Origin of the sequence: Anaerobiospirillum sp. NML120448 (assembly GCF_023050945.1) — a bacterium.
Classification (GTDB): domain Bacteria; phylum Pseudomonadota; class Gammaproteobacteria; order Enterobacterales; family Succinivibrionaceae; genus Anaerobiospirillum.
On record NZ_JALKIM010000014.1, the window covers coordinates 1 to 57671 of the forward strand.

The 57671-nt window shown below is 39.4% G+C and carries 37 protein-coding genes, 1 tRNA gene and 1 pseudogene; 31 read left to right on the plus strand and 8 right to left on the minus strand.

From position 1 onward, the window contains the following. Nucleotides 1-391: pseudogene (locus tag MXE38_RS04000) on the minus strand (hypothetical protein); the annotation flags it as partial. Between the two features lie 326 nt (nucleotides 392-717). Here MXE38_RS04000 and rpsO point away from each other — a divergent pair. The 10 genes from rpsO to MXE38_RS04050 all read left to right on the plus strand — a co-directional run bounded on the left by rpsO (nucleotide 718) and on the right by MXE38_RS04050 (nucleotide 19553). After that, the gene (gene rpsO / locus MXE38_RS04005) at nucleotides 718-987 is read left to right on the plus strand and encodes a 30S ribosomal protein S15 (protein ID WP_246911984.1); all 270 of its coding nucleotides are present in this window, start codon (nucleotides 718-720) and stop codon (nucleotides 985-987) included. A 596-nt stretch (nucleotides 988-1583) separates the two neighbouring features. Then, nucleotides 1584-3740 carry a polyribonucleotide nucleotidyltransferase gene (gene pnp, locus MXE38_RS04010; RefSeq protein WP_246911987.1) on the plus strand — a complete coding sequence of 719 codons (2157 nt, stop codon included), beginning with the start codon at nucleotides 1584-1586 and terminating at the stop codon, nucleotides 3738-3740. Nucleotides 3741-4668: 928 nt separating this feature from the next. Beyond that, nucleotides 4669-6054 (plus strand): sodium-dependent transporter, encoded by a 1386-nt coding sequence (locus MXE38_RS04015; protein ID WP_246911990.1) that lies wholly within the window; start codon nucleotides 4669-4671, stop codon nucleotides 6052-6054. A 137-nt stretch (nucleotides 6055-6191) separates the two neighbouring features. Next, nucleotides 6192-7562 carry a sodium-dependent transporter gene (locus MXE38_RS04020; protein ID WP_246911996.1) on the plus strand — a complete coding sequence of 457 codons (1371 nt, stop codon included), beginning with the start codon at nucleotides 6192-6194 and terminating at the stop codon, nucleotides 7560-7562. Nucleotides 7563-7846: 284 nt separating this feature from the next. Beyond that, a complete protein-coding gene (locus MXE38_RS04025) occupies nucleotides 7847-9223 on the plus strand; it encodes a sodium-dependent transporter (protein WP_246911998.1) in 1377 nt (458 codons plus the stop codon). Between the two features lie 264 nt (nucleotides 9224-9487). Beyond that, nucleotides 9488-11854 carry a transglycosylase SLT domain-containing protein gene (locus tag MXE38_RS04030; RefSeq protein WP_246912028.1) on the plus strand — a complete coding sequence of 789 codons (2367 nt, stop codon included), beginning with the start codon at nucleotides 9488-9490 and terminating at the stop codon, nucleotides 11852-11854. Between the two features lie 375 nt (nucleotides 11855-12229). Next, a tRNA-Leu gene (locus MXE38_RS04035) sits at nucleotides 12230-12312 on the plus strand. Nucleotides 12313-12671: 359 nt separating this feature from the next. Next, nucleotides 12672-13859 carry a hypothetical protein gene (locus MXE38_RS04040; protein ID WP_246912030.1) on the plus strand — a complete coding sequence of 396 codons (1188 nt, stop codon included), beginning with the start codon at nucleotides 12672-12674 and terminating at the stop codon, nucleotides 13857-13859. Nucleotides 13860-14563: 704 nt separating this feature from the next. After that, a complete protein-coding gene (locus tag MXE38_RS04045) occupies nucleotides 14564-17332 on the plus strand; it encodes a hypothetical protein (protein WP_246912033.1) in 2769 nt (922 codons plus the stop codon). Nucleotides 17333-17933: 601 nt separating this feature from the next. Further along, on the plus strand, nucleotides 17934-19553 hold the full coding sequence (locus MXE38_RS04050) for a hypothetical protein (protein ID WP_246912035.1): 1620 nt from the start codon (nucleotides 17934-17936) through the stop codon (nucleotides 19551-19553). A gap of 93 nt (nucleotides 19554-19646) precedes the next feature. Here MXE38_RS04050 and MXE38_RS04055 read toward each other — a convergent pair whose 3' ends face one another. The 4 genes from MXE38_RS04055 to MXE38_RS04070 form a co-directional block, all read right to left on the minus strand. Further along, nucleotides 19647-20597, minus strand: coding sequence for a ribose-phosphate pyrophosphokinase (locus MXE38_RS04055; RefSeq protein ID WP_246912037.1), 951 nt, complete (start codon nucleotides 20595-20597; stop codon nucleotides 19647-19649). 439 nt (nucleotides 20598-21036) lie between these two features. Further along, entirely contained in the window at nucleotides 21037-21885 is an 849-nt protein-coding gene (gene ispE / locus MXE38_RS04060; protein WP_246912039.1) for a 4-(cytidine 5'-diphospho)-2-C-methyl-D-erythritol kinase, read from the minus strand. Nucleotides 21886-21921: 36 nt separating this feature from the next. Further along, a complete protein-coding gene (lolB, locus tag MXE38_RS04065) occupies nucleotides 21922-22563 on the minus strand; it encodes a lipoprotein insertase outer membrane protein LolB (protein WP_246912041.1) in 642 nt (213 codons plus the stop codon). A 270-nt stretch (nucleotides 22564-22833) separates the two neighbouring features. After that, nucleotides 22834-24618 (minus strand): YcaO-like family protein, encoded by a 1785-nt coding sequence (locus tag MXE38_RS04070; RefSeq protein WP_246912047.1) that lies wholly within the window; start codon nucleotides 24616-24618, stop codon nucleotides 22834-22836. 169 nt (nucleotides 24619-24787) lie between these two features. Between MXE38_RS04070 and MXE38_RS04075 the strand changes: the two genes are divergently transcribed. The 4 genes from MXE38_RS04075 to MXE38_RS04090 all read left to right on the plus strand — a co-directional run bounded on the left by MXE38_RS04075 (nucleotide 24788) and on the right by MXE38_RS04090 (nucleotide 29358). Next, nucleotides 24788-26062, plus strand: a complete 1275-nt coding sequence (locus tag MXE38_RS04075; RefSeq protein WP_246912050.1) for a hypothetical protein — start codon at nucleotides 24788-24790, stop codon at nucleotides 26060-26062. A 64-nt stretch (nucleotides 26063-26126) separates the two neighbouring features. Beyond that, complete coding sequence (gene asd / locus MXE38_RS04080) at nucleotides 26127-27239, plus strand: aspartate-semialdehyde dehydrogenase (RefSeq protein WP_246912056.1); 1113 nt, start codon at nucleotides 26127-26129, stop codon at nucleotides 27237-27239. 100 nt (nucleotides 27240-27339) lie between these two features. After that, nucleotides 27340-28614 (plus strand): hypothetical protein, encoded by a 1275-nt coding sequence (locus MXE38_RS04085; protein WP_246912058.1) that lies wholly within the window; start codon nucleotides 27340-27342, stop codon nucleotides 28612-28614. Nucleotides 28615-28809: 195 nt separating this feature from the next. Continuing rightward, a complete protein-coding gene (locus MXE38_RS04090; protein WP_246912062.1) occupies nucleotides 28810-29358 on the plus strand; it encodes a VC2046/SO_2500 family protein in 549 nt (182 codons plus the stop codon). Between the two features lie 94 nt (nucleotides 29359-29452). Here MXE38_RS04090 and MXE38_RS04095 read toward each other — a convergent pair whose 3' ends face one another. The 3 genes from MXE38_RS04095 to MXE38_RS04105 form a co-directional block, all read right to left on the minus strand. After that, a complete protein-coding gene (locus MXE38_RS04095) occupies nucleotides 29453-30097 on the minus strand; it encodes a Smr/MutS family protein (RefSeq protein WP_246912064.1) in 645 nt (214 codons plus the stop codon). 45 nt (nucleotides 30098-30142) lie between these two features. Continuing rightward, nucleotides 30143-31519, minus strand: a complete 1377-nt coding sequence (locus MXE38_RS04100) for a cobalamin biosynthesis protein (protein WP_246912066.1) — start codon at nucleotides 31517-31519, stop codon at nucleotides 30143-30145. A 216-nt stretch (nucleotides 31520-31735) separates the two neighbouring features. Beyond that, nucleotides 31736-32443, minus strand: coding sequence for a 5'-methylthioadenosine/adenosylhomocysteine nucleosidase (locus tag MXE38_RS04105; RefSeq protein ID WP_246912074.1), 708 nt, complete (start codon nucleotides 32441-32443; stop codon nucleotides 31736-31738). Between the two features lie 1380 nt (nucleotides 32444-33823). Here MXE38_RS04105 and glgC point away from each other — a divergent pair. The 17 genes from glgC to MXE38_RS04190 all read left to right on the plus strand — a co-directional run bounded on the left by glgC (nucleotide 33824) and on the right by MXE38_RS04190 (nucleotide 56292). Next, nucleotides 33824-35143 (plus strand): glucose-1-phosphate adenylyltransferase, encoded by a 1320-nt coding sequence (gene glgC, locus MXE38_RS04110; RefSeq protein WP_246912077.1) that lies wholly within the window; start codon nucleotides 33824-33826, stop codon nucleotides 35141-35143. A gap of 497 nt (nucleotides 35144-35640) precedes the next feature. Further along, complete coding sequence (locus MXE38_RS04115; RefSeq protein ID WP_246912079.1) at nucleotides 35641-36840, plus strand: 1-acyl-sn-glycerol-3-phosphate acyltransferase; 1200 nt, start codon at nucleotides 35641-35643, stop codon at nucleotides 36838-36840. Between the two features lie 374 nt (nucleotides 36841-37214). Beyond that, entirely contained in the window at nucleotides 37215-38027 is an 813-nt protein-coding gene (locus MXE38_RS04120; RefSeq protein WP_246912083.1) for a hypothetical protein, read from the plus strand. Between the two features lie 229 nt (nucleotides 38028-38256). Then, a complete protein-coding gene (locus MXE38_RS04125; protein WP_246912091.1) occupies nucleotides 38257-39108 on the plus strand; it encodes a peptidylprolyl isomerase in 852 nt (283 codons plus the stop codon). A 166-nt stretch (nucleotides 39109-39274) separates the two neighbouring features. Continuing rightward, nucleotides 39275-40735 (plus strand): tRNA uracil 4-sulfurtransferase ThiI, encoded by a 1461-nt coding sequence (gene thiI, locus MXE38_RS04130; RefSeq protein ID WP_246912095.1) that lies wholly within the window; start codon nucleotides 39275-39277, stop codon nucleotides 40733-40735. A 252-nt stretch (nucleotides 40736-40987) separates the two neighbouring features. Beyond that, nucleotides 40988-41836: an aldo/keto reductase gene (locus MXE38_RS04135; RefSeq protein WP_246912097.1), complete on the plus strand. Its 849-nt coding sequence runs from the start codon at nucleotides 40988-40990 to the stop codon at nucleotides 41834-41836. A gap of 121 nt (nucleotides 41837-41957) precedes the next feature. Next, nucleotides 41958-43250 (plus strand): FtsX-like permease family protein, encoded by a 1293-nt coding sequence (locus tag MXE38_RS04140; RefSeq protein ID WP_246912106.1) that lies wholly within the window; start codon nucleotides 41958-41960, stop codon nucleotides 43248-43250. Between the two features lie 33 nt (nucleotides 43251-43283). After that, on the plus strand, nucleotides 43284-44516 hold the full coding sequence (locus MXE38_RS12510) for an ABC transporter ATP-binding protein (protein WP_246912108.1): 1233 nt from the start codon (nucleotides 43284-43286) through the stop codon (nucleotides 44514-44516). Nucleotides 44517-44551: 35 nt separating this feature from the next. Continuing rightward, nucleotides 44552-45916, plus strand: coding sequence for an FtsX-like permease family protein (locus MXE38_RS04150; RefSeq protein ID WP_246912110.1), 1365 nt, complete (start codon nucleotides 44552-44554; stop codon nucleotides 45914-45916). A 246-nt stretch (nucleotides 45917-46162) separates the two neighbouring features. After that, on the plus strand, nucleotides 46163-46720 hold the full coding sequence (locus MXE38_RS04155) for a DJ-1 family glyoxalase III (protein WP_246912113.1): 558 nt from the start codon (nucleotides 46163-46165) through the stop codon (nucleotides 46718-46720). 408 nt (nucleotides 46721-47128) lie between these two features. Next, on the plus strand, nucleotides 47129-48112 hold the full coding sequence (gene pheS, locus MXE38_RS04160) for a phenylalanine--tRNA ligase subunit alpha (protein WP_246912129.1): 984 nt from the start codon (nucleotides 47129-47131) through the stop codon (nucleotides 48110-48112). 158 nt (nucleotides 48113-48270) lie between these two features. Beyond that, on the plus strand, nucleotides 48271-50649 hold the full coding sequence (pheT, locus tag MXE38_RS04165; protein WP_246912131.1) for a phenylalanine--tRNA ligase subunit beta: 2379 nt from the start codon (nucleotides 48271-48273) through the stop codon (nucleotides 50647-50649). A 240-nt stretch (nucleotides 50650-50889) separates the two neighbouring features. Next, nucleotides 50890-51150 carry an exodeoxyribonuclease VII small subunit gene (gene xseB, locus MXE38_RS04170; RefSeq protein WP_246912134.1) on the plus strand — a complete coding sequence of 87 codons (261 nt, stop codon included), beginning with the start codon at nucleotides 50890-50892 and terminating at the stop codon, nucleotides 51148-51150. Nucleotides 51151-51178: 28 nt separating this feature from the next. Further along, complete coding sequence (locus MXE38_RS04175) at nucleotides 51179-52132, plus strand: polyprenyl synthetase family protein (protein WP_246912146.1); 954 nt, start codon at nucleotides 51179-51181, stop codon at nucleotides 52130-52132. Between the two features lie 171 nt (nucleotides 52133-52303). Further along, nucleotides 52304-54343 carry a 1-deoxy-D-xylulose-5-phosphate synthase gene (dxs, locus tag MXE38_RS04180; RefSeq protein WP_246912152.1) on the plus strand — a complete coding sequence of 680 codons (2040 nt, stop codon included), beginning with the start codon at nucleotides 52304-52306 and terminating at the stop codon, nucleotides 54341-54343. Between the two features lie 32 nt (nucleotides 54344-54375). Then, nucleotides 54376-54870 (plus strand): YajQ family cyclic di-GMP-binding protein, encoded by a 495-nt coding sequence (locus MXE38_RS04185; RefSeq protein ID WP_246912161.1) that lies wholly within the window; start codon nucleotides 54376-54378, stop codon nucleotides 54868-54870. 123 nt (nucleotides 54871-54993) lie between these two features. Beyond that, nucleotides 54994-56292, plus strand: coding sequence for an AmpG family muropeptide MFS transporter (locus MXE38_RS04190; protein WP_246912165.1), 1299 nt, complete (start codon nucleotides 54994-54996; stop codon nucleotides 56290-56292). The last annotated feature ends 1379 nt before the right edge of the window (nucleotides 56293-57671 follow it).

A 57671-nucleotide genomic window follows, 5' to 3' on the forward strand; every position in this document is an offset into this window, starting at 1 on the left:
GTTTTATGAGAGTCTTAAGATATGTAAGTGCAATAAAGCGTTGCTCTGTATGCCCATACATAAACTTAACAATTCCCATATAGATAGTCTGAATAGACCCACTGTTATTAAAAAAGCTACGTTGAAGTTCTCTTTTGTAATGAGTAATGATGAAGTGGCTAAGCCCATATTCGACCAGTAGTGATGCATCATCAACTGTTAATTTTTTAGTAATAAGCCCCTGATCAGGAGTGATAGTTCCAATATAGCTTTGAATAAGTACAGGGTAAGATTTGTCTGGTACTCTTTTAGATGAAATCTTAAATAGCTGATAACACCCACGAACGAGTCTTACATCAAACCCCTTGGTTTTATAAGGTTTTGCAAAATCAGGTAATAATTCTTTTCTCATAGTAAGTATTATATTACAAAGATAATATTTAAAAAAATAGCAAAATGAAACAGAACTACAAGTAATACTTATAGTGACTGTTATGATGACATAAGCTGTTGTATTATAACTAATACTTTTGTGTTATAGCATAATATAATACAAGGCAGAAATTTTTTGCCCTTATATGGGCTAAAATCGACTATTCTCACGCGTAACTACTAAAAGGCTTATTCATCTGTTGATTTATTGGGCTTATATGGTAAAATTGCCCATCACTTATTGTTACCCTTCCTGAGTTTGTGATCGGAAAGGGCGGATTAATTTTCACAAAGGAGCAATGCAAAATGGCATTAACCGTAGAGCAAAAAGCCAAGATCGTTTCTGAGTTTGCACGTGGTGATAAGGACACTGGTTCTGCAGAGGTTCAAATCGCTTTATTAACCTACCGTATCGCTGATTTACAGCCACACTTCCAGGCTAATAAGAAGGATCACCACTCACGTCGTGGCTTGCTCCGCATGGTAGCTCAGCGTCGTCGTCTCTTAGACTACTTAAAGAAGACCGACCACTCTCGCTATGTTGCTATCGTTGAGAAGTTAAAGCTCCGTCGCTAAGACAAGTTTTAACGCTTATGCGTTAGTAATCCTACTTTTAGTAGGACAAAAGGGCGGCCTATGGTCGCCTTTTTTGTTGCTTTTTTAGATGAAAATTTCCCAAACCATCTTAAACATACTTATCTTCAACAAAAAAAACATGTTAGAGAAAACACACTTTTGCAAAAGTTGTGTGCCTTTAGATGCGGTTTTTCTTATAATGTACGTTTTATTAGCTAGACTGTCGTGGTTTGGTAGAAATAATTTAAACCACCTAACATGTATATCTGCTCGCAATCATTGGTTAATTGTAGTTAGATTGTGAGGTAAGATATAAGTGATTGTTTAGGTTCATATGCTTGATACTTGAATAAGTTCAACTTGAGCTTAGAATTAGCTTAAGTTTGCCTTGCATAACAGGTTTTAGTTACAGAATTATTAAGTCGTACATCAAGTGGTGTCTAGTTCCTTAAGATAGGAATAAAGGTAAATAAGACTCTCAGCTTAAGCCATTTATATATGCGACTTTTGTAAAAAATTATTATTTTTAAAGTAGTTTTACCCAGTTTTGCTCGATTTGTAATAAGCCGTAATTTTCTGGGACTGGAGAATTTTTGATGAATTTACAGCCTATCACCCGCACTTTTAAGTATGGTCGCCATACCATTACTTTAGAAACAGGTGCAATTGGTCGTCAGGCAGACTCTGCTGTTCTTGCCTCCATGGACGATACCACTGTTTTGGCTACTGTGGTATGTAAGCGCAAAGATGCAGTAGAAGGTCGTGATTTCTTCCCATTAACTGTTAACTATCAAGAGCGTTCTTACGCTGCTGGTAAGATTCCAGTAAGCTTCTTTAGAAGAGAAGGTCGTGCAAGTGAAGGTGAAACCTTAATTTCTCGCTTGATTGACCGCCCATTACGTCCTCTATTCCCTGATGGCTTCGTGAACGAAGTTCAGGTGGTAGTAACTGTAATGTCAGCCAACCCAGAAGTTCCAACCGATATTATTTCTATCATTGCTGCTTCTGCTGCTTTAGCCACCTCTGGTTTACCATGGAATGGCCCATTAGGCGCTGCTCGTGTTGGTTATATCAATGGTCAATACGTTCTCAACCCAATCACCTCTGAGATGGCCGTGTCAGATCTTGACTTAGTAGTTGCAGGCTCTAAGCAGGCTGTAGTGATGGTTGAGTCTGAGGCTAAGATCCTTCCTGAGGATGTTATGCTCGGTGCTGTAATGTATGGCCATGAGCAGCAACAGACTGTAATTAATGAAATTGAGGCTTTTAAAGAGCAAGTAAATCGTCCAGTTTGGGATTGGCAAAAGCCACAAGAGGATCAAGAGTTAGTTCAAACTGTACAGGACTTAGCTCGTGATGCTGTAGGCGAGGCTTTCTACATTGTTGATAAGCTTGAGCGTCAAGAGCGCTTAGAGGCTATTAGCGAGGAAGTAACCGCCAAGGTAGTTGCAATGAAGGAAGAGTGGGCTGAAATGTCCCAAAAGATTGCTACTATCTTATTTGAGTTAGAGCGTAATATCGTTCGTGAGCGTATTTTATCTGGTGAAAAGCGTATTGATGGTCGTACTTTACGTATGATTCGTCCTATTACTGTAGCTACTGGTATTTTACCTCGTGTACACGGTTCTTCCTTATTCACTCGTGGTGAGACTCAGGCTATTGTAGCTTGTACTTTAGGTTCAGAGCGTGATGCTCAAACCTTTGAGGATATGTCTGGCGTAAGAACTGATCGCTTCATTCTTCACTACAACTTCCCTCCATACTGCGTAGGTGAGACTGGTTTAATTGGTTCTCCAAAGCGTCGTGAAATTGGTCACGGTCGTTTAGCTAAGCGTGCTTTACGTGCTGTATTACCTGATGCTGAGAAGTTCCCATACACTGTACGTTTAGTATCTGAGATCACCGAGTCTAACGGTTCTTCTTCCATGGCTTCCGTATGTGGTGGCTCTTTAGCTTTATTTGCCGCAGGCGTTCCATGCTCTGCTGCTGTAGCTGGTATTGCTATGGGCTTAGTTAAGGAAGGTGATCGTGTAGCCGTACTTACCGACATTATGGGTGATGAGGATCACTTAGGTGATATGGACTTTAAGGTAGCAGGTACTACCGAAGGTGTAACTGCACTTCAGATGGATATTAAGACCGATGGCATTACTCGTGAGATTATGCAACAGGCCTTAACTGATGCCCACGCTGCTCGTATCCACTTACTTAAGATCATGAGCTCTGCTATGCCTGAGCCTGAGACTACCTTATCTCCATTTGCCCCACGTATGGTAATGATTAACATCGCTCCTGATAAGGTCAAGGATGTTATTGGTAAGGGTGGTGCTAATATTCGCTCTATCCAGGCTGATACTAATACCGCTATTGATTTAAGCGATGATGGCTCTGTACGTATTGCTGCCTCCTCTGAGGCCGATGCAAAGGCTGCTATTGCTCGTATTCAAGAGCTTACCGCTGATGTAGAGGTAGGTCATGATTATATTGGTAAGGTAGTTCGTATCACCGAGTTTGGTGCTTTCGTTAACATCTTACCTGGTCGTGACGGCTTAGTTCACGTATCTCAAATTGCTGATGAGCGTGTTACCAATGTAGCTGACTACTTACGTGTAGGCGACAATGTAAAGGTTCGTGTTTTAGGTGTTGATGAGAGCAATGGTCGCATTCGTCTTTCTATTAGAGCTTGCTTACAAGATGCAGCTCAGGAAGAAGGCGAGGCTGTTGAAGAAATGCCAGAGCAAGACAACGAATAATTTGCGCTAGCAATACAAGCCCAGAGGCCACAAGGCATCTGGGCCTAAAAAAAGCCCAGGGCCCTAAGCCTTTGGGCTTTTTTTATGGGCGCTCCCTCAAGGCCCAGGCTCAGGCCCAGGGCTTACCCTGGGTCTTGGACTGGCTGAGGCCATGGGCCATGAGCCTATGAGCCCTGGCCATGGGCCTTGCTTGTCCTAGCGCAATGCGCTAGGGCTATGATGGAACTAGGCATTGGCTTATAAATGCTAAAGTTAAGTAGGATTTTAGTTTTTGCTTGGGGGTTATTAATAATAATTATGAACATAAATGGTGCATAATTGACTGTTGCCTGTCATTAGTATTTAATAGTGATTTTTTTAAAATTTTATGGTTATGAGCTCTTTGGAGCCAAAATACTAGTTTTTTTGACTATTTTTTAGGAATTTTGAGTGATTATTATTTTGGGGCAAGACTAATAAAATAGTGCACCAAAATTAAATTTGCTGAAATAAGAACAAAAATAGTGCAAACTAGGAAGACTTAGTATAGGTTAGAGCTATGTTTAAGGTTAATAAGAACCTTTTTAGTGCTTTAAACCGCCATTGCTAAGTTTGATATCACTAGTTAGGTGATGCACTATCCCTTTAGGTGGTAACGTCCTTTAAGGGGTAACAATAGGTAGTATGTTTTAGTCAGTGCTAACTTTTGGTTAGTAAGCATATTAGGCTTTAGAAATAAAACCATATAAGCTTAAAAAAACAAACAGAAAGTAGGTAGGATTGCTGACTCTACAACCTAGTTTCCATGAGGCTTAATTATCATTAATGATGGCTAAGCATTAAGCTCTTAATCTTTAGAGCAAATTACCAAGGCAGCTTCGCTAAATGATAGCTATCACTTTAGTGATGTAGAGTTTGCTTTCTTGTTTATTTTTAGGGAACCTTAGCTATGGCAACCCGTGAACATTTCTCTTCACGATTAGGCTTTTTACTTATTGCCGCAGGATGTGCAATTGGTTTAGGCAATGTATGGCGCTTTCCTTATATTGTTGGTCAATATGGTGGCGCAATTTTCGTTCTTATCTATGTGTTTTTCTTAGTAGCCTTTGGTCTGCCATTATTGATGATGGAATTGGCCGTAGGTCGTGCTTCTCGTCGTTCTTTAGCTTTGTCTTTTGAAGAGTTAGCTCCTAAAGGTACTAAGTGGCATTTAAACAAGTATTGGATGATTTCTGGCAACTATGTGCTCATGTCCTTTTATAGCGTGATCACAGGCTGGATGCTTTACTATTGTGTAAAGGGCTTTACTGGCGAGTTTGGTGTCAATGCTGATGCTGCTAAGGCAGGTGAGGCTTTTGGTCATATGCTCTCATCTCCATCTGATATGTTGATGAACATGTTAGCCGTGGTTGCAGTTGCTTTTGGTGTTTGTGCCCTAGGTTTAAGAAAGGGTGTAGAGCGTGTAACCAAGCCATTAATGATTGTATTATTTGGTTTATTAATTTTCTTAGCTTTACGTTCTTTCACTTTAGAGGGCTTTAGTGCTGGTATTGAGTACTACTTAAAGCCTGATATCTCTAAGATTACTAATGGTGGCATTTCTCGTGTTATTGAGGTGCTATCTGCTGCTATGGCTCAGGCATTCTTTACCTTATCTATTGGTATTGGTGCTATCCAGATCTTTGGTACCTACATGAACTCCAAGCAGACCTTAGCCTCTGAGGGCTTAAGCATCTTAGCTTTGGATACCACTGTAGCTTTATTATCTGGTTTAGTAATCTTCCCAGCTTGCTTTACTTATGCTGTAGAGCCTGGTCAGGGTCCTGGTTTAATCTTTGTTACTTTAGTATCTGTGTTCTCTCATATGGAAAATGGCGCTATTTGGGGCGGCTTCTTCTTTATGTTTATGTTATTTGCTGCTTTATCTACTTTAATTGCAGTATTTGAGAACATTATTGCTATTTCCATGGAATTATTTACCACCTCACGTCGTCGTGCAGTGCTCGGCAACTTTGTGGTTATTTTAATTATTGCTCTTCCATGTGTATTTGGCTTTAACCACTTATCCTTTATTCACCCTCTAGGTGGTGAGTCCTCTATCTTAGATTTAGAAGACTTCATTATTTCTTATAACATCCTTCCTTTTGGTGCCTTAGTTTACGCTGCATTTGTAACTTGGCGCACTGGTTGGGGTTATGAGAATTTCTTGAAGGAGTGTAATACTGGTAGTGGTATCAAGATGCCAGCATGGGGCGTTAACTACTATCGTTACATTGTTCCAGTAGTAATTTTCTTACTAATTATGAATTGCTATTACAGCGTATTTTTCTCTTAAAAATAGTAGTTATTAACTGATCTTGTCTTAATAGAGGCCCTTGTCCAGTTAATACTGCCAGGGGCTTTCAAGCTTTTAAAGATCAGTACTCTAACAAGCCTGATTAATTTGGCTTGCTAATTTAGGATTTAATATTTATGGCCAGAGAACAGTTCTCATCACGTTTAGGTTTCTTGTTGATCGCAGCTGGATGTGCAATTGGCTTGGGTAATGTATGGCGTTTCCCTTATATTACCGGTCAATACGGCGGTGCGATCTTCGTCCTAATCTATCTGTGCTTCCTATTTTTAATAGGTATTCCTTTACTTACCATGGAGCTTTCCGTAGGTCGAGCTTCACGCCGTAGCTTAGGTAAGTCATTTGAGGAGTTAACCCCAGGTAGTAAGTGGCGCCTAAACAAGTTCTGGATGATTCCTGGCAACTATATCTTGATGTCTTTCTACTCTTTAGTAACAGGCTGGATGCTTTATTACATGCTAAAGGTAGGATCAGGCAATGTTGAAGTAAACATTACTCAAGCTCAAGCTGGAGCCATTTTTAATAACTTATTAGCATCTCCTAATGTGATGTTAATGTGTACTGTATTTGTAGTGGTTCTTGCTTTTAGCGTCTGTGCTTTTGGTTTAAAAAGAGGTGTAGAGCGTATTACTAAGCCAATGATGCTCATGCTTTTTGGTTTATTAATTTTCTTAGCCGCTCGCTCTTTTACCTTACCAGGTTTTTCAGAGGGTGTTTCCTACTACCTCATGCCTAACTTTGAAAATATGCAAAAGAGCGGTATTTTAAATGCCCTTTCTGCTGCTATGGGTCAGGCATTCTTTACTTTAGGTTTAGGTGTAGGTTCTATCCAAATTTTCGGTTCCTATATGAGCCGTGATTACTCTTTAGGCTATGAGGCCTTTACCATTACCTTGCTCGATACTACGGTAGCTTTATTAGCAGGTTTAGTAATTTTCCCTGCATGTTTTAGCTATGCTGTAGAGCCAGGTCAGGGCCCAGGCTTAATTTTCGTAACCTTAGTAACTGTATTTTCTAATATGGAATACGGTGCTATTTGGGGCGGAATTTTCTTCTTATTTATGCTCTTTGCTGCCATGTCTACTTTAATTGCAGTATTTGAGAATATCATCGCTATTACTATTGAGGTCTTTAATGTCTCTCGTGTTAAGTCAGTAGTAATTAATTGCGTGGCTATCTTGTTATTAGGCTTGCCTTGTATGTATGGCTATAACTACTTATCAGATATCCATCCTTTAGGCGGTGAGTCCACTATTTTAGACACCTATGACTTTATCTTAAGCAATAACATTTTACCTTTTGGTACCACTTGTTATGTGCTTTACATTACCTTAAAGCGTGGTTGGGGCTTTGATAATTACTTAAAAGAGACCAACCATGGTAAGGGCTTAAAAATTCCAAAGGCAGCCTTTAACTATTATCGTTTTATCTTGCCAGTAGTTATCTGTGCCTTATTTATCCAAGGTTATGTAGGTGTTTTTGGTAAGTAACAGATTTTAAGAGCTCCTTTATTTAAGGCAATTGAGATTAAAGTTCCTTAAAGATTGAGACTCTTCAAATCTGGCCTAAGGTTTTTGCTAGGTAGCTTAAACCTTAGGTCAGCTTAATAAGCAGACATAGTAATTGGCCTGTTAAAGCTAGTTATATGTTGTTAGTCAATGTGGGCAGATGGTGAGTAATAACACTTTTGCTCGTAGGAGGCTTGATAGTAGGGCTTAACCTTAAAAGGCAGAGCTCAAAGCCTGATTAAGCTCTATTACTCAAAGGAGTTTATATGTCTCAACGCGAACAATTTTCCTCGCGCTTAGGCTTCCTGCTTATTGCTGCAGGATGTGCAATTGGTCTTGGTAACGTTTGGCGCTTCCCTTATATTACAGGTCAGTATGGTGGTGCTATCTTTGTTATCATGTACCTCTTTTTCCTGCTTTTACTAGGCGTACCTTTATTAACTTTAGAGCTCTCTGTAGGTCGTGCTTCACGTCGTTCAGTTGCTCGTGCTTTTGAAATTTTAGAAAAGCCAGGTTCTAAGTGGCACTGGAATAAGTTTTGGATGATTCCAGGTAGCTATGTTTTAATGTCTTTCTATGGCGTTATTACTGGTTGGCTGCTCTATTATTGCTTACGTACCGCTACTGGCTTCTTCCCAGCAGGAACCACTCAAGAGCAAGCTATTATGCGCTTTGATGAGCTGCTAGCTAATCCATACATTATGTTTGTATGCATGATGACAGTGGCTGTGGTGGCATTCTCTATTGTTGCTTTAGGTGTGGTTAAAGGTGTTGAGCGTATCACCAAGCCTATGATGCTAGTGCTCTTTGCGCTGCTTATTTTCATGGCTATACGCTCTGTATCGCTACCAGGTTTTACTGAGGGTATTTCCTATTACTTAAACCCATCATGGGACAGCGTGCAACAACATGGCTTCTTACAGGCTGTGTGGGCTGCTATGGGTCAGGTGTTCTTTACTCTTTCTGTAGGTCAGGGCTCCATTGAGATCTTTGGTACCTACATGGATAAGCGCCACTCCTTGACCTCTGAGGCTATCTTAATCTGTATTTTAGATACTACCGTAGCTCTCTTAGCTGGCTTCGTTATTTTCCCTGCTTGCTTTAGCTATGATGTAGAGCCAGGCCAAGGCCCAAGCTTATTGTTTGTTACCTTAACCACTGTATTCTCTAACATGGAATTTGGCCTCTTCTGGGGTAGCTTATTCTTCATGTTCATGCTCTTTGCTGCCTTGTCTACCTTGATTGCAGTATTTGAGAGTATTATCTCGATGACGATGGACTTGTTTGCCGTATCGAGATTAAAAGCAGTGCTGTATAACTTTATTATTATTACCTTAATGTCCATTCCATGTGTCTTAGGCTTTAATGTGCTCTCAGACATTCATCCTTTAGGTGGCAACTCCACTATTATGGATTTACAGGACTTTATCGTATCTAATAACGTATTACCAATTGGTTCTTTAGTGTTCTTACTCTTTATTACTGCTAAGACTGGTATGGGCTTCAAGCGCTACCGTGAGGAGTGTAATACTGGTAGTGGTCCAAAGATTCCAGCTTGGACTATTTGGTACTTTAAGTATGTGCTCCCTGTAGTTATTACTGTGATTTTATTAGTAGGTTACTACAATATTTTCTTAGCCTAACAAAACACTAATTTCTTCTTATTAAGATTAAGCCCCTTTTCGGATCATTGAACCGTTAAGGGGCTTTTTGTTAAAAACTATAAATTAGTACTATTATTTTGGTATTAAATACCTGAACTGTGACAAATATGCAAAAAAATTGTTGGTTTTAACTGATCACATATTAATAATTGATCGTTAAAATATGGCTTTGTGTGTTAGTTTAAGCAACAACATACATTCTTGTACCAAAGAGATTTTAAGGCGCACATCTAGGAGTTGTTGATGATTAGTAAATTGATAGGCCATAAGCTTACGACCTCGCTCATAGCGTTAGGTTGCGTCTTTTCTTTATCCTTAGCTGCGCCTTGGCAAGATGCCTACGCAGCCAGCTCAAACAATAATACTTCTGTAAAGTCCCAAAAGGCTAGCACCAAGGCTGCCTCCAAGGCCAGCGCAAAAACTAGCGCTAAGTCTGGCGCTAAAGCTAGCGCCAAGAAAAGCACTGCCTCCAAGTCAACTAAAGCCAAGAAATCAACAGCTAAAACTAGCAAGAGTTCCAAAAGTGCTAAGAGCTCAAAGGCCGTTAAGGCAGCAGCAGCGGCTGCTGCTGTAGGCGCAGCGGGCGCTGCTTTGGCTAATCAATATGTAGATAGTAAGGTTGATCCTTATATGATCACTTCTTATGCTAAAGAAATGGATCGTATCAATGCTGATTTGTCCTTAGACTCTTTTAATAAAATGCCTAAATCACGTATTAGCAAAATGCGTGAGGCTTATGTACAGGCTGAGAATGCCTTTAAGCGTGGTGATGAGGCCTTAGGCTTTAAGATTCAAAAGGAGCAATTAGAGGGCTATCCTCTTAATATATGGCTCACTTACTTCTATTTGGGCTATAACATTCGTCCTGAAAAGTTTGAAGCTGCTTTAGCCTTTATTCAAAGTAATAAGCAGTCTGAGCTCAGCTCCTTGCTAAAGGATCGTTATGCTGCCTACTTATCTAATGAAAGAGATTATGAGCGCTTAGCTCGTTTGATTGGCCCTAAGCCTTTTGATGAAAGTAAGCTTACTACTTTAAGCTTTAACCAAAAAGCTCAAATGTGTCGCTTTTATGAGGCTAATTGGCCTTTAAATAAGGTTAATGAAGATGCAATTACCTTTGCTACTCGTGTTTACCTTGACTTAACTAAGCGTCCTTTATCGTGTAATGCTTTAATATCTCTATTTGATGCTAAGGGGTATTTGACTGATAAGCTCATGCTTAAGCGTTATGAGAATGCCTATGTCTTGCGCTATTATCAAGATACGACTAATAGCCTAGCCAAGCAATTAGAGCATACTTCTTTTGGAGATAGAGTTAAGGTTCAAATGGAGCTTTATGAAGAGCCTGGAACCCTTTTTGAAAAAATTACAACTAATGATGAGCAAGCTCATAGAGCAGCTGTACTAGCTTTTAAGCGCTTTGCTAATTTATCTCCTTTAGAGGCTCGCAATAACTTTGATAAGTTTATTAAAACATATGAGCCATCAGAGGCTGAGCTAGTCGATATTTATCAAATTTTTGCTTCTTCATTCTTAGGTAGATCTTTTACTTTAAAGGATGTTTTGTGGGTAGATAAGAATTTACCTGCTGTAGCCTGGAGTACCCAGCTTAAAGAACAACGTCTACGTAGAGCTATTTATTTTGCTCAATGGGATAATGTTTATATCTTGATAGACCACTTACCTCAAGACTTACAAAAGAATATTAACTGGCGTTATTGGAAGGGCCGTGCTGCGTATGAGCTGGGTAAGACCAATGAGGCTTTAGGTATTCTGGAGGACGTAGCTAAAGACCGCAGTTTCTTTGGTTTTTATGCAGCACAAGCATTGGGAGTTGAGTACGCCTTTAATTATGTAAAGATTGATCCTAACTTTTCTTTCCCAATGGATATTGCCAATAACCAAGCTGCCATACGCTTTTTAGAGCTCTATGCTTTAGATGATGATGACGCTATTTATGAATGGCGTGAAATTGCCAAACGCTCTCCTGAGCATGAGGCCATGGTAATGGCTCAATGGGCTTTGCAAACAGGTAATGTCCGTTATGCTATAGATTTTGTGGTCAGCTCGCAAAAGTGGGATGCTTTAGACTATCGTTTCCCAATTGCTTATAAAGAGATGTTTGAGCAGTACGCTCAAGAAAGTCAGGTACCATTATCTTTCTTATATGGTATTTCTCGCCAAGAGAGTATGCTCAATCACAAGATTAAATCATGGGCTGGTGCAGTAGGCTTAATGCAAGTAATGCCTGGAACAGCTCGTGATATAGCCAAGAAAGAAAAATGGAAGTTTGAAGGTAATGCTTCCTTACTTGATCCACAGACTAACATTCAATATGGCAGTACTTATTTAAAGTGGATGCTAGAGAAGTTTGATAATAATCGTGTCTTAGCCGCTGCTGCTTATAATGCTGGTCCTGGACGCATTCCTCAATGGAAATCCAATGATGGTATTTATCGTGATGCCGCTATGTACATTGAGTGTATTCCTTTTGAAGAAACACGTAAGTATGTACAAAATGTCTTGCTCTACGATGCCATCTACAACTTTTTAATTACAGGTAAAAAGGGTGAGCTCATGCGCAAGAGTGAGCTTAGCTATATTTACTAAAGATCATAAAGGCTGACCAGAGGGCATCTGGTCAGCCTTTATACCAATGGCAAACCACACTAGGCTGGCTCTTTCTTGGCAAACCCATGTAAAGAGCATGCGCCTGTCCATGTCCTTGCCACTAGGCTAGCCATAGCAAGAAGGGATAGCCCTTTGTGGTAACTAATCTAGTTAATGGCAGCAATTTGGTGAGCTTTGGCTAATTTGGGGAGGTTTGGCTAATTTGGGGGCATTATTTGTGTGCCTAGGATGGCTTGTTTTTCAGCTTTGGATAAAAAAGCTAAAAAAAACTTAAAAAGATCTTTACAAGGGTAAAAAAATCCTTATAATGTGCACCTGTTGAAACAAAGCAAGGTTTTAACAACAATCTAATTTGCCCAGGTGGTGAAATTGGTAGACACGCTACTTTGAGGGGGTAGTTCGCGAGAGTGCGGGTTCGAGTCCCGCCCTGGGCACCAATTCCAAGCTTACTGCAAGACGTAAAGAGAGTCGAGCAAGTAGGCTTTTTTTGTTTTTGGGCTCTGTAAAATTCAATTAATCTTTCATCTCAGCTAAAGTTGCAATAACAATACTTCCTTCCTAAAAGTATCTCCTAATAGATCTCAGTTTTGGTAATATTTTTTGTCTAATTAAGTAATGTTTGTTAACATGTATGCGCTCTAATTTTTTAGCTTATATAAGCTAAAGTATCCATTTAGAGTGATAGGGAGTGTTAGCATCTGTAATCAATTTAAAAGACAAGCTCTTACCGTTTAAAGTTTGACTTTTAATGAGCATGAAATATTTGCTGTGTATATATTAGCCTTGGTACATGTTAATGAAATGGTTTTTAACTAAGAAAGTTTCTGCTTATAGCGCAATGCTATTATTACTAGCATGCACTATCGTTAGCTCTGATATCCAAGCCAAGCAAATTAATACTAATGATGATCAACAAGCAAGCATTGATCTTAATCAAGCTTTTGCTGCAACTGATGAGGCTTTTAAAGCTAGTATTTCAACATTAGAACACAATCAACAAAATCTACTAAAACCGACTCAACTTAGTTTTGAAGCACAAAAACAAATTGAGCTGGTAACTGCTTATATCGTTCGTAATCTATTTACTTTTAGTTGTGAAGTTGAGAATAAGGGTTGCGATCAACTAGTTGAAGCTCAAGAAAAAGTTCAATCAATAGAGCGTTTAGCTCAAAACTTTCAAAGCCAAGGTTTTAGTCTGAATGATAAAGACTACGAGTTGCTAGCTGCTCTTAATGGCTATAGTAATAGCTTGCAAGCTCGCATTGATGATATTTACATTGGACCTTTAAAGGTTAAGGTCTGCGAAGATTTTGAGATCTATAATTTAATTCCTTTTAGCTTTGGTCAGCAATATATAGGAAAAATCAGCGCTAAAGATTATGAAATGGCTTGGCAACAATATATTAAAAAGATCAATGCCAATAATAAGCCTAATAGTCCGCAAAACTGTTATTTATCAGCCGCAGGCACTAATCTTAGTGTTTTTGGTAGTAATTGTTTGCCTTTTGATGGTTTTGATAGGATTGAAGCCCATTCAGATGATAAAGGAACTTTAGTAGCAGTAAGCATCATTGCCAAATTAAAAGGCAATATGAGTGTCGATACTTTTTTAAAGTTTTTGGACTCACGTTATTTAGCTATTAGTCCACAAAAGCATGATTTAAAAGAGCTTGCAGATCTTAATGATGATTTAACCTCATTAATGAGCCAATTATCAAATGGCAATTATGTGAGTGATATATATTGGTACAACTATGATAATGATAAGTACATAAGGGCAAGCTTTAGTGCTTATAATGACCAGGAGATCGTCACTTTATTATTTGCCAAACATAACTTTTTTGTTAATCAAGAAAAGCTCAATACCTTGCGTCGCTTAGCTATTTTGCGTCAAGAGTTAGAGCGTTACTCAAATATAGATAATGGCAAGAACAATAATAACTTAGATGAAGCAAATAAGCTGCCTCAGCAGGGCTCACCCTAATTACCAATATCCACAAGAATAGTTAAAAGCTCAAGATTACTCTATGAACAAAAAGGCAAGCTACATTTAAGAAAGCTTGCCTTTTTGTTTTGTGTGGCCAAAATTTTGGCAAGCTCTTAAGAGCATTGTTGTCAAATTACTAGGGAGTTTTACTTGCCCGTGAGGACAGCCGCTACGCAGTGCAAGAGCTGCGACAGCTGCAAGAGCAGCGACAGCTGCGCTAGCTGCAATAGCTGCTATTGGATCTATTGGGGCGGGCGGTGGCGCTAGTAACTTGTAGCTAGAACTTTTGTTGTTGGGTAATTGCGAAATGATTTTTGAAAAAATATGGCATAGCTCTCGTTTTTAACATAAGTTTGATAAAAAGTTGTGAGATTATTCAATTAAGTTTTCTTTGTTGCGGGGCATTATGGCAAAATTGTACAGATAATGAGATTTTGCTAGCTCTTTTGAAAAAGAGTTGGTAATAATATTTATTTTTTGTGAGAGCGCTCAACTCAATATATTTGTTTAGCTCGCATAATATTCAAACATTTGAGCTGGTACAAAGACTTTTTTAGTAATGGAACTATTGTTGCATAAGAAAAAAGTCTTTATGATTTTCGATGTGAATTTAGCCTTTAGATCATTAAGTTTAGTCCAACATAAGAAGTTAAGAAAAAAGCTTCGACTATGGAGAGTAGGATTTAAAAATTAGGTGCCCTATGTCTGACTTCCGTAACGGTTCTGGCCAAGATCCATCATTTAATGATTTTTCTTCCTTTGCTAGCGCAGATAGTCTGAGCTCCGATTTTGCACGTAATAATGCAACTTCTGATGATTGGTACGATCAGGGCTTTGACTTGGGTAACGAGGACGCAGAGGATACTGAAAATTTAGAAGCCTACGGCATTAACCCTAATCTTCTACATTCTGTAGAGGAGCAGGTTACTCACGCACCTCAAAACCAAGAGCTCTCTGATGCCCAGGTACATTTGCGTGAAGGTACAGTCAAAATTGACATGGATCCTTTGGCTCAAAAGCGCAATATTTCATCGGGCTCTCCAAGTTATACTAACAAGGCTCAATCTGTAACTTATGGTGGCGGTAGCTCTATTTACGATAAGGACAATGCTCGTTTAGCAAATCGCACAGCCACTATGGATTACTCTAATCCAAATCAAAACACATTTGCTCATGTTCGTTCGGTTTACTCTGATAGCTATTTAAAGCAAAAAGAACAAGAAGCTAACCAAACTTATATGGGACGTAGTAGCACTAGTTACGATACTAAGATGGAGGACTCTAATGATGAGTACAGCACCGCCTCTTATAGAAGTCGTAATAAAGAAAGCCACATTAGTGATAGTGACAATCGTTATATTAAAAACCGCATTGCTCAGAGAGATAAGATGTTAGACGCAGATATTGATGATAGTGGAATGACTGAGCAACAGCGCATTCAAGCAATGCGTAAGCGTCAGATTCAAGAACAACGTGAGCGTTTTGAGCGCCAGCGTAAAGCTAAGGCACTTGAAAACCAGCATTTAAAGACTTTAAAAAATGCTCAGGTTAACAAGATTGATCCTGCTACTGTGGTCGGTAGCTCTGCAAACACCCAAGAGAAAAGTTTCAATGCTTATCAGCAAGGTCGTATCTTATACCCATCTTATAAGGTTGAGACCTCTGATGAGGATTTAGCCCGTAAGGCTCAGGAGCAAAAGAGTTTCAATCCTCAACACGCTCAAATTTGGAATGAAGCTCACCAAGCACTGATGGCTTTAGGCTCTGCTAGTCGTGCTAAGCATAATGCTCAAAATGACGGTCAGCCTCAGGGACGACAAGCCTTTAAGCGTGGCTTTGCAGGCTTTGCTGGCGCTATGGCTAGCATTCCAGCAGGTTTAGCTATTCGTGGTGGCAAAACTCATAAAGAGCAACATAATGGTTATAGTCCTCTCTCCAGCGAACACAAATTTGGAACTGCTGAGAGTGCTAAGATTATTCCCAATGCTCAGGCACGTCCTGAACGAGTATTAGCCGAAAGCTTAGGAGGCCCTGTGGATGAGACTACACGTAGCCACGCCTCACGTGTTCATGCCAAGAAGGTGCAAAATAATCCTGGCCCTAAAGATAATAGTGAGAAATCTTTAGAGGAATTAGCTAAAGAATATCCAGGTCTTTCTCCTGAGCATTTGATTAAACTAAAACGCTCCTCTAATCGTTGTCACTTGGTTTCTCGCACTCCGATATTTGATGCTAATTCTAATATCTCTATGTACGAGCTTAAGTTTACCGCTGGTAAGCTTTTCCAGGTTAATGCGCTAAAGAGCGAACACGTATATCACGTATTATTTGGCTACTTTATCCGTCGTGGTGTATCTTGCTTTATCGGTCGTCGTCCTAATGTTATGGTAATGATGCCTATTACCTATGACTTTTTAGATTATATCGATCGTTATTCTGTTAGCCGTGTGGTACTACGTATTTGCCCAGAGCAGCCAGTAACTCCTTCTGCACTTCATATTTTGACTAAATTACGTCGTAGCGGAATGAGCTTTGCCATTGATCTCATGCTCTTATTAAAGAAAGACTGGAATAGAGCTATCTTAAGTATTGAGTATGTGATGATTGACCTTAGTGCTAAGGTTAAAGAGCAGCTTCACGTATTCCAACGTTTGAAGATCAAGGCTCCTTGGCTTAAGACTATTGGTTATAATGACACCAATGGTGAGGGTTATGGCTATTTAGCTAAGCACATGATCGACTTTTTCGATGGCCCATTCTGGATGCCTCAATTGCGCTTTAATCAAGACCCTGAGTTCTTTGTGCCAATGCAACAAGAAATCATGGTATTGATTCATGAGCTCTTTAAAGATAATCCAGATTATGAGGTTTTCTTACACTTCTTGAAGTCTCATGAGTCTTTAAGTCGTGACATGGCTGTCTTCTTATACCGTTTTAGACATGCCTCCCCTCGTCAGGTGCAAAATACCAACGACTTGTTCCATTACTTAAAGCAAAGCAGCACTTCACGCTCTTTCTCAGTATTGGCTGGTCGTGCTATGTTGTTGCAGTATGTAAAGTCATTAAACATTTCTTCACAATACATTCTGCAAGAGTTCTTTAAGCAGGCCTTAATTCGTGGTTATTTCTGCGAGTATTTAAATAAGGTCATGAACAACTCTGATTTAGAGAAGTTTGGTTTTCAAACTGGTATGTTCTCCTTATTACACTTATTCTTGCTTAAAGAAGAAGTTGATGTGATTGCTGATGATTCCTATGCCGACATCTATGATCGCATTTACTCAAGTGAAGTGCTTACTGATGCTATTGAGTGTATTCAAGCTATTGAAAACACTAATTTAACTGGTATTTTTGATTTCATTCAAAAGTATAAGGTTCCACCAGCATCTGTGCTTATCAGTCACGAAAAAGCAGTTATGCGCACCAATGAGCTCTTATTAGTGCTAAATATTGCTACAACGCGAAAATAAGCTATTAGCTTTCACTAAAGGGCCCAGATTAAGGATTTGCTTCTATCTGGGCCTTTTACGCTCAACTTTTATTAATTGCTTGCTTTGGCACTGCAATTGCACTTTAGTAGAGGCAAAGAATTAATGGCGCTTAATCGACATATTAAAGTTGGATTATAGGCGTAGATATGATGTATTAGGATCAGTTTTTTAACTTTAAAGCTTACTTTAAGGTGTTTTAAGCCATATAGTGTGGTGTAGTATTTAAAAAAGACTTAATCATTAACTATCTATTATATAATTAACATGCTTTTTTAAGTTGTCAGCGCTATGTTGATAGATATCAAAACACTGAAAGTTCTATTTCAGGTGAGAGTGATTATAGCTGATTAAAAAACATTGATATTTTGATTACATGAGCACTTGGTTCATCCTTTAGGATGATGATAGTAGCTTACTAATAAGGTAGCATTGTTAAACAAGTCCATAGCTATCTTTTAGGAGAGTCCTTTAGCATCTAGTCTGAATAGTATGATGTTTTAGGTTAATTTTTAGTGGGTACTTAATACTAAAAAAGTATTATGGCACCTAGGTAATGCACAATAAGAGCTAATTAGAGTAGATGTCAGGGAATTCATCAGTGCCAATGCAGCAACGTATGCCTCAAGGCCAAAGGGTAGCTAATCCAGCAGCTATGCAAGCTGCTGCTGCCGCCCGTGCCCAGGCTATGCGTCAAGGTGCCGCACCTGCAAGACCAGGTGGAGCTCCTATGGCACGTCCAGCTAATGGTCAAGCTCCAAGACCAAATGGACAAAATCTTACTCCCGCTCAAAGACAGGCTATGGCTCAAAGACAAGCTATGGCTGCTCAAGCTCAGGCCAGAGCCCAGGGCCAAGCTCCAGCCCAAGCAGCTCCAGTTGCGCCTAATGCTCAAGCTGCTGCCAATAATGAAGCTAATCATTGCCATATTATTGCTCGCACCCCAGTTTATGATGCTCACCGTGTGGTACAAATGTACCGCTTGCGCTTTTCATCAGGAAATAAATTTGTAACTGAGCGTGTCTTACCTCAACATGTAGCCTCTATTATTGATGACTACTTTATTAAGCGCTCTATAGTTAACTTTGTAGGCACCAAGGCTAAAGCCTTAATTATGATGCCTGTGAATCCTGCCTTGATTCCTTTAGTTAAAAAAGGTGTAGCTTCACGTTTAGTTTTACAAATTCCTTCTTATCAAGAGCCTAGCGTTCAGGTGGTTGATTTTATGTCTAAGATCAAGCGCTTTGGTATTCGCTTTGCTGTTGATTTGATGGATGTGATGCAGCGTGGCTGGCTAAAAGGTATTTTGCACATTGAATACATCATGATTAACATGGGTAATCAAGGTGCATGGCAGTTGGCTGTTTTCCAAAAGCTTAAAGTTAAAGCACCATGGCTTAAAATCATTGCTTATGGTACTTCTGAGGCTACTTTACTTAAGATGTCTTTAAGTTACCGTGCTGACTTGGTAATTTCTCCAATGAGTACCAGCACTATGACCTTTAAGCAATCACCAGCGCTATTAGAGCCTTTCCAGGCTGATATTATGTCTTTGGCTCACGAATTGTTCTTACCTAAGATCAATTTCCCTGTTTTCAAAAAATATCTGTCTGAAAATCGTGCCATCTTAAAAATCATTATTTACCATGTACACCGCTTTAAGAAAGTAGACTTAAGGGTATTAGGTAATTTAAGTGATATTTATAAGTATCTCTTAGAGAGTGAGCCTATTCCATCATTTACTGTAATTTTGATTCATGGCCTGTTAACTCACTATACCAAGTGTGTACAAAGTGCCTCCTTACATGTAATTGATGAGCTCTATCGTCGTATTTTAATTCATGGCTATTTTACTGAGTATGTAGTGCGTCGTATGCCTAATGCTAGTGCTGAGGATCGTCACTATAGCTTCCAAACTGGTGCTTTTTCTTTGCTGCCAGAAATCTTACTTAAGAGTATGGAAGAGCTTACTGCTGACCGCTATTTGTTTGCTATTACTCGCCATATCAATAATAAAGACTCCTTAGTAGGCCGTACTATTCAATGTCTTGATGATATGGAGTCAAACAATTTACCAGGCGTATTCGATTATGCTAAGACCTTTAAGGTACCATCAGCTCGACTGTGGGCTGCTTATGAAGATGCCATTATTCAAGCCAATGAATTTATGATTTCCTTGCAAGTCACTCAAGGTCAAAGATAACAAAAAGGCAAGCTTAATAAGCTTGCCTTTTTGTTTGGTCTACTTTTTTAAAAAAGGCTCGCTTGATATTTTAGTGAGCCTTAATAATAGCTATTAGATAGACTGGAACATAGCAGAAATAGACTCTTCGTTGCTAATACGACGAATAGCCTCAGCTAACATAGGAGATAAGGTTAAGTAACGGATCTTAGAGATCTCACGAGTCTCCTTGGTAGCTGGGATAGAGTCAGAAACTACTAACTCATCTAAAGTAGAGTTAGCAATGTTCTCTAAAGCCTTACCAGATAATACTGGGTGGGTAGCATAAGCCATTACGTGTAATGCACCACGCTCCTTAAGAGCGTCAGCACACTTACATAAGGTACCACCAGTATCAATAATGTCGTCAACGATAATACAATCACGACCACTTACTTCACCGATTAAGTGCATAACCTCAGATACGTTTGGCTGAGGACGACGCTTATCGATAATAGCAATGTCAGCGTTGTTTAATAACTTAGCAATAGCACGAGCACGTACCACACCGCCCATATCTGGAGAAACCACAACTGGATTAGTGAGGTTTTGCTGAAGCATGTCATCAACGAAGATCTGGGAGGAGAAGCAGTTGTCTACAGGAACGTCAAAGAAGCCCTGAATCTGCTCTGCGTGGAGATCAACAGTTAATACACGGTCAACACCAACAGATGATAAGAAGTCGGCTACTACCTTAGCAGTAATAGGTACACGAGCAGAGCGTAAACGACGATCCTGACGTGCATAACCAAAGTATGGAACTACAGCAGTAATACGGCCTGCAGAAGCACGGCGCATTGCATCGATCATGACAATTAATTCCATTAAATTGTCATTAGTCGGTGCACAGGTCGACTGAATAATGAAGATATCGCAGCCGCGAACATTTTCATTAATTTGAACATGGATTTCACCGTCTGAGAAACGGTCTACGGTTGCGTTACCTAAGCGAGTATAGAGTCGAGCGGCAATCTTTTTTGCTAGTTCTGGGGTGGCATTACCAGCAAATAACTTCATATCAGCCATACAAGAGTCCTGAAAAAATGTTAAAACATTTGCACTTTCATACATTACATGCTTTATCAAAGCACGCTGTATATTACCATTAATCAGGTAAAAATCAGCGTTAGGGCTATAGCAAATTTAATTAGCTAGACAATTAAATGCTACCTTTAGATTTAATTACTACTAAAAGTAGTAATAAAACCTTAAAAAAATAGGTATCGACTCTTTACCCTTAAAGCAAACAAACTTCCCTTAAAGGAAATAAGAATTTTCCTTTAAGTCCTATGTTTGTAAGCTTGCTTAGGAGTAGGGTATGAGTTTAGCTATATTGTGGCTAGCCTCAAAAGGGGCAACACTACGCTACAAAAACTGTATGAGCCACATATTTGCTTTTAGCAAAATACTAACAAAGAAGCTATGCTTCCTTACACAATGATAAGGCTTATATGAAAGCTTTAAATTAAGATATTGCTCTGATAACAGGAGAACAATTGATGGACTTAGCAACAAAGGATGAAAACTTACAATCCAGCTCTGAGGCTAATTGAGTTTGTGCATATTGTGCTTGAGCCAAATCATCAAAAGCTACGAAGCATGATGCTCCTGTACCAGACATCGCAGCATCCCCATATTTTACCAATCTGTCTAAAGTGTGTCCAATTTCACAGAAATTTTTTCTAACAATTGATATACAATCGTTTCCGTAAGGCACACTTAAGAGCTCATCAAAAGAGCGCTTTGGGCTAAAGTAATTTTTTAATTCAGGGTCAGTAAATACGTCTTTAGTGCTTACATGAACGGCTGGAGTAACTACTAGATAGTAACGATCAGCAATATCTTTAGGGTAGAGAAATTCACCACGGCCCTCAACATAAGCATTGTGTCCGCCCACAAAAAAAGGCACGTCAGAACCGAGTTTTGCGCCCAGATTTAATAAAGTGTCTTTATTAATGTTGAGCTTAGCTAAATGATTGACCATTAATAAGGTGGTTGCTGCATTAGAGGAACCACCTCCTAAGCCACCGCCCATAGGTAAGACTTTGTCCACTCCAATAGCAACGCTAAAGGCCTTGTTGCTATGTTCTTGGAGGAGCTTTACTGCTTTGTAAATTAAATTATCCTCAAGTGCCATACCCATAGTGTTATCAAGTTCAATACGACCTTGATTGTCATCTTGAACCTCAAAACGCATGGTATCGCCGTGATTGAGTAAGCAAAATAATGATTGTAAATCATGGAAACCATCTGCTCTTTTACCTGTTATATATAAGAACAAATTGATTTTACATGGTGATAAGACTTCAATCATTGATCTCCTCCTATTGATGCTATAAGCCAAGCATTATTAATTGTTAGGGTAGTTAAACTCAACGTCTCGAATTTCACGAGTTGTGATTAAAAGTTCAAGTTGTGGGCCTAGTACTTCAATTTCTTTTGGCAGAGCAACATTTTGATAGGTGTGATAATCACGATAGTTAGCAACATAATTATCAACTTGGCTTTGCAGTAAGATGCCAAAGTCATTAAAGACACTCATATCATTAGGGGCAATACCTAAAATTAAATTATGAAACTCATTTAAAGGTAGAGGAATATCCATATATTGAGCAAAAAGCTCTTGAGCGTTATCAGCCTCATAAAGATGGCCAGAGCTAAATAAAGAAGCCTTGCTATCTTTAACTTTAATTCTAGCTAGCTCTTTGCCCACGCCTGATAATAAGCGCAATTGGTAATTATTACTGTCTTGTCCCTGATAGAGAAAATTAGTAGTAAAGCGATCATGCTTATAAGCAACCTTTACTCGTCCTGTTAAGGTAATGCTCTTAATAGCTTTAACACGGCTTTGCATATTCTGCCAAAAGCTCTCTTGAGTACTCATAGCCCCTAAATCACTAGTACTTTGACAGCCGTTTAAACCTAAGCATAAGGCACAGCCTAAAGTAAGTGGTAATAAAAGCTTGCTCTTGGCTAATGACCAATTAAACATATTCCATCCTCAATTAAAAACACAAAAAAGCCCCCATCATTCCACAGGCCCACCATCCTGTCAAAGCTCAGATTGGCTATCCTTGCAGAGCCTGGCCCTGCAAAGCTAGCCTGCTCTCAAGCCCAGAGCCATGGCATGGGCCCATGCCAAGGCTATGGCTATGGCCAATGCCATGGCCAGGGCCTGGCAGGGGGTAAAAGTTTTATCTGATAGTAAAAAAAGAGCCTAGTAATGTTCCCATTCTAGGCTCAATAAAGTTGTAATTACGCTTTAGTCGTTGGCAGCCATAGCAATATGAGCATTCTTAATGATGTCATAAACCTTAATTAGCTCTTGATGAGCCTTAAAGTTTGATAACTCAAGATCAGAGGAGCAGAGATCATTAAATTTTTGCTCGTGATTGATATGAGCCATAACCTTCTTAAAGGTCTCAGTGCCATAAATAAGCTCAATCGCTTCACTAAAGTCTTCTAACTTTAAGTGCTTATCTAATTTACACTCTAAAACCTTAATTAAGCATTGGTAGAAACGTAAGCGCTGCAAATCAAAAATAGTTTGATTGAACAATACTGTCCAGCGAGCAAAATCCAAGGCTCGTTCGTAGTCATTGGCCTCAAGGGCAATTAAGCATTTAAGCTCGCCAAAGCGTAAGGTTTTCCAAGGGCTATCATCGTCTGGCAATAAGCCTAGAATCTTAGGCAGTAGGGCATCGTCATCGATGTTCTCACTTTCCAGCTCATCTAAGTAATCAAGATAAGTTTCAGGTGTTTCTTGAGAATTTGGCAGCCCTAAAATAGCTTCTTGGAAAATAATGTAAGAATTAGTGTTGTTATAGATCAGATCATCAAAAGGATAAATCTCAGACATGCCAGGTACCACAATGCGGTAAACAGGTACACCTAAGTTTTGATAAGTTCTGATATAAATATCAAAGCCTAATTTATCAATAATATAGCGTAAAGCCTTATATTGATCATGAGTGCTGCCATCAAAGTCCCATGCTACAAACTTGAACATAGGCTGCTTTTTGAACATCATCATTGGTAGTAGGCCAGTACTATCAACAAAATGGCTTTCAATATTAATAATGGAGCTGGTTTGCTCAAGATCAAAGCTTGGCTCATCAAAGCCATCTAAATCGCTAAAAGTACGACCTTGCATCAGCTCGGTTAAAGTACGATCTAAAGCAACTTCAAAAATTGGGTGAGAACCAAAAGATGCTACTGTAGTGCCATTACTTTGATTGAATAAAACCACGCATACTACAGGATATTTGCCGCCTAAAGAGGCATCATAACAAATAGCCTTAAGCTCATCACTTTGTAAGGCTTTTAAAGTGGCATAAGACTTAGGATATTTTTCAATAATCTTGTCTGGCACTTGAGGTAGGCTTAAGCCTTCACGAATGATTTTAGCCTTAACATAGCGCTCAATAATTTCGCTTAGACCTTGAACTAAAGCCTCATATTCACTATTACCAGCACTCATGCCATTAGATGCATAGAGGTTATCTAACAAGTTAACTGGAAAGTAAACTACTTCGCCATTACGAGCATTGGTAAAAGGAATAGAGCAAACGCCACGCTCAAAGGAGCAGCTTTGGATGTCTACTAAGTTCTCTAAGGTTAAAGCACCCTTGTTACCATAGAGCTTACGTAATTTAACATTGAGAATGTCATTAGGGATTGGGCAACCCTCAATTCCTTCTTCATCCTCTTCACTATCAATGATCTCAGTCCATTTTTCATCAGAAAAGTGGACGAATTTAGCATCAGCATTAGTTTGACCTAAGTAAAAGTCACTAAAGCTCATATGGGTAGCAAGACGTTCAAAAATTTCGCCATAAGCTGAGCATAATGCGGCATCTTGAGTGGAACCTTTACCATTAGAGTAAATGGCAGGACAGTTAGCTATAGAAAGATGTACAGACCATAAATCAGGTAAAGGGTTGAGCCACTGCTCTTCTACTAGATCTAATTTAAGCTCTTGAGCCACTTGTTTAAAGCGACTTAAGGTATCTTCTAAAGCAGCATCCTTGCCTGCAATTGTAGTCATTGAAAAACGTCCAAAATGTTAACAAATAGCCAATAATATAAAGTTAAGCATCATTATACTTTAATTAAGTAATTCCTAATTATTGCTTTGCTAAAATGTACAATCAGCCAAGCTGTTGTCAGTTTGAGATCCTGTGGTGAGCTTTTATTTGACTAAGGACACAAAAGCCATGAGTAACCAAGAAATAAATAAAAACCATGACGAGTTCGATAATGCTAATCCTAGCCTTAGTGCTACTAATAATGACTCCCCAAGCACAGGCTCAAGCCCAAGCCCAAGCCCAAGCACTGGTGCTAGCGCTAGCGCTAGCACAGGCGCAAGCCAGGCAGTCTGCCAAGAGCTAGGCCAAGATTCCACATTAGAGCCTATTAGTAACACCCCTGAGGATACCCAAGATGAGCCTAAGGTAGAGGCAACAGCTCAAGCTGATGCTGTTGCTGCAAAAGATGCAGCAGTAGCAGGCGCTGCTGAGGGCTCAGCTGATGCCGTGGCTGAGGCGGTAGTCACTGGTGAGCGTGAGCGTGAGCGTGAGGGCGAGGGGCAGGGTCAGTCTGGGGATGATAGTAATAGCCAGATGGCTAATGGTGCCTCCTTTAAGATAGGGGATGATGTTTCTAAGTTTACGGGCAGGCCACATATTAGTGCTGAGGAGAATCAGGCCTTAGCTAAGGGCAATCGCTTTTTCCATAAAGCTTTAGAAAGCTCAGCTCGTGCTCGTGGTGATCATTATGAGCCTTATAGTTTACCTGCTCATATGAGAGCGGCTTTAGCTCAAATTGATATGGAGTCTGCTCAAGAGCGTATGGAGGAGCGTAAAAAGGCCTTAGAGGAGCAGGGCTTAGATAGTTCTAATGTAACTTTAGAGACTAACAGCTTAAGTAAGTTGCATAACCTATCAGCAGAAGAGCAAGAAGAGCTGGCTCGTAATAAGGATATGCAAGATCATATTAATGCTGGTGGTGCTCGTTTTTATGGTAAATATCAAAATCTGTTAAACAAGCAAGCTCAGGCTAAAGAAGAATCACGTCTTAAGCTTCTGCGTAATGTTAAGTTGATGGGCATTGTGATGCTCGGTTTAGTAGGTTACATAGCCTATAACCACTTTATGGTAGATCGTAATGCTGACAGTATTGAAACTTTAAAGGCATCATTACCTTTGGTGATTGATGAGCATACCTCCATGGTAAGAATTGATGACCGCAACAACAATTTCAAAATTTACTTTGAGAAAGATCCTGCAATTTTTGCAGATTATGACGAGCACCAAAAAGAGGCAGCGCTAGATCAGTTCGTTAAAAATGCACCTGGATTGTGCAAAAATCAACTCCTACGCAGTATTATCGTTTCTGGTAAAAAAGTAACGGTATTATTAGAGGCATCGGATAGAAGTTTTTTCCGAGAGTTTTCTGTAGATAAATGCCCAAGTAAGGATGATGCCTCTTAACAATCTCAAGGTAACCTTACTGGTGTGTGGATATTACTTACATCTTATATTGAGGTTATAAGCAATGCTAAAGCTAGGTCTTGTTGGTTGGCGTGGAATGGTTGGCTCTGTTTTAATGGACAGAATGCAGACCGAGGGTGATTTCAAGCTTTTTGACAATTACTTCTTTACTACATCTCAAGCAGGTCAAGCTGCACCAAAATTTGAGAACCTAAAGTCTGATGTCTTGCTCGATGCTTATAGCGTTGATGACTTAATGGGCATGGATGTCATTTTGACTTGCCAAGGTGGTGATTACACCAACAAGATGTATCCTGCTTTAAAGCAAGCTGGTTTCAAGGGTTATTGGATTGATGCTGCTTCTGCTTTACGTATGGAGCAAGATGCCGTAATTATTCTTGATCCAGTAAACCAAAACGTTATTGATCAAGCTTTAAACTCCAATATTAAGACTTTTGTTGGTGGTAACTGCACTGTAAGCTTAATGTTGATGGCTATGGCTGGCCTCTTTAAGGCTGATTTAATTGAGTGGGTTTCCTCCTCTACTTATCAGGCAGCCTCTGGTGCGGGCGCTAAGAACATGCGTGAGCTCTTAATCCAGATGGGCCAATTACACGATAGTGTAAAAGCTCAATTAGCCGATCCACATTCCAATATCTTAGAGATTGAAAAGCAAGTTCGTCAGACCATGAACAGTGCCTCTTTTGAAACTCAATGCTTTGGCGCTCCTTTAGCTGGTTCTGTATTGCCTTGGATTGACAAGCAATTAGACAATGGTCAAAGCAAGGAAGAGTGGAAGGGTATGGCTGAGACCAATAAGATCTTAGGCTTAGCCCCTGGCGCTATCCCTGTAGATGGTAACTGTGTACGTATTAGCTCTATGCGTTGCCACAGCCAGTCTTTAACCATTAAGCTTAAGAAAGATGTTAGCGTAAGCGAGATTGAGTCTTTAATTGCTGCTCACAATCAATGGGTAAAGGTTGTTCCAAATGATAAGGAAGTAACTTTACGTGAACTTACCCCAGCAGCTGTATCTGGTTCTTTAACTGTACCTATTGGCCGTATCCGTAAGATGATGATGGGCGATCAATACTTATCTGCCTTTACTGTAGGCGATCAGCTCTTATGGGGTGCTGCTGAGCCATTACGCAGAATGTTACGCTTATTAGTAGCATAATTTAGACAGAATTTTTATTATTAGAACAGACAGTCGTTTAATGGCCTGGTTAACAGACATTAAGTGGCTGTCTGTTTTTTATTAGGAGATTAATCAAGCTATGGATCGACTTTCACCATTATCTAAAGCGCTAAAAAGCTCATTCGTATTAGGAGCTATCATGCCTCTGTGTACTGCTCTAATGGTTGGTTGTGCAGAGGATAATATTAACAAGGTCAAAAATGGCTATTTTCCTAATGAGAGCAAAAAGAATGTCTCTGAGGTTTTATCATTAAGCCCTTATGCTGCTAAGGGAACTTGGAGTAATTTAGAGGCCAAAGGCGAGGTGCCTATGGTGGCTTATCGCAGCACTATTGCCAATGAAATCATTGTTAATTGGGCCATGCCAAACCTTAGTGAAGAGCTTAAAACTAAAGTTGTCAAAAACCTCAATGATAAGGATTTTGAAGTTAGTCTTAATCTTGAGTTTGCCGTTTACAAAAATGGTAGTTTTGAGGTTGAGGATGCTTTTTTAGCCTATCAAGATACCAAGGCTGCCAATAATAGCACTGAGCTGGTAGACAAGCTTATTAACAAAGAAGGGCTGGGTGATTTTAACCTTGCTGATAAGTCTAAAGTGCTATTTAACGAGGCCTTATATGATGTTCTGCTAGCAAATACCAACTTTAGTGAAGGTACTAAAGTAGGCTTGTTTGGCCATCCTGGCTCCTTATTTAGTCGTACCATTTTTTCTGATAAAGAGATTTATCGCTCTTTCCATCCTCTTAGTATGAATAGAGTGCAAGAGCTTTCTTTAAACAAGGAGCAGCACAGCATTCATCTTAAGGCTAATACGCAAATCTTGGATTTGAACGACTACATGCTCAATGAAATTGGCTTGACCATTTTTGAAAATGGCTATGGCCTGCTCGATGGCAGTAAACTAAAGTCCGACCAAGAAATTTTAAAGCTCATCACCCCATATTCTTATAATTATTTGTTAAGCCAAGAGCTGTCTTTTGACTACGATTTTACCGAGCTTTCTTTAGGTGAGGATTGTAAGATTGAGTCCTTGGATCAAGAAGTGCTAACTCTTAGTGATAGTGATTCTAATAAGGCCTACCTTGCATCAGAGCAAGGACAGCTTAAGCTTTCTTTTGACAGTAATTACCAGAATAATAGTGCTCTTAGAGATTATGTAATCGAGCAGCAAAACATTATTGACTATACCGCCATCGCCTATCCTATAGCCTATGCTGCAAGCTCCATAGCTTCTTTTACCAGCAAGCAAAGTGATTATGACTTGTTTAAAGCTATGATTGGCATTCGTAATAAGGTCATGAATGAAGCTGGCGCTAAGATCCCTAAACCACTTAGCAAGGGGCAAAGTATCTAATATTTAGTATTGGTCTAAACCTTGCTCATTGAGGGCTATTGAGATCAAATTAATAGTTTTTGCTAAATAATTTGACACTGTAGCCGTTGTTACTTATATAGGCAAAAACTATTAATAACTATTAGGCTTGGGACTTAGGAAATTTTAAGCTTAATAGCAATAAGTATTATCTAAATATCAGGGCAGGGCCACATTATGATTGCACAAGAGTTACGTGACGTTTACCTTGTTGATGAACTTCAATTAGGTCAACGCTTAAATGAGTCTCTTCATGAAGGAGACCAGACTGATTTTAATTTAATGTTGGCTATGTTATCCCCTGATGTTACTGACGCTGCCTGGACTCGTGGCCCAGATATTGGTCAGGCTCCAGAGGACTTGCGCTCTAAGTTTTGCTTATTACCAGAAGTGCGCAAGTATGCTCAAAGCGACGATTTTGCTCGTGGTCAGGATTTTGCCGATATGATTCATGATCATGAGGATGCTCAAGTTGGTCAATCTCAGGTATTTTTAGCTGAATGTCTCCGTCAAGAGCCTTTAGTGCCATTCAAAAGAGATCTTGCTCCTGAGGTTTATGCTGAATTAGCACCTTTAAAGAAAGAGAAAGTGCGCAAGCAATTTGCTGGCGAAATCTTGCAATATGAGACTTTCCAAGGCCGTGGTCAAAATATGGATGTGTTAGCTGAAATTAAGCACTCCCAGACCCAAATTCAAGCCCAAATGAAAATTGATGCTACAGCTTAAGTTTTAGACCAACTGATATTAGATTACTTTACTTTAGTTAAGGGCACATAGCAGACGAAGCTATGTGCTTTTTTTGTTTCTATAAGCTTTGCTTTTAGCGAGTACGTACGGCGTGGAGTTCACGATTATCCAAAGAGGCTTTATCGCCTTTCTTTAAGATCACCATTAAAGCTCCTGTACCGCCTTTCCACTCAGGGGCACTATGAAAAGCTAACACCTCAGGCATTTGTTTGAGCCAATGGGCAACATAGCTTTTTAAGGTAGCCTTTTTCTTGGCATATTCACGCTCTGATTTGCCATGAATAATTAATACACAGCGATAGCCTTCATTGCGAGCAGCCACTATATAACGACGGGTATATTCATAAGCCTCTTCTACTGTCTTACCATGTAAGTCAATAAAATCAGCCTCACGATATTCGCCATTTTTTAGTTTCTTAAGTAAAAATGGTTGAGCGCCAGCACTGCGATAAGATAAGACCTCATTAGGAGCTACTAAAGGAACAAAAGTAGAGGAGAAGTAATCAATAGCCTCCTCAGTAGTATCACGGGTAGCGGCCTCTTTTTTAATACGAGAGGTCTCTTTATCCATAGTAGGAGTTACTTGAGCTACTTTATCTTGCTCAATTTTTTTAACCTTGCCTAACTGTTCAACAAGGTCAATATTATCAACCTTTTGTACTGCCTCTTGCATTAAGAGATCTTCAAAAGAAAAAGAGTTATCGTGTAAATTATCCATAAATAATTACCAGTAAACTAAAGACGCTATTTGGCAGTATAAATTTTAGAAATTAAGATCAATAAGTACACTTACAACTAAGAGTAATAAGCCGCACATTCTAATCTTACGCATGGCGTAAAGTATTGATTGATCATCAGGATTATGCTCACCACCTAATTTTGGTAGTCGCATAATATTGCCCTGATAATAGCGAGGGCCACCTAAAGAAATATTTAATGAGCCACCAACAGCGCCTAAGACTAAACCAGAAATAGGAGCTGGGAAAGAGTTAAATCCTTCTTTGGCATGAGCAATATGTCTAATAGGGTTTTTGGAGACGAACAAAAATACCATTAATAAAGCAGCTGGAATAGCAATCATGAGTTGATGCATTCTAAAGATAAACTGCCCAAAATGATGGTTGCCTCTTAGTTTATAGTTATAAGATTGGCTTAAAAGATTGATGGTTTGCATCAGTACTGCACCTTCAATACCTGCAATAAAGTACCATACAATCACACTAAACCAGCCTGAGAAAATTCTTAAAATAGCTCCCTCACAGGCGGCCTTAGCAATACCCATTGGTGAGAGCATAGAGGTTTCTCTTAACACTAAGTCAGATAAGAGATTTTTAGCTTTTTCCTTAAAGCCCTCATGCAAGGCACGATTAACATAAATGGCACGATCTTGTGGATACTTAAGATCAAGTACCCAAATGAGCACAATTAAAGAAACTAAATTATCAAAGCCTGAGAGTGCATCTAAGGTAAAAACTAAAAAGAGAATAACCAGTAAGATTAAGAGCGATAAAAAGAAACCTGCAAAGCTTCTTTGTGGATCGCTAGAACTTGGACGATTAACCTTACGAGATAAGCCCACAAAAATAGGGCTAAGGGCTGATATTTTAAAGCCTTTTGGTAAAGGTATGATCATTTCAATGATCAAAGCTAAAGCCAAAATTAAACTAGGTTCATTAAAGAGAATACCAACATTAACATCACCCACGGTGAGATTTTGGTCAAAGTTGATAAAGCTATTGGTATTAGCTTGAGTATTGGAATTAGCTGCTTGATTTACAGAATAAGTGTTTGGAGCTACTGGAGTGTTTTGCTCTTGCAGATAGCTATCATAAAGCTCATTGTTGCTCGCACTTTGAGTGTTTTCGTTTGTAGCAGGAGCCGCAGTAGTAGGGGCTGCTTGAGCAGCAGGCGTACTGCTTTGACCGCCATGGTACTTTTGCTCTGATCTTTGATAGCTTTGGTTAAAAATAGAGCTACTTTGCTCAGCATTAAGTATCAATGAGCTTGAGCTGCTACCTTGAGCTGTTTCATTATTAAAAAATGGTACAGAGAAGTTAGAGCTAAGATGAGCTTGATACTGATTGAGCCATTGAGCTACATCAGCAGCGTTAAACGAACTACTAATTTGGTTTCCTAACATTTTAACCTCATCTATTAGCCACTGCTGCCCAAAGCAAGCACATGATCAAGTAAAAGGGTAAACTTCACACAACGCATCCTGTGCAGCCAGCGCAGCCAGCGCTGCGCTGCAGCTAGCGCAGCTGTTTGTAAAAACAGCTCAGGTTTTAGCAAGGGCCTGACCCCTTGAATCTTTGTAGGGGTTGGCCTTGCCTTAGCTTCTTAGTATAAGCGGTAATTAAAGTGCATCAATTAAGGCTAAAAGTAATTTAGCGCTATTGTCAGCAGCTAATTGTACAAATTGCTCAAAAACTTCAGGGCTCTCGCCTTCTGCAGTATCTGATACAGAGCGAATTACTAAACATGGTACGTTAAAGTCATTACATACCTGGGCTACAGCAGCACCTTCCATTTCTGTTACTTGAGCCTCTGGGAAGTCTTGCTTCATGTCTAAGCATACTTGCTTTTGGCTAATAAATTGGTCACCAGAGAGCACTACGCCAGTAAAGACATTAGGCTCAAAACCTTGCTCTTGCTTTAAAGTAGCTGCAACAGCTTCGGCTTTAGCAATTAAGGCATGATCAGCTTGGAAATACTGCTCATAGGATGGTACTTGGCCTCTCTTATAGCCGAAAATCTTAAGATCAAAGTCGTGGTAGGCAAGACCAGTAGAGAGAACAATATCACCAATTTTTAAGCCATTACCAATACCACCAGCACAACCAGAGTTAACTAGAATGTCTACTTTAAAGTGATCGGCTAATACAGTAGCAGCTAAGGCGGCGCATACTTTACCAATACCTGATTTAACTAAAACAATCTCATGATCATGATAGGTACCACAAATATATTCACGGTTACCTACTACTTCAATCTTTTTGTTTTCAATGGCGTTAGCAAGTAAGCTAACCTCTTCTTCCATTGGGCCAATAATACCAATACGCATAATAAGCTCCCTAAATATATTGAAAGTTTTTCACATAGCCTAAAGTTGTGGCTGCTACCATCAGCTCGATTGTGAGCACATATGGTTAATACCTTGCCTATTATAAGGGGCACAACCAAGGTACGCTAATATTAGCAATAATTATAGAACGGTCAAATTTAATAAAAGTTAGGAATACCGCAAATATCTGATTACTCTCACTACCATAGCAAACACCAATATGAGCTGGTAAGTAGGTTAGGCTTGGTAGTACCAAAGGCTATGCAGTAGTTTATGGTGCCTTGGCAGACTTCAGATCGAGCGGACGGCTGCCAGGCAGCCCTTCTTGTGCTCTTAGGTCTGCAAGGAGCGGGCGGCTGCATTAGCTGCTAGGGCAGCGTTAGCTTCGTTAGCTGCGTCAGCTGCGTCAGATGGTGTGGCTGCGGTGGACGGTGGTGAACGATAAGGTGCAGGGGCTGATGGGCTGGAGAAATTATTAAAAAGGCACGTGGTAAAAAATAGGGTATGGCTTGTTAGCCATAATAAAGACGGGAAATTTTTGTCTGCCGTGCACTGTGCTTAGTGCACACTGTGGCTCCAGTCATCATTTTTAGGCTAAATTATGCACTTTATGGGGTGCACGAGAATTTTTTCTTAAAATAGCTCAAACAAATTATTAACAAATCCTTATATATTGAGGCTTTGCACAATATTGAGCAAAACAAATTTATTATTTGAGTGCTCTCACAAAAGGAGGCCGACAAGATAGCATATTTGTCGCGACTGGTGCACAATCGTTAAACATGTTACATCGTCGGCTTAATCGAAGGTTGAAATTTACTTTACCTAAATATTAATACGTACAAAAAGACAGAAGCATAGAGTCTTAAAAGATCCGCTCTTATGGTCTGATGACATCGGAGTGGAAAGCTCAATGATAAGAAGTAATACAGTATCAGACAGCAGATCTTTTAAGGCTCTTACATAAAATGCTTTTTATAGTTACGTGTAATCGAAACTATGTAAACCAGGTAAAGCAATTTTTAACTAACTGCTCACTTGTAATTCATAGAAGATAAAGTGTGTGGTAGCAAGCCAGTCATGAACTTAGAGCTAAACAGTTTGTTTAGTTTGAAGGCCACTTGGTAAAAAGAAAGGTAGAAGTGGTAGTTCAAGTGCTTAATGACATATCAAGAAATGTAAGGAAGTTGTGTTTGGCTAGGCATAATGAATTCATTCTTAATGTTAAGCACCTTAAAAACCAATAATAATGGTGTTTAATGATGATAGATAGTTTCACCAATTTCGGCTCTTTATAAATGTAGCTTATAAGAGCTGTTAAGCATGGCGATGATGGTATTAGTTTTTCTAGCTTACAAATAATAAATTGAGGTCATAGTGATGGAAAACTCACGTGATGTGGCTAAACAAACATTAGCTTTAGTTCTTGCTGGCGGTCGTGGCAGTAGATTACATATGCTTACTGATAGCCGTGCTAAGCCTGCCGTATTCTTTGGTGGTAAGTTCAGAATTATCGACTTTGCACTTTCTAACTGTGTAAACTCTGGTATTACTCGTATTGGTGTTGTAACCCAGTACAAGTCCCACTCTTTATTACGTCACATTCAGTCTGGCTGGTCTTTCTTACGTAACCAGTTCAATGAGTTTATTGACTTACTCCCAGCTCAACAGCGTGTTGACGAAGAGCACTGGTATCAAGGTACTGCTGATGCTGTTTACCAGAACATCGACATTATTCGCAACCACAATCCAAAATACATTGTAATTTTAAGTGCTGATCACATCTACAAGATGGACTATACCGCTATGGTTATGGATCACATCAGCTCTGGTTGCCCTGTAACTGTTGCATGTATTGCTATCCCTCGCTCTGAGGCTAGTGCTTATGGTGTAATGCAGGTTGATAACAACAATATGATCACTGACTTCTTAGAGAAGCCACAAGATCCTCCTGCAATGCCAAGCGATCCAAATAGCAGCTTAGCTTCCATGGGTATTTATGTATTCAATGCTGAGTTCTTATACGATGTATTAACCGAAGATGCTAATACCGAAGGCTCACGTCGTGACTTTGGCTTTGACATTATTCCTAAGTTAGTAAAAGAGCATAAGGCTCACGCTCACGACTTTGCTCTATCTTGCATTCGCAATTTAGGCAATATGGACATTTGCTACTGGCGTGACGTAGGTACTATTGATGCTTACTGGGAAGCCAATATGGATATCGCAGCTGTGCAACCACAGTTAGACGTATACGATACCTCTTGGCCAATTTGGACTCACCAGGATCAATTACCTCCAGCTAAGTATGTTCAGGATATCAATGGTGCATCTTCTGTAGTTATGAACTCTGTATGTTCTGCAGGTTGCATTATTTCTGGTTCTGCTTTAGTTCACAGCGTATTGTTCTCCAATTCACGTGTGCACTCCAACTGTAGCTTAAATGAGGCTGTGGTATTACCATCTTGCGTAATTCACCGTGGCTGCCGTTTAACTAAGGTTGTATTAGATCGTGGCTGTGAGTTACCTCGTAACCTCGTAATCGGTGAGGATGTAAATGCTGACTCTAGACGTTTCTTCCGTACCGCTGGCGGTGTTGTATTAGTAACTCGTGAAATGCTTGAGAAATTACGTAAAGACGAGCCTCACCTCTTTGAGGGCTTTGATTCTTACTCTGGCAAGAGCTCACCAATTTACTAATTTTATAGTTTAATTTTTTAAACTACTAAAAAGCACCTTGTACGCATTGGTCATTCAACAAAGCGGCAAGGTGCTTCTTAATTTTAAAAGAGCAAGAATTCACATAGACCAAAATTTTTTAAGAAAATGAGCGCTAAATACGTTTTTAGGTCTATAACACTTGCACTTAAGTACAATTTTGCTTAAGCTTGCAAGCTTTAAAAAGCAACAACAGCAAAGCTAAGCGTTATTGCTTTTATGATTTACAATTTTTTTAAATTTTTGTCATATCATATCTAAGCTTGATCTGCTGTAAATAAATCATATATGTAGCGTTAAAAATGTGCATTTATTTATATGGCGTGGATCAAAGTTCTAAAGCTATTGTGCTTATATATCGCTTTTATGATGATATGATTAAAAAGTTGTCTGTATATTCTTATTAAAACCAGTCTTACTAATTTTAGGTACTGGTTAGTACAAAGCAGATCTGGTTTTTTCAACAGGAGTAGTTACTGATGAGTGAGCAAATCCTCGATGATAACGCAAAGGTTGCGTCAAGTGAGGATGCAATTTTCGATGATATCCGTCCATGTAGAGATGATGAGGCTCATCAGGAACTAGCCATCATTGCCAATGATGAGTCATTAGTTAATGGCATCGTAAAACTCCGTTATCCTAAGCTTTCTAAGTTAATTGGCCCTTTATTAAAGATTAAGGTTCGCTCTTACATTAAAAATGCCGTAGAGCAAATTCATTCTATTGAGCAGTTCCAGCTACAAATGGCTAGTGCTGTAAGTAAAATGATGACTAACACTACCGACGGCGTTACCTTTAAGGGCTTTGAGGAGCTTGACCCTTCTAAAGGCTATCTTTTTATCTCCAACCATAGAGATATCTCTTTAGATCCATGCTTTATCGATTATGCTTTCCATAGCTATCATCATAAAACAGTACGTATTGCCATTGGTGATAACTTGCTTAAGATGCCAGCAGCTACTGCGCTAATGCGTCTTAATAAGAGCTTTATTGTAAAGCGCTCTGTTACCCTGCCTCGTGAAAGATTGCGTGAGGTAAATCATTTATCTCATTATATTGGTCTTTCTTTACAAGAGGGGCACTCTATTTGGATTGCTCAACGTGAAGGCCGTGCTAAAGATGGCAATGACTGCACCGAAGAGGCAGTATTAAAGATGCTTAACATGTATGGTCGCAAGCAAGGCAAGAGCTTTGGTGAGTACATGAGCAGTCTTAACATTGTGCCTGTCTCTATTACTTATGAGTTTGATCCAGGTGATGTGGCTAAGGCCAATGAGCTTGAGGAGCGTGCTCGTAATAACGGCCATTATAAAAAGGCTGAATTTGAAGACATTAAGAGCATTATCAAAGGCATTAATGACTATAAAGGTAAAGTTAGCATTGTTGCTGGTAAGCCTATTGAAGGTGGTTTTGAGACCCCAGCTCAGCTAGCTGCCATTATTGATAAGTTTATTTATCTTAACTATGAGCTCTACCCAAGCGTTATGTTAGCTGCTTACAAGTTAGGCTTAGTAGATGAGAGCATGATTGCTAATATCTCTGCTGAGGATAAAGCTAAGTTTGACCAGCGCATGAGTGAGTTTCCAGAGCACTTACACAAACGTATTTTTCAAATGTATGCTTATCCTTATATCAATCAAAAACGCGCTCAAGAGGGCGAGCTTGATTTAAAGGATTAGCCTTTTAGTTAAGTTTTATGAAGAAAAAGCCATAATCTCATCAGATTATGGCTTTTTTTGGGGCTTTAAAAAATTTTTCTTAAATTTTTTTAAAGCTAAAAGAGCTGGTTCAGCCCTTAAAATGAGCCAAAACTAGTTACATATTTATTATTGATATATAGTGCTTATAAATGGAAAATTGTTAGCCACTGATACTTTCTTAAGCTAAAATAGAGCCCAATTTACAGATATAAAAGATAATTTTGTCTGTATGTTGATGATAATTTGTGGCAACTTTACTTTGTGGCATAAGCAATCGCGCTTACTACTTAAACCTAAGTGTTTAAGAATTTCTTTATTTTGCCTGTTTAGATTCTTTTTTTGGATGACGTTTTATGTCTTCTAATTTTGCTGCTTTGATTACTAGCTCTAAAAGCTATTATCAAAAATTCAAGTTTAACCCTCTTTATAACGAAGATGGCTCTCCTAGCTATATTCGCGCTAGCTTATTAGCTGTATTTGCTATGAGCTTGATTTTGCACGTCTTATTAAAGCCAAGTGAGGCCTCTTATGACAATCAGTCCATTAATAATGAACTCAATATTACCCAGGGTAATATGGTAGAGCATAAGAGCTTTGATCCTTTTAATAAGTCTGCTTATAACAAGGCTACAAGTGGCACCTTACCAAATGAAGGCTCTTTAAAGTCAGGACAAATTGCCTTTGACCCTAAAGAGGCAGAACCAGTAATTGCCTCTGAGGATCAAGGCTGGTCTATCTTTGGTTTTGACTCTCAAGAGGCTAAAGAAAATAAGCAATTAGTGGCTAATCGTAAACAAGCCTTAGCTGAGCTAAGTGATGGCGCTGCTTTTTTAAGTTCTTGTGGCAATATCAATGCAGGTTATATTGGCTGTAAATTCAATTTTTCTAAAAAAGTTAGCCCTTATTATGATAGTAATATTGAGGCTGTAGCTGACGGCTTTATGATCACCTTAGTGGCTAAGGGTGAGCAGCTAAAAGATGGCTGCGTAAAGTTTGTTGCTAATTCCGAGGGTGTATACCAGGCCTTTGATAGCAATGGTCTGGAAAGCCAAAAGTGTTTTATGAATTCTGCTATTAATGAGCACATGTTAAGTTTGCATCGAGCTGTGGATGATATCAGAGGCAACGCAGCGCCATCGGGTGCTAAATTGGTAGCTAATAATTAATTGCAAAAAACCCACTTAATTGTGGGTTTTTTCATATTAAAAACAGCATAAATAGCGCCTTTATTAAGATTCTTAGGCTTGGAAAGGTTGCTTAAAAGAGGCTCTTAGCTGACAAACATGATAAGGCTGTTGCAACAGGCTAACTGAAAATTCATAGTGGTGTATAATTGATTAATTAGCTTATTTAGCCTGAATTAAATTAACTTTTATCCAACAAGGCAGATTGATTATGAAGATTACTAGAAACACTGTAGTTACAGTTTCTTATATTGTTACTGATGAAAGCGAACAAGTTGTAGGTCGTACCGATCCAAAGCGTCCTGTTGTTGCCTTAGTAGGTCAGGGTTACTTAATTCCAGGCTTAGAGAAGGCCTTAGAAGGTCACTCTAAGGGTGATGAGTTTGTAACCCACATTGAGGCTAAAGAGGCCTTTGGTGAAATTAATGAGGGTTTAATTCAAACTATTGATCGCGCATTATTTGGTGATTTCCCTATTCAAGTAGGCAATGCTTTTGAGGCTGATACTTCCTCTGGCCCACGTTTAGTGGTAATTAAAGAAATCAATGACAACACTGTAGTAGTTGATGGTAACCACCCATTAGCAGGCAAAGATCTCAACTTTATGGTAGTAGTTGAGGATGTACGTGAGGCTACTGAAGAAGAGTTAGCTCATGGTCACGCCCATGTTGACGGCGTATGTCCATCCACTCACCAGTGCGGTTGTGGCGGTCACGGCCATGGTGGTCACGGTTGCTGCGGTGGTCACGGCCACCACCACGATGATGAGCATGAGTGCTGCGGCGGCCACGGCCACCACCATCATGACGATGCTGAGGGTGAGGGTGAACACCATTGCTGCTGCGGAGGTCACGGCCACCACCATCACGACGATGCTGAGGGCGAGGGTGAGCACCATTGCGGTTGCGGCGGTCACGGCCACCACCACCATCACGAGGGTGAGGGCGAGGGTGAGGGCGAGCATAAGTGCTGCGGCGGCCACGGCCATCACCACGATGGTGAGGGCGAAGGCGCTGGTGAACACAAGTGTGGTTGCGGCGGTCATGGCCATCACCACCACTAAAATGCGCTTTATTCGCTAATTTTTTGGTAAACTATGCGCCGTGCTCACAGCAGGGCGATGTTTAAGCCATTTAACGGCCCTCTTGGTATGAGCATATCAAGAGGGCTGTGCTTTTTAGGTTGATCATGCGCTCTTACTTTTCTTAAGTAATATTAGGGTTTTTTTAATGAAGTTCATTCTCCGCCTGTTTCCTGAGATCTCAATTAAAAGTCGTCCTGTACGCAATAGATTGATTAAGGTCTTAACACAGAATTTAATGAATGTGGCAGCCAATCATGATTTTGTTATCAAGGTGCAGCCACAATGGGATAAGTTAATTGTTAGTGTAGGTGAGGATGACTCAGATAAGACCCGCACTATGGCAGTTCGTGAGCTCTCTCGTATCCCTGGTATTCATTCTTTTTTAGAGGTTAAAGAGTTTAACTTTGAAAAGTTTGAAGATATATTTGAGGTAGCAGGCCCTATCTATGGCCCTTTACTTGAGGGTAAGACCTTTGCGCTGCGAGTACGCCGTCGTGGTAATCACTCTTTTACCTCCCAAGAGGCTGAGCGTATGATTGGCGGTATGTTTAAGGCTCACTATCCTAATAATGGTGTGTCTTTAAACAATCCTGATATTACTATTAATCTTGAGATTGAGCAGGACAAGGCCTTTGTTATTACTAATAAGTATCAAGGTTTAGGTGGTTATCCTGTTGGTTCTCAAGGTGCAGCTTTAACCTTGATCTCTGGTGGCTTTGATAGTGGTGTATCTACTTATAAAGCCATTCACCGTGGTATGAAGGTGCATTACATCTTCTTTAATATGGGTGGCACTGCCCATGAGATTGGTGTAAAGCAAGAGTCCTATTTTATCTGGGATCGTTTTGCTTCTTCTCACAAGGTAAAGTTCATTACTATTCCTTTTGAAAAGATTGTGGGTCAAATCTTAGAGCGTACTCATCATGGTGTACGTGGCGTAATCTTAAAGCGCATGATGGTAAGAGTAGCCTCTAAGGTAGCAAGTAGACTTAATGCTGAGGCCTTAATTACAGGTGAAGCTGTAGGTCAGGTTTCTAGCCAAACTCTTACTAACTTAAATCATATCGATAATGTCTCTGAGTGCATTGTGCTTCGTCCTTTAGCTATGGAGGATAAGCAGGATATTGTTGATAAGGCTTGGGAAATTGGCACTGCAGGTTTTGCTGAGAGCATGCCTGAGTATTGTGGTGTAATTTCTGACCATCCTAACGTTTGCCCATCTTCTTCTTTTGTAGAGGAAGAAGAGGCTAAGATGGATGCTAATTTGGTAGAGGATGCCATTGAGCGTGCTAGCCATTTAGATATTAAGGCCATTCCAGAGAACACAAGCAAGCTTGAGGTTGAAGTTGAGACTGTAAGTGAGCTTAATTTTGGCGATGTGATCTTAGATGTACGTTCTCCAGATGATGCGCTTAAAGCTCCTTTAAAGGATGACAATCATACTGTGATTGAATTGCCTTTCTATAAGGTAGCCTCTGAGTTTGATAAGCTTGATGAAATTAAGACTTATGCTCTTTATTGTGATCAGGGCGTAATGAGCTTAATGCAGGCTCGTGAGCTTAAGGAAAAAGGCCATCATAATGTTAAGGTTTATCGTCCTAAGTAAGATTAAAGCTTGCTAAGATATTAATAAGTAGGTTGTGGTTTCTTTGGTAAAAGGAAGGCACAACCTATTTTTTTATCATTTAAATTAATAAATGTGCTTTTTTAGGGCATTTATGTGTTTTTGTGATAATTGCGTTAATAATAAAGGGGCAAAATGATTTATCTTATTAAGCTTAAGTTTTAAGCTTAAGCATAGTGATACTATTTGGTAGGCAAGACTAATAATAGTTTAAGGCAAAGATAGGATAAGGTAATGCAAAACATTGTTCTTAATAACAATGTAAAAATGCCTGTTTTAGGATTTGGCGTTTTTCAACTATATGATGCCCATGAGTGCTATCAGGCAGTAGCCAATGCTTTAGGGGTTGGTTATCGACTGATTGATACTGCTCAGGCCTATAACAATGAAGTTGAGGTTGGTAAAGCAATCAAGGATTCATCAGTACCTCGTGATGAGATCTTTTTAACTTCAAAGATTTGGGTATCAAATTCTGGCTATGAAAAAGCCATGGCATCTTTAGAGCTGTCCTTGCAGCGTTTAGGCACAGATTATATTGATCTTATGCTTATCCATCAGCCTTTTGGTGACTATTATGGCTCTTATAGAGCGCTACAGGATGCTTTAGCCCAAGGTAAGTGCCGTGCTATTGGTGTTTCCAATTTCTATGCAGATCGCTTAGTTGATCTGTGTAATTTTGTTGATATCAAGCCGCAAGTTAATCAAATGGAAACCCATGTATTCCAGCAGCAAAGTGCTTTGCGTCCTTATTTAGATAAGTTTAAGGTGCAATTGGAATCTTGGGGACCATTTGCTGAGGGCAAGAATAACTTCTTTAAGAATCCTGTATTGTTAAGGATAGCAGCTCGTAAAGATAGAAGTGTTGCTCAAATTGCTTTACGCTTTTTAATTCAAAATGGCATCATTGCTATTCCAAAGTCCTCTCATGTAGAGCGTATGGAGGAAAATTTCGATATTTTTGATTTTGAGCTTACTCAGTCTGAAATGAATTTGATTCGTAGTCTAGATACTAAACGCAGTGTCTTTTGCGATCATCAAGATCCTGAATTTGTTCAAGCTTTAGCCGATATTGTCCTTAAATAGGAATCGTTTGCATATTTGTTGGCAAATAAGCAATCAAAGATATAGAATAAAGCATCTTTTCTATCTAAAACGATTTTATTTTTTTAGTTTAACCATACCTGATCAATAGGATGTGCAGAGCATGCTCAATCAATCAGTGCTCTTTATTGCTTTACGCTACATCAAAGGCTCAAAAAAACAGCGCTTTGCAACTTTTGTTGCTACCTTAGCGACATTGGGCATTGCTATAGGTGTATGTGCCTTAGTTGTAGTTAGTTCTATTATGCAGGGCTTACAAGAGCGACTTAAAGAAAATATTTTAAGTGACTGTCCACATGTAGTTGTTAAGGCCAAAGCCTCAGATATCCCATTTTTGCTTAACATTAAGCATGTTAATGCCCTTGTTCCTTTTGTTGAGGGACAAGCTATGATTCAATATGGTTCTAACATTTCTATGGTGACGCTTCAGGCTAATCAAACTGACTCTTTGTACGTCAGCCATCGCTATGCTAGCACTATAGGATTGACTACTCATAGAAGCTCTCAAACTAATAAAGATGACAATATTTTAGACTTGCAATATTGCATTAAGATGCCTCATGTTGATAAGGCTGGTTACTCCTATGGATCGCAATTTAATTTAACCAAAGGACGTTATGAGCTAGCTCTCAACTATACTAATTTTATGAGCTTTAATATGGATGGCACTAATAGTGACAATAAAGTTCGTCTTATTAGTACCCAAAATGCTCGTTATACTCCTTTTGGCCTTACTCCTATCCAAAGAAACTTTAAAGTGGTTGATGTGATTGAGAGTATTGATAAGTCCAATGCGCCTATTGTAGTTGGCGAATATGATGATGTACGGAAGTTCTTTAGAATTAGTCATGAAGATACTTACTTCCGCCTGTTCTTATGCGATCCTTTTGCAGTAGATGAAGTAGCTGAAATTCTGGCAACTAAATTTGAATTTACAGATTGGCGCTCTCGTTATGGTGACTTTTTTAAGGCTGTAGGATTAGAAAAGGTTAGCATGACTATCATGCTGTGTTTAATAGTATTGGTAGCAGCTTTTAATATTCTTTCTTCTTTAACTATGGTAGTAAGTTCTAGAGTTAGCGAAATTGCTATTTTAAAAACTTTAGGCATGAATAATATCAGCTTGTTAAATGTGTTCTTGTTAGTAGGCATGTCAGCAAGCTTTATAGGTTCTTTAATCGGTCTATTATTAGGTGTGCCTTTAGCGTTTAATGCCCAAGCTATTCTTAATGTGTTAGGCATTAGTATTATGCAAGGTGAGTTACCTGTAATTATTGATTTTGATAATATCCTTGCTATTGTAGTTATGTGTTGGCTGGTGGCTTTATTATGCACGCTCTATCCTGCTTATTATGCTAGCAAGTCAGATCCAACTAAGCATTTAGCAAGCTCATAAATAATTTTTTGTATCCTTTAAGATGATGGCAATATGCATAAGATTTTATTAAAAGGCCGTTTTATAGAACACTCTTATAGCGAGGGTTCCATCAAGACCCCTGTATTAAAAGGGGTTAATTTGGATATTGAAGCATCCAAAATGACTGCCATTGTGGGTAAATCAGGTTCAGGTAAAAGTACCTTATTGCATATTTTGGGCACTTTAGATACTCCAGATAAAGGAGAGATCTATTTTCAAAATACCAATATTTTAACTTTGAGCCCTAAAGAAAAAGCCATTTTTAGAAACCGTCATTTAGGCTTTGTCTATCAATTCCATCATTTATTAGGTGATTTTAGTGCTCTAGAAAATATTATGATGCCGCTGCTGATTGATAAGGTGAGCACTTCATTAGCACAAAACCGTGCTTATAATTTGTTAGAGCGAGTGGGCCTAAAGGATTTAGCTCATAAGCTACCAAGTGAAATGTCTGGCGGTGAAAGACAGCGTGTAGCTATTGCTCGTGCCTTGGCTTACTCTCCAGAGCTAATTTTAGCTGATGAGCCTACAGGTAATTTAGATGAATACAATGCCAATATGGTATTTGATTTATTTAGAGAGCTGGTACATGACGAAAGCTCAGCTGTGGTGATGGTAACTCATGATAATGCTCTTGCATCACGTTGTGACAATATTTACTCCATGACTAATGGCATTATCGAAAACGGCACTTTTGACGAATCGCTAAGTGAGGAATTTGCAGGCAGCAGTATTAATTTAAATCCTGAGGCTAAGGGTATTTCTCATGACAAAATGATTAGGCCACGAGCTAAGAATCTTAATGCAGCATCGCAATTACATGAGTCTTATCAAAAAGAAAGTGATAATTTTGCAACTGTCACCTTCTGTGCTCAAGAGGTGACTAAAAATGACTCTAATCAAGATCACGCAGAGCTTTATAGCTCTACTGTAGGTAGTTACCGTATTAATAAAGAAGAGTCCAATCGTGTTGGCTCTCAATATCTTGATGCTACTTTAGCTGAGGTTTCCAGAAGCCATAAGGTCTATGCTAATCATGAGTCCCATGATGGTCTCGAAGGCCATCATGGCCATGATGGCCCTAATGACCATGAGAGCCATAATGGATCTGAGGCTTTAGGGCAGAGTAATGGTCAGGCACAAGATTTAAACCTAGCTAAAGATTCTAAGGGCGATAAAGAGTTGCCTGCTGACTATAGTGGCACTAGTGAGTGTAAAGTAGTTTTCTTTGACAATAAAAAATAAGCCGACTACACAGAGCATTAAGTGCGGAGGTGCTTGTGGCAAATAATTTGAGACTTACTATGGCCTTACGCTTTGTTAGGTCACGTCGTAAAGGTGGTCTCACCCGCTTTATTTCTTTTGCCTCTACTTGCGGTATCGCTATAGGTGTATTTGCTGCAATAGTAGGTTTATCTGTTATGAATGGCTTTGAGTACGAACTGCAAAATCGTGTACTCTCGCTTATTCCATCAGCTCAACTTAACAGCTCTAAACCTTATTTTACTAATGGTAAAGACATTGAAAGTATCTTGCTTAAGGATAAAAATATTGTAGCTACGGCTCAGGTCGTAGAGCAAAAATCTATTATTAGCGCTAATAAGGCCTTTGCGCCTTTGGTAATTGCTGGTATTAATCCTGCCAAAGAGACTAAGGTGATTGATATTGAGCGTTTTACCAATGTGGACTTAGATTGCTTAAGCCATAAGCTTTATCCTGAGTTTAAAGATAAGTGCCAGATTAATGTTAAGAATGCCCAATGGTATTCTCAAGAGCTGGAAAAATTTAATAATGATGATCGCTATGCTAATACCCCACGCATCATTATTGGCTCTGGTATTGCCAAAAAGCTTAAGGTAACGGTAGGGCAAGAGGTTACTATAGTAACTTTGGATCACAATAAAGAAAATGCCAATAGCAGTGTGATTTCTCAGTCTTTAAAGAATCCTGAAAAGCATAAAGCCTTGGTAATAGGTATCATTCATATTGGTGGTCAACTTGATGGCTCTATTGCTCTGATGGATTTTAAGGTCTTAAAAGAAATTGCTAAGCTAGATGGTGCTAATAGTATTCATATTAAAACCAAAAACTACCAAGACACTAATAAAATTGTCTTCCAAGCTACTAATGGCAAACTTAAAGAAAGTGCCTATTTGGTTACTTGGATGAACTCCCAAGGCAAGCTCTACCATGATATTCAAATGGTAAGACAAATTATGTATATAGCCATGTTCTTAGTGTTGGCTGTTTCTTGCTTTAATATCGTCTCTAACTTGTTATTGATGGTTGGTGAAAAGCGTCGTGAGATTGCTATTTTGCTTACTATGGGTATGAAGCCACGTGAGGTAGTAAAAACCTTCTCTTTAATGGGCTTAATCTCAGGAGGCTATGGTGCCATTATTGGTATGGTATTAGGCATTGTTTTTAGTTTAGTACTGACTCCTTTTACCAAATCATTTAAAGATTGGTTTGGTTTTGATTTGCTCAATGAGGAAGTTTATTTTATTAACTTCATTCCTTGCCACTTATCAGCAATTGATGTGATTTTTGTCTTAGCTTGTTCTTTATTAATGAGCTTCTTGGCAGCTTTATATCCTGCTATGAGAGCCTCAAAAGTCAAACCAGCTCAAGAGTTAAATCTTTAGTTTTACAAGCCATGGTGATTGCCATGGCTTTTTTGTTTGGTTTAAAGGAAAAAGCACAGCGATAGGGCATTATCTTAGCAAGTGAGAAATTATTGCAATAGATATGAGAGCTAGATCGGATTAGAAAATGAAAATTTTGCGTTTTGTTCATGGTAGGAACAAAATGCTAAATTAATGAGTTAGTTAGGTGCCTAACAGGTACTATGATCACTGACAATTAGTCAGTTTTATAAGAGGTTTATGAATATGGTTAGCGCATTGATTGCTTTTGCTAATGGCTCTGAGGACATGGAGGCTACTAGCGTAGCTTCAATTTTAGATCGTGGTGGCGTATCTGTTACCCGTGCTGCTATTACTAAAGATGGCTCTAAAGAGGTAACTTTATCTCATGGTATGAAAGTAGTGTGCGATAAGCACATTAGTGAGTGCAATGATGTTTACGACATGATCATTATTCCTGGTGGTCTTGAGGGTTCAAAAAACTGTGCTCAATGCACAACCTTAGTTACCATGCTAAAAGAGCAGAAGGCTGGCGGACGTTATATCGGCGCTATTTGTGCTGCCCCTGGTTTTGTGCTTGCTAAGCACGATCTAATTGGTGAGGCCAAAGCTACTGGCTACCCAGGCTGCAGTGATGATATTAAGCACTATACCAATACTAATACTTACATTGATCGTGATTATAAGTTAGTAACTGGTAAGGGCCCTGCCTTATCCATTGAGTTTGGTCTTGCTTGTTTAGAGGTGTTAGTACCTTTTGATAAGGTAGAGCAAGTGAAGACTGGCATGCTCTTTAATGATTAAGCTTAATTTAGTACTTAAACAGTGCAAATAAGGGAAAAAGCTCCAAGCTATAATTTATTTAGCTGGAGCTTTTTTCTTTTTTAAGCTCTCTTATTTGGCCAAAAGCCATTTTTTTGCGATTTAAATGCAAGCGTGCGATAATTATTAGCTTGTAAAATTTTTTTGTTTACAGTGAAGCTTATTTGATAGTGCTAAGCATTATTAAAGCTTTCTTTGTTAAATTAGTTCTTAGAAGGCCAATAATGAATCATTATTGGTACTGACATAGGAAAGATCACCTCTTGTGGTGTTCTCCCCTATGTCAGTAGCTAAGAGCTTACATGACCTTTAAGGTCAATATGTGTTTTTAGTTTAAGTATGTTTTGATACTTAAGCTGGTTGATTTAGATATTTATACGGTTTTTTTTCATGGATAAGCTAGTTCAGGCTAAACAAGAAGGCATAGCCGCCGCTCAAGGTGTCCAAAATCTGCAAGATTTAGATGCAGTTCGAGTAAATTACTTAGGCAAGAAAGGCTTGTTTGCAGAGTTTATGAAAGAACTGGCCAAGCTTGATGCAAGCGAGCGCCCTCAGCGTGGTGCTGTCATCAACGAGGCTAAGCAAGAAGTTGTAGCAGCAATCGAACAACGTCGTGCTCAATTAGAAAAGGCAGCTCTTGATGCTAAGCTTGCCAGTGAGAAAGTTGATATCACTTTACCAAGCCGTCATCGTGATGTTGGTACCTTACACCCTGTCACTCGTACTATTGAGCGCTTAACTGAGCTCTTTGGTTCTATGGGCTTTGAGGTGGCTTCTGGTCCAGAAATTGAAGATGACTATCATAATTTCGATGCCTTAAACTTACCACCACATCACCCAGCTCGTGATAGCCACGATACCTTCATGTTCCCAAATGGTTTGTTACTCCGTTCTCAAACCTCTTCAGTACAAATTCGTACTATGGAAAAGAAGGCTCCACCAATTCGTATTATTTCTCCAGGCCGTGTATATCGTAACGATTACGATATGACTCACACCCCAATGTTCCACCAGATTGAGGGTTTATACGTAGATAAGAACGTATCCTTTGCTGATTTAAAGGGTGTGATTTACGAGTTCTTACAAAAGTTCTTTGAAGAAGAGCTTGAGGTTCGTTTCCGTCCTTCTTACTTCCCTTTTACTGAGCCTTCTGCTGAGGTTGACGTACGTAGAAAGGGTGGCAAGTGGCTTGAGGTATTAGGTTGTGGTATGGTGCACCCTAATGTATTACGTAATGTAGGCATTGATCCTCAAGAATATAACGGCTTTGCTTTTGGTATGGGTATTGAGCGTCTAACCATGTTACGTTATGGCGTAAAAGATCTCCGTGCTTTCTTTGAAAACGACTTACGTTTCTTAAAGCAGTTTGCCTAAAGTTAGTAATTTGCATACCAAAGCGCTCTAATCTTTGTTATTAGAGCACAGATTAACCACAAGTGATTAAACCTTAAGTACAGCACTTAAGTTAGGTGAGTTAGTTAGAGACTAATTTAAGGTTAATTTGTGGTTTAAGTTGCTCAAGAGAAAAAAATATGAAGTTTAATAAAAGCTGGGTTGATGAGTGGGTTGTTAACTCCTTAAGCGCTCAGGAAATTTCCGATACCATTACCATGGCTGGTTTAGAAGTTGATACTTGTGAAAGTGTCTGCGCTCAGTTTGATGGTGTAGTAGTAGCCAAGGTAGTAGAGTGTGTTGATCACCCAGATTCTGACCACCTCCATGTAACCAAGATTGATGCTGGTACTGGTGAGCTTATTCAGATCGTATGTGGTGCTGCTAACTGCCGTACTGGCCTTAAGGTAGCTTGCTCTATGGTAGGTGCTCACTTACCTGGCATTACCATTAAAGATGCTAAGTTACGTGGTGTTGAGTCTCACGGTATGTTGTGCTCTTACAAAGAGTTAGGCATGGCCGAAGAGTCTGATGGCATTATTGAGTTGCCAGAAGATGCACCTATTGGTATGGATCTTCACGATTACTTACAGTTAAACGATCATACTATTGATGTAGATTTAACTACCAACCGTCCAGACTGCTTATCCATTCGTGGTATTGCTCGTGAAGTAGCAGTATTAACTAAGGGTGAACTCAAGGAAGTTGAGTGCAAGGCAGTACCAAGCACTATTGAAGATACCTTCCCTGTTAAGGTAGAGGATACTGAGGCCTGTCCACGTTATTTAGGTCGTGTGATTCGTGGCGTTAACCAACAGGCTCACAGCCCTGTATGGATGGTAGAGAAGCTCCGCCGTTGTGGTATTCGCTCTGTATCTCCAATTGTGGACGTTACTAACTATGTAATGATTGAGTTAGGTCAGCCACTACACTCTTTTGATCTTAACCGTCTTCACGATGGCATCGTAGTACGCTTTGCTAAAGAGGGTGAGAAGTTAGTATTACTCTCAGGTGAGCAAGTAGATTTAACTGCAAATACTTTAGTTATTGCCGATAGCACTGGCCCATTAGGCTTAGCTGGTATCTTTGGTGGTGAAAGCTCTGGTATTAATAGCGAGACTAAGGATGTCTTCTTAGAGGCTGCTTTCTTCTCTCCTTTAGCTATTAAGGGCCGTGCACGTCATTATGGTCTTAAGACTGACGCTAGCCACCGTTTTGAGCGTGGTGTTGATCCTAAGTTACAAATGCGTGCTATGGAGCGAGCCACACAGTTATTAATCGAAATTGCTGGTGGTCAGGCTGGCCCTGTAGTTGAGTGTGTTGATGAGTCTAAGTTAAAGAATGATCATCAAATTACTTTACGTCTTGAGCGCTTAAACAAGATCTTAGGCTGTGAAATTCCAGCTGATGAAGTAGAGCGTATTTTAACTACCTTAGGCTTAAACCCTGTTGCTATTGAGGGTGGCTTTAGCACTACCGCTCCATCATTCCGTTTCGATATCGAAATTGAAGAGGACTTAATTGAGGAAGTTGCCCGTATTTACGGTTACAACAACATTCCAAATACCATTCCTGTAGCTACTATGATTATGTCTGCTGAGAAGGAAGAGGTATTAAACGAGCGTGCTTTAAGACACAGCTTAGTACAATCTGGTTATCAAGAGGCCATTACTTACTCCTTTACTGATCCAAAGACTTTAAAGGTATTTAATGATCTCGAGCCATTAGTACTTTCCACTCCTATTTCTGTTGAAATGTCAGCTATGAGAACTACCTTATTAGCTGGTTTATCTTTAGTGGCTAAGTACAATGTAAACCGTCAGCAAAAGCGTGTACGTTTATTTGAGCTAGGCTTAAGCTATGTACAAGATAGCGCTGCTGAAAATGGCGTACGCCAAGAGCCTATGATTGCAGGTATTGCTATTGGTGATCCTGAGGTTGAGAACTGGACTCAAAAGTCACGCCATATTGATTTCTTTGATATCAAGGGTGATGTTGAGGCTTTATTAGCTTTAACCGCTCGTGCTCAGGATTATGAGTGGAAGGTAACTCAATGCCCATTCTTACATCCAGGTCAAGGTGCTGACTTATACTTAGATGGCCGCAAGGTTGGTGTAGTAGGTATGTTACACCCTCAAGCTCAAAAGGACTTAGGCTTTAAGACTCCTGTTGCTGTCTTTGAAATTGAGCGCAGTGCTTTAGATAAGAGAGTAATTCCTTTAGCTAAAGAAATTTCTAAGTTCCCATCTGTACGTCGTGACTTTGCTTTCGTATTAGATAAGCAAGTTCATGCTAGCGACTTAACTGCTGACATCCGTGCTGTAGGTGGTAATTTAGTAACTGATGTTACTATTTTCGACGTTTTTGAGTCTGAGTCTTTAGGTGACAAGCGCTCTTTAGCCTTAGGTGTAACCTTACACGACAACGACCATACCTTAGAGGATGCTGAGGTAGAGGGCGTAGTAGCTAAGATTTTAGAGTCTGTAAAGACCAAGTTTGGTGCTACTTTACGCGAATAATCACATTTGTCAAAAAAATCTCTCTTTGTTTTTAGTTCTATAAGTTAAGCTTATTGAGTTGAAAGCAAAACGATATAGAGGCCGCTTATGCGGCCTCCTTCATAAAATTGAATTTAATGTGCTTAATTTTGTCATTCGATTAAGATTATTTATCTAAATAAGAGTTGCAAGCTTAAACTTAAAGTTTAAGCTTGCAGCTTTTATATATAAAAAGACGTATTAGGAACAGAGGTGTACCGTATGTCAAATGAAAATGGTTTAAAAAGCTTAGATCAAAATATTGCTAAGTTAGAGCAATTAGTTCAATCACTTGAGGATCAAAACATCTCAATTGATGAGGCTATTAGTCGCTATTCTGAGGGCATGAGCTTAGCTGTTGAGTGCCGTAAAAGTATGAATGAAATGACTCGCAAGGTTAATATGGTTCGCCAGCAGGCTAAGCAAGCCATGGATGAGCTTAACAATAGTGATGTGGCTTTAGGCGGTAATAACCGTTACTAACATTAGATAGATAAGAGAAGATTGCCAAATGGAATTAAGCGAGTACTTCAAACTGGTTCAAGAGCGAGTAAATAACTGCTTAAAAGAAAAGCTCAAGAGCTTACCAAGTGAGCCAAGTGAGCTTAAAGAGGCTATGGAATATGCCTTGTTGTTAGGAGGCAAAAGAGCTCGTCCGCTATTAGTCTATGCTACAGGTAGCGCTTTTGGAGGATCAAAGCGTAATCTAGATTATGTAGCAGCAGCTATTGAGTGTATTCACGCTTATTCCTTAATCCACGATGACATGCCAGAAATGGATAATGATATGTTACGTCGTGGTCATCCTACTGTGCATGCTAAATATGGTAGTGCTACTGCTTTATTAGCAGGAGATACTTTGCAAGCTTTAGCTTTTGACTTATTGACTGATGCTAACTGCCATCTGTCTTTAGATGTTAAGGGCAGAATGTGCGCTTGTTTAGCCAAGGCCTCAGGTTTTGAGGGTATGTGTGGTGGTCAAGCTTTAGATTTAAAGGCTGAGCATCAGCACCTACCACAAGAACAGCTCGAAAAGCTCCATTCTTTAAAGACAGGAGCTTTAATTACTTGTGCTGTCCAATTAGGTTTTATGGCCTCCCGTTACCAAGAGGCTTATGAAAACCAGCAAACCGATGCCATCGCTAATGCTATGGGCCTAGTTGAGAACCCTCATATGTCACGTGACTTTAAGTGCTTAAGTGACTATGGCAAAAAGGTTGGTCTAGCTTTCCAAGTATGGGATGATGTTTTGGATGTAGCAGGTGATAGTGCAGTATTAGGTAAGACAGTAGGTTCTGATGAGTCTTTACAAAAGAGCACTTATGTCTCTTTATTAGGTTTAGAAGAAGCTAAAAGTTATGCTCAAAAACTAGCGCTAGAAGCTCAAGAATGTTTAAAGCCAATTAGTGCAGATACTTCTATTCTTAAGCAGTTTGCTCAGTTTACTGTAAGTCGTGATCACTAATAATAAAGCGCCAACTTTCTATGTGGAGCGGGCGCTGATAGACGAGTGATTGTTTCAAGCCTTAGTTAAGATCAGTAGTTGTTTGATGATTAGGGCCTGGTAGGTTATTTTGCTATGAGGGGATTACTATAAAGTCAGTATTTTAGTGCTATCTTTATAGTTCTTAATGTTGTGGAAGATACTAATACTTATAAGCTTTTAGATCACATTAACGATGCTAGCGATGTTCGTGCCTTAGCTCGCACTCAATTGCCTCAACTATGTGATGAGGTAAGAACTTGCATTATTGATACTATTAGTAAAACAGCAGGCCACTTAGCATCTGGTTTAGGTGTGGTTGAGCTTACTGTTGCTTTGCATTATGTATATGATACTCCTCATGATATTTTAGTATGGGATGTAGGCCATCAGGCCTATCCTCATAAGATTCTTACAGGCCACAGAAAAGAGCTTGCTACTATTCGTCAATACAATGGTTTGCATGCTTTTATTTGGCGTAATGAGACCCCTTATGACCTGATAACTACAGGACATGCCTCAACTTCTATTGGTTCAGCGTTGGGTTTGGCAGTAGCTGAGCGAAACAAGCCTAAAGAGCAACGCCGTAAGGTAGTAGCCATTATTGGTGATGGTGCCTTATCAGGCGGTTGTGCTTTTGAGGCCTTAAATCATGCAGGATCGTTTAAAGACATCGATCTTACTGTCATTCTCAATGACAATGAAATGAGCATTTCAGAGAATGTTGGCAGTATTGCTCAAGGCCTATCTCACGTTATTTCTAGCCCTCACTATGTCAAGTTAGTGGAGGGTGGTAAAAGAATTTTACATTCTCTGCCAGCAGTAAAAGACTTTGCTTTGCGTGCTCAAGAACATGTAAAGGGCATGATTATGCCTGGCACTATGTTTGAAGAATTTGGCTTTAACTACATTGGCCCTGTGGACGGTCATGATGTTAATCGCTTAGAGAGCATTTTAGAAAATGTAAAAGAAATGTCAGGTTTGACTTTCTTACATGTTGTTACCAAAAAAGGTAAAGGCTATGAGCCTGCTGAGCGCGATCCTATTTGCTATCATGGTGTACCCGCCTTTAATCCACAAGAGGGTATTTGCTCTAACGGTTCTAGCGAAGATAAATCATACTCAGCCGCCTTTGGTCGTTGGATGTGTGATAAGGCGGTAGCCGATCGCAAGTTAATGGCCGTAACTCCTGCCATGAGAATTGGCTCAGGTTTAGTAAAATTTGCCGAACGTTATCCTCATCAATTCTTTGATGTGGCTATTGCTGAGCAACATGCTATGGTCTTTGCCTCAGGACTTGCTGCAGGTGGTATGCGCCCTGTGGTGAATATTTACTCCACCTTTATGCAAAGAGCTTATGATGGACTGATCCATGATATGGCTATTCAAGATCTGCCAATCATTTTATGTTTAGATCGTGGTGGTATTGTAGGTTCAGATGGACCTACCCATAATGGCGCTTTTGATATTGCCTATAGTAGAACTGTGCCTAATTTATTAATTATGGCTCCAAGTTCACGTCATGATCTTTACTATATGCTCAACACTGCCTATGCTTATGGTAAACCAAGTGTCATTCGCTACCCAAGAGCTACTGGTGAGTCACTAATGGTAGGCACTGGTGAAAATGCAAAAGAGGAGCGCTTAAGCTTAGATAAGTGCTTTAAGATTGGCCAGGCTAAGGCTCTTAACTTAAGTACTTTTGAGCAAGAGCAAGTAAAGGCCTCACTACAAGATAATAACGCTCAAAATTATGAGCTTTATGAGCTTGAAAATAGTTTATTAGAGGATAAAGCTAATATAGCTCCTAGTGCTTTAGGTAAAAAGCATAAGGTGGCCTTATTAGTTTATGGTCCTGTAGCTTTATCCTTAGAGCAATTTGCTCAAGAGCAAGATTTAACCTTATTTGATATGCGCTTTATCAAGCCTGTTGATGAGCAGCTAATTAGTTATTTGGCCTATAATTATGATTTATTAGTTACCTTTGAAGAGGGTGCTAAACTTGGCGGTGTAGGCGAACATATTGGCTCCTTAGTGGCAGCATTAAAGGGCGCATCTAAAGCTAAAGTGTTTAATATTGGCTTACCTGATAGATTTATTATGGAAGGTGACCGCAATCAATTGCTAAAATCTTTAGGCATTGATAGCGATAGCCTAATAAGCACTATTAGCCAGGAAATAGATTCATTATAATTTTCATTTTTTCTGATATATGGGAGTGTAATATGCCTTCTTTTGATATTGTTTCTGAGCTTAAAAAAGATGAGCTCCAGAATGCAGTAGATAATGCTAATCGTGAGTTACAAACTCGCTATGATTTTCGTGGTGTAGAAGCCTCTTATACTTTAGTAAAGACTGAAAACTTAGTTAAGCTTGAGGCTGACGAAGAGTTCCAAATCCAACAAATGGACGACATTCTTACCCAAAAGCTAATTAAGCGTGGTATTGATGTTGGTTGTGCCGAGTTTAAGGACATTACTCGTTCTGGTAAAAAATCCTTACAGCAAGTAGCCTTCAAAGAGGGTATTGATAAAGAGTTAGGCAAGAAAATTGTTAAACTTATCAAGGAAGAGAAGATCAAAGTTGATGCTAAGATGAATGACGACACCGTTCGTGTTCAGGGTAAAAAGCGTGATGATCTTCAAGCTGCCATTGCTGCTGTAAAGGCTAAGATGAGCGAATTAGGCCAGCCACTACAATTTACTAACTTCCGTGATTAGTCACTTTATTTAAGTCTAAAAGAGCGGAATAAGGCCGCACATATAGGCTATCACTAGTCATAATGTGCGGCTTTTTTATTGGTGAGTATTGTTTCGTAAATTTTGTCTAAATTAGGCTTTGCCATGTCTGTATCCAATGATAATCCTGCTAAAGAGAATAATAACGCTAAGAACAATGATGGCTTTATGGGGATGTTAAAAGAGATCTTCTCAAAGCGTATGGGTATATGCGTGGTAACTGGTTTTGCCTCTGGTATGCCTTTATTTGTGCTGATTAATTTGTTATCAGCCTATTTAAGAAAAGAGGGCCTAGATCTTAAGGTTATAGGTGCTTTTTCTTTAATGATGATTCCTTATACCTGGAAATTTGTCTGGGCTCCTTTTATCGACCGTTATGAGGTTTTTAAATTAGGTCGCCGCAAAGGATGGATTATCGTATCTCAAATAGCCCTCATTGTTGCTATTGCCTCACTAGGATATGTCAATCCTCAAGAATCAATTATTACGGTAGCAGTATTGGCTACTGTGGTTGCTTTTGCCTCTGCCACTCAAGATATTGTGCTTGATGCCTATCGTCGTGAGTTCTTACCTGATAATGAGCTGGGTTTAGGTAATGCCATCTTTGTTAATGCTTATCGTGTAGCAGGTTTAATTCCTGGCGGTGTGTCATTAATTATGGCTGATTACTTTTCATGGACTACAGTATTTAACTTTACCGCAGGCTGTTTAATCCCTTGCTTATTGCTGTCTTTCTTTTTAAAAGAGCAAAATTGCTCCCATGCTCCTCGTACTTTAAAGGCTGCTATTGTTGAGCCTTTTGCCGAATTTATTTATCGTCGTGGCGTAAAAGCTGCTATTTTTATCGTTTGTTTTGTCTTCTTATATAAGATTGGCGACTCAATGGCTTTAGCGCTAGCTACTCCTTTTTATATGGATTTAGGCTATAACCTCACTACCATTGGCATTGTTGCTAAAAACGTAGGTCTGTGGTCAACAGTAGTAGGTGGACTATTAGGCGGCGTATTTATGCTTAAGCTTGGTATTAACCGAGCTTTATGGGTTTTTGGTTTTATTCAACTGATTACCATTTTAGGATTTGTATTGCTAGCTAGATTAGGTGCTCATGAAACACCTTCGGTGTGGTTACTCTCTTTAGTGCTAGTATGTGAGTATGGCGGTGGTGGCCTGGGCACAGCTGCATTTGTAGCTTTCTTAGCTAAAGAGACCAACCCTGCTTATACTGCAACCCAATTGGCCTTGCTCACCAGCTTTTCAGCCATTCCTCGTACCTTTTGTAATGCCGTCACAGGCTATTTAGTAGAAGGCCTAGGCTGGGAAAACTTCTTTATTTTATGTACCGTGCTAGCCATCCCAGGCATGCTTTTGCTCTTTAAAGTAGCACCTTTTTCCCAAAAGAATTAACCACCCTCGCAACCTAGCAACTAGCACGCTTGCGTGCAGCAAGCTTACAGCTAGCTAGCTTGCTAGCTGCTAGTTTGCTGGCTCTCCCCTGCCTTTTAAATCTACCCTCTCACCTATGACAGCTTAGAACCATAGCAAGCTGTCATAGGTGATGGGGCGATCCTAATTTGCTTTTATTAAAGATGGGATCCTAGTAGTAAGCCCATCAAGCTGGTAAGTACAAACTTGTATCCTGACGTTCCTTTTTACAAGCGTTTGGGCAGAGAGTGTAAGTGCGTTGGTAAGTATGGAGTAAGTTGCTATGGTGGTGAAAATGTTTGGTTGTGGTGGTGCATTTAGATTTTTTGAGCTGAAATTTGCACCAATTTGGTAATTGTCATACAAGATTATGAACTATAAGAAAAACTTATAATAAATCAAATAGACCTTGCTTTTAGGGCTCTTAGAAGTGGTTTTGAATTTAGTGCGATTGCTATCAATATGACTAAATTTATTTGTTTATCAGGGGTGATTAAGCGGTTATTTGTGCTTTAAGAGGCACTATTTTAAAGCACAAGCATGCTTTTTATTAGATACAGATATAGGTGGTAGCTAGGGTGGTGCTTTTTTAAGGACGATTTAGTTAACCTGATTGACTAATTATTTGGGTTAAAAAAGCTAATTTTTAGGGCTTAATGTTTTTTCAAACTTCGTCACAAAAGGCGAGAGCTTAGCACTACTAAGCATATATAACCAATTGATTTTGTGGTAAAATTTGAAGCTTGATGCCTACCTCTAGTAGCTAGAGTGGGTACCTTTTACACTCTATTTATCTTTGTTGATGGGTGGTGTTTTAGCTACGGCTAAAATAGTGCACGTGAACAAAAGATAATATTTCTAGCAAGTTATGAAGATAAAGACGGGGCTTATGTATTTTTTCGTGTATGTAGGCCTTATTTTTTCTAAATTTTGCTTGAATTTTTCAGACTTTATTTTAAAGATTTTGCACTCAGTTGCCTATTAGTGCTAACAATCAATAGTTTGAATGCTTAGCAAAGCGTGTGCGCCTGTACAAGCTAGCTTGAGCGTTTGTTAGTTTATTCAAACAAACCTCTATTAAGAGCTGTATGTTCAGAGCGGTGAGCGCCTAATTAAGAATTTAGCTAGCGATTGGCAGTATTTGTCTATGCGCTTTGACATAGGTCTATTGGTTGTAAAGCAAATAAGATTTTGTCTAAGAGTGTCATAAGGTCTCATTTAAAAATTCAATTTCATTTAGTCATATTTCGGTATGGCTATGAATATCCATCAAGGTGGTTTAGCTTTTTAAGTTAGATCTATTTTGCATGGATGTTTGTCATTGCTAGAGTACAGTGAAAGGTACAATGCTTGGTTACTTG

Bases quoted from the DNA above. Each gene is read 5' to 3' on its own strand.
- rpsO (WP_246911984.1), top strand. From the start codon at position 718: ATGGCATTAACCGTAGAGCAAAAAGCCAAGATCGTTTCTGAGTTTGCA.
- pnp (WP_246911987.1), top strand. From the start codon at position 1,584: ATGAATTTACAGCCTATCACCCGCACTTTTAAGTATGGTCGCCATACC.
- MXE38_RS04015 (WP_246911990.1), top strand. From the start codon at position 4,669: ATGGCAACCCGTGAACATTTCTCTTCACGATTAGGCTTTTTACTTATT.
- MXE38_RS04020 (WP_246911996.1), top strand. From the start codon at position 6,192: ATGGCCAGAGAACAGTTCTCATCACGTTTAGGTTTCTTGTTGATCGCA.
- MXE38_RS04025 (WP_246911998.1), top strand. From the start codon at position 7,847: ATGTCTCAACGCGAACAATTTTCCTCGCGCTTAGGCTTCCTGCTTATT.
- MXE38_RS04030 (WP_246912028.1), top strand. From the start codon at position 9,488: ATGATTAGTAAATTGATAGGCCATAAGCTTACGACCTCGCTCATAGCG.
- MXE38_RS04040 (WP_246912030.1), top strand. From the start codon at position 12,672: ATGAAATGGTTTTTAACTAAGAAAGTTTCTGCTTATAGCGCAATGCTA.
- MXE38_RS04045 (WP_246912033.1), top strand. From the start codon at position 14,564: ATGTCTGACTTCCGTAACGGTTCTGGCCAAGATCCATCATTTAATGAT.
- MXE38_RS04050 (WP_246912035.1), top strand. From the start codon at position 17,934: ATGTCAGGGAATTCATCAGTGCCAATGCAGCAACGTATGCCTCAAGGC.
- MXE38_RS04055 (WP_246912037.1), bottom strand. From the start codon at position 20,597: ATGGCTGATATGAAGTTATTTGCTGGTAATGCCACCCCAGAACTAGCA.
- ispE (WP_246912039.1), bottom strand. From the start codon at position 21,885: ATGATTGAAGTCTTATCACCATGTAAAATCAATTTGTTCTTATATATA.
- lolB (WP_246912041.1), bottom strand. From the start codon at position 22,563: ATGTTTAATTGGTCATTAGCCAAGAGCAAGCTTTTATTACCACTTACT.
- MXE38_RS04070 (WP_246912047.1), bottom strand. From the start codon at position 24,618: ATGACTACAATTGCAGGCAAGGATGCTGCTTTAGAAGATACCTTAAGT.
- MXE38_RS04075 (WP_246912050.1), top strand. From the start codon at position 24,788: ATGAGTAACCAAGAAATAAATAAAAACCATGACGAGTTCGATAATGCT.
- asd (WP_246912056.1), top strand. From the start codon at position 26,127: ATGCTAAAGCTAGGTCTTGTTGGTTGGCGTGGAATGGTTGGCTCTGTT.
- MXE38_RS04085 (WP_246912058.1), top strand. From the start codon at position 27,340: ATGGATCGACTTTCACCATTATCTAAAGCGCTAAAAAGCTCATTCGTA.
- MXE38_RS04090 (WP_246912062.1), top strand. From the start codon at position 28,810: ATGATTGCACAAGAGTTACGTGACGTTTACCTTGTTGATGAACTTCAA.
- MXE38_RS04095 (WP_246912064.1), bottom strand. From the start codon at position 30,097: ATGGATAATTTACACGATAACTCTTTTTCTTTTGAAGATCTCTTAATG.
- MXE38_RS04100 (WP_246912066.1), bottom strand. From the start codon at position 31,519: ATGTTAGGAAACCAAATTAGTAGTTCGTTTAACGCTGCTGATGTAGCT.
- MXE38_RS04105 (WP_246912074.1), bottom strand. From the start codon at position 32,443: ATGCGTATTGGTATTATTGGCCCAATGGAAGAAGAGGTTAGCTTACTT.
- glgC (WP_246912077.1), top strand. From the start codon at position 33,824: ATGGAAAACTCACGTGATGTGGCTAAACAAACATTAGCTTTAGTTCTT.
- MXE38_RS04115 (WP_246912079.1), top strand. From the start codon at position 35,641: ATGAGTGAGCAAATCCTCGATGATAACGCAAAGGTTGCGTCAAGTGAG.
- MXE38_RS04120 (WP_246912083.1), top strand. From the start codon at position 37,215: ATGTCTTCTAATTTTGCTGCTTTGATTACTAGCTCTAAAAGCTATTAT.
- MXE38_RS04125 (WP_246912091.1), top strand. From the start codon at position 38,257: ATGAAGATTACTAGAAACACTGTAGTTACAGTTTCTTATATTGTTACT.
- thiI (WP_246912095.1), top strand. From the start codon at position 39,275: ATGAAGTTCATTCTCCGCCTGTTTCCTGAGATCTCAATTAAAAGTCGT.
- MXE38_RS04135 (WP_246912097.1), top strand. From the start codon at position 40,988: ATGCAAAACATTGTTCTTAATAACAATGTAAAAATGCCTGTTTTAGGA.
- MXE38_RS04140 (WP_246912106.1), top strand. From the start codon at position 41,958: ATGCTCAATCAATCAGTGCTCTTTATTGCTTTACGCTACATCAAAGGC.
- MXE38_RS12510 (WP_246912108.1), top strand. From the start codon at position 43,284: ATGCATAAGATTTTATTAAAAGGCCGTTTTATAGAACACTCTTATAGC.
- MXE38_RS04155 (WP_246912113.1), top strand. From the start codon at position 46,163: ATGGTTAGCGCATTGATTGCTTTTGCTAATGGCTCTGAGGACATGGAG.
- pheS (WP_246912129.1), top strand. From the start codon at position 47,129: ATGGATAAGCTAGTTCAGGCTAAACAAGAAGGCATAGCCGCCGCTCAA.
- pheT (WP_246912131.1), top strand. From the start codon at position 48,271: ATGAAGTTTAATAAAAGCTGGGTTGATGAGTGGGTTGTTAACTCCTTA.
- xseB (WP_246912134.1), top strand. From the start codon at position 50,890: ATGTCAAATGAAAATGGTTTAAAAAGCTTAGATCAAAATATTGCTAAG.
- MXE38_RS04175 (WP_246912146.1), top strand. From the start codon at position 51,179: ATGGAATTAAGCGAGTACTTCAAACTGGTTCAAGAGCGAGTAAATAAC.
- MXE38_RS04185 (WP_246912161.1), top strand. From the start codon at position 54,376: ATGCCTTCTTTTGATATTGTTTCTGAGCTTAAAAAAGATGAGCTCCAG.
- MXE38_RS04190 (WP_246912165.1), top strand. From the start codon at position 54,994: ATGTCTGTATCCAATGATAATCCTGCTAAAGAGAATAATAACGCTAAG.